General features: G+C 71.2%; 45 protein-coding genes, 6 tRNA genes and 1 riboswitch. Of the genes, 22 read left to right on the forward strand and 29 right to left on the reverse strand.

The window, feature by feature from the left end; translation table 11 throughout:
• Positions 1-496 precede the first annotated feature (496 nt).
• Entirely contained in the window at positions 497-1,045 is a 549-nt protein-coding gene (locus AB0F04_RS28445) for a MarR family transcriptional regulator (protein WP_362046282.1), read from the reverse strand.
• A 122-nt stretch (positions 1,046-1,167) separates the two neighbouring features.
• Here AB0F04_RS28445 and AB0F04_RS28450 point away from each other — a divergent pair, with 122 nt between their 5' ends.
• Positions 1,168-2,433 carry an MFS transporter gene (locus AB0F04_RS28450; protein ID WP_362046751.1) on the forward strand — a complete coding sequence of 422 codons (1,266 nt, stop codon included), beginning with the start codon at positions 1,168-1,170 and terminating at the stop codon, positions 2,431-2,433.
• A 25-nt stretch (positions 2,434-2,458) separates the two neighbouring features.
• Here the strand turns inward: AB0F04_RS28450 and AB0F04_RS28455 are convergent, their stop codons facing one another.
• Together AB0F04_RS28455 and AB0F04_RS28460 are read right to left on the reverse strand one after the other, a co-directional pair.
• A complete protein-coding gene (locus AB0F04_RS28455; RefSeq protein WP_362046285.1) occupies positions 2,459-4,126 on the reverse strand; it encodes a SpoIIE family protein phosphatase in 1,668 nt (555 codons plus the stop codon).
• A gap of 174 nt (positions 4,127-4,300) precedes the next feature.
• Complete coding sequence (locus AB0F04_RS28460; protein WP_362046288.1) at positions 4,301-5,680, reverse strand: NAD(P)/FAD-dependent oxidoreductase; 1,380 nt, start codon at positions 5,678-5,680, stop codon at positions 4,301-4,303.
• A 373-nt stretch (positions 5,681-6,053) separates the two neighbouring features.
• On the opposite strand from AB0F04_RS28460, the gene AB0F04_RS28465 reads away from it, so the two are divergent.
• Both AB0F04_RS28465 and AB0F04_RS28470 read left to right on the forward strand, forming a co-directional pair.
• Complete coding sequence (locus AB0F04_RS28465) at positions 6,054-6,821, forward strand: helix-turn-helix domain-containing protein (protein ID WP_362046291.1); 768 nt, start codon at positions 6,054-6,056, stop codon at positions 6,819-6,821.
• 187 nt (positions 6,822-7,008) lie between these two features.
• A complete protein-coding gene (locus AB0F04_RS28470; RefSeq protein WP_362046294.1) occupies positions 7,009-9,000 on the forward strand; it encodes a sigma-70 family RNA polymerase sigma factor in 1,992 nt (663 codons plus the stop codon).
• Between the two features lie 12 nt (positions 9,001-9,012).
• Here the strand turns inward: AB0F04_RS28470 and AB0F04_RS28475 are convergent, their stop codons facing one another.
• Positions 9,013-12,303: a BTAD domain-containing putative transcriptional regulator gene (locus AB0F04_RS28475; RefSeq protein WP_362046297.1), complete on the reverse strand. Its 3,291-nt coding sequence runs from the start codon at positions 12,301-12,303 to the stop codon at positions 9,013-9,015.
• Between the two features lie 380 nt (positions 12,304-12,683).
• Positions 12,684-14,801 carry an asparagine synthase-related protein gene (locus AB0F04_RS28480; protein ID WP_362046300.1) on the reverse strand — a complete coding sequence of 706 codons (2,118 nt, stop codon included), beginning with the start codon at positions 14,799-14,801 and terminating at the stop codon, positions 12,684-12,686.
• 60 nt (positions 14,802-14,861) lie between these two features.
• Between AB0F04_RS28480 and AB0F04_RS28485 the strand changes: the two genes are divergently transcribed.
• The 5 genes from AB0F04_RS28485 (at position 14,862) to AB0F04_RS28505 (ending at position 21,016) form a co-directional block, all read left to right on the forward strand.
• Positions 14,862-15,143, forward strand: coding sequence for a hypothetical protein (locus AB0F04_RS28485; protein ID WP_362046303.1), 282 nt, complete (start codon positions 14,862-14,864; stop codon positions 15,141-15,143).
• Positions 15,144-15,663: 520 nt separating this feature from the next.
• Positions 15,664-17,088 (forward strand): MFS transporter, encoded by a 1,425-nt coding sequence (locus AB0F04_RS28490; RefSeq protein WP_362046305.1) that lies wholly within the window; start codon positions 15,664-15,666, stop codon positions 17,086-17,088.
• Positions 17,089-17,230: 142 nt separating this feature from the next.
• A complete protein-coding gene (gene lhgO / locus AB0F04_RS28495) occupies positions 17,231-18,433 on the forward strand; it encodes an L-2-hydroxyglutarate oxidase (protein ID WP_362046308.1) in 1,203 nt (400 codons plus the stop codon).
• Positions 18,434-18,752: 319 nt separating this feature from the next.
• Positions 18,753-19,610 carry a tRNA (guanosine(46)-N7)-methyltransferase TrmB gene (gene trmB / locus AB0F04_RS28500; protein WP_362046311.1) on the forward strand — a complete coding sequence of 286 codons (858 nt, stop codon included), beginning with the start codon at positions 18,753-18,755 and terminating at the stop codon, positions 19,608-19,610.
• A 59-nt stretch (positions 19,611-19,669) separates the two neighbouring features.
• Positions 19,670-21,016: a PrsW family intramembrane metalloprotease gene (locus AB0F04_RS28505; protein WP_362046314.1), complete on the forward strand. Its 1,347-nt coding sequence runs from the start codon at positions 19,670-19,672 to the stop codon at positions 21,014-21,016.
• 289 nt (positions 21,017-21,305) lie between these two features.
• Here AB0F04_RS28505 and AB0F04_RS28510 read toward each other — a convergent pair whose 3' ends face one another.
• The 4 genes from AB0F04_RS28510 to AB0F04_RS28525 all read right to left on the reverse strand — a co-directional run bounded on the left by AB0F04_RS28510 (position 21,306) and on the right by AB0F04_RS28525 (position 25,157).
• Complete coding sequence (locus AB0F04_RS28510; protein WP_362046317.1) at positions 21,306-22,250, reverse strand: aldo/keto reductase; 945 nt, start codon at positions 22,248-22,250, stop codon at positions 21,306-21,308.
• Positions 22,251-22,391: 141 nt separating this feature from the next.
• A complete protein-coding gene (locus AB0F04_RS28515) occupies positions 22,392-23,432 on the reverse strand; it encodes a M23 family metallopeptidase (protein WP_362046320.1) in 1,041 nt (346 codons plus the stop codon).
• 11 nt (positions 23,433-23,443) lie between these two features.
• Positions 23,444-23,600, reverse strand: a riboswitch (cyclic di-AMP (ydaO/yuaA leader).
• A 286-nt stretch (positions 23,601-23,886) separates the two neighbouring features.
• Positions 23,887-23,960 (reverse strand) — tRNA-Met (locus AB0F04_RS28520).
• Between the two features lie 66 nt (positions 23,961-24,026).
• Positions 24,027-25,157, reverse strand: coding sequence for a dihydrofolate reductase family protein (locus AB0F04_RS28525; RefSeq protein WP_362046322.1), 1,131 nt, complete (start codon positions 25,155-25,157; stop codon positions 24,027-24,029).
• Positions 25,158-25,234: 77 nt separating this feature from the next.
• Here AB0F04_RS28525 and AB0F04_RS28530 point away from each other — a divergent pair, with 77 nt between their 5' ends.
• The 3 genes from AB0F04_RS28530 (at position 25,235) to AB0F04_RS28540 (ending at position 27,144) form a co-directional block, all read left to right on the forward strand.
• Entirely contained in the window at positions 25,235-25,750 is a 516-nt protein-coding gene (locus AB0F04_RS28530; protein ID WP_362046325.1) for a MarR family transcriptional regulator, read from the forward strand.
• Between the two features lie 131 nt (positions 25,751-25,881).
• Positions 25,882-26,523: a GTP cyclohydrolase II gene (gene ribA / locus AB0F04_RS28535; RefSeq protein WP_362046328.1), complete on the forward strand. Its 642-nt coding sequence runs from the start codon at positions 25,882-25,884 to the stop codon at positions 26,521-26,523.
• 117 nt (positions 26,524-26,640) lie between these two features.
• Entirely contained in the window at positions 26,641-27,144 is a 504-nt protein-coding gene (locus AB0F04_RS28540; protein WP_362046331.1) for a MarR family transcriptional regulator, read from the forward strand.
• Positions 27,145-27,234: 90 nt separating this feature from the next.
• Here AB0F04_RS28540 and AB0F04_RS28545 read toward each other — a convergent pair whose 3' ends face one another.
• From AB0F04_RS28545 to AB0F04_RS28565, 5 genes are all read right to left on the reverse strand, one after another.
• Positions 27,235-28,308, reverse strand: coding sequence for an ATP-binding SpoIIE family protein phosphatase (locus AB0F04_RS28545; protein WP_362046334.1), 1,074 nt, complete (start codon positions 28,306-28,308; stop codon positions 27,235-27,237).
• Positions 28,308-28,751, reverse strand: a complete 444-nt coding sequence (locus AB0F04_RS28550) for an anti-sigma regulatory factor (protein ID WP_362046754.1) — start codon at positions 28,749-28,751, stop codon at positions 28,308-28,310. The genes AB0F04_RS28545 and AB0F04_RS28550 overlap by 1 nt, the downstream gene beginning before the upstream one ends.
• Complete coding sequence (locus AB0F04_RS28555) at positions 28,751-29,116, reverse strand: STAS domain-containing protein (protein WP_362046337.1); 366 nt, start codon at positions 29,114-29,116, stop codon at positions 28,751-28,753. The genes AB0F04_RS28550 and AB0F04_RS28555 overlap by 1 nt, the downstream gene beginning before the upstream one ends.
• A 44-nt stretch (positions 29,117-29,160) precedes the next feature.
• A complete protein-coding gene (locus AB0F04_RS28560; protein ID WP_362046340.1) occupies positions 29,161-30,078 on the reverse strand; it encodes an STAS domain-containing protein in 918 nt (305 codons plus the stop codon).
• A 140-nt stretch (positions 30,079-30,218) separates the two neighbouring features.
• Positions 30,219-31,391, reverse strand: coding sequence for a PP2C family protein-serine/threonine phosphatase (locus AB0F04_RS28565; protein ID WP_362046343.1), 1,173 nt, complete (start codon positions 31,389-31,391; stop codon positions 30,219-30,221).
• 194 nt (positions 31,392-31,585) lie between these two features.
• On the opposite strand from AB0F04_RS28565, the gene AB0F04_RS28570 reads away from it, so the two are divergent.
• Together AB0F04_RS28570 and AB0F04_RS28575 are read left to right on the forward strand one after the other, a co-directional pair.
• Positions 31,586-32,080, forward strand: a complete 495-nt coding sequence (locus AB0F04_RS28570; RefSeq protein WP_362046346.1) for a MarR family transcriptional regulator — start codon at positions 31,586-31,588, stop codon at positions 32,078-32,080.
• Positions 32,081-32,420: 340 nt separating this feature from the next.
• A complete protein-coding gene (locus tag AB0F04_RS28575) occupies positions 32,421-33,269 on the forward strand; it encodes an RNA polymerase sigma factor SigF (RefSeq protein ID WP_053670479.1) in 849 nt (282 codons plus the stop codon).
• 59 nt (positions 33,270-33,328) lie between these two features.
• On the opposite strand, the gene AB0F04_RS28580 is transcribed toward AB0F04_RS28575, so the two are convergent.
• From AB0F04_RS28580 to AB0F04_RS28595, 4 genes are all read right to left on the reverse strand, one after another.
• A tRNA-Lys gene (locus tag AB0F04_RS28580) sits at positions 33,329-33,401 on the reverse strand.
• A 219-nt stretch (positions 33,402-33,620) separates the two neighbouring features.
• The gene (locus AB0F04_RS28585) at positions 33,621-35,726 is read right to left on the reverse strand and encodes a DEAD/DEAH box helicase (protein ID WP_362046349.1); all 2,106 of its coding nucleotides are present in this window, start codon (positions 35,724-35,726) and stop codon (positions 33,621-33,623) included.
• Between the two features lie 373 nt (positions 35,727-36,099).
• Complete coding sequence (locus tag AB0F04_RS28590) at positions 36,100-36,633, reverse strand: hypothetical protein (protein WP_362046352.1); 534 nt, start codon at positions 36,631-36,633, stop codon at positions 36,100-36,102.
• A gap of 87 nt (positions 36,634-36,720) precedes the next feature.
• Positions 36,721-37,071, reverse strand: a complete 351-nt coding sequence (locus tag AB0F04_RS28595; RefSeq protein ID WP_362046757.1) for a metallopeptidase family protein — start codon at positions 37,069-37,071, stop codon at positions 36,721-36,723.
• An 83-nt stretch (positions 37,072-37,154) separates the two neighbouring features.
• On the opposite strand from AB0F04_RS28595, the gene AB0F04_RS28600 reads away from it, so the two are divergent.
• The 4 genes from AB0F04_RS28600 to AB0F04_RS28615 all read left to right on the forward strand — a co-directional run bounded on the left by AB0F04_RS28600 (position 37,155) and on the right by AB0F04_RS28615 (position 39,090).
• Positions 37,155-38,729, forward strand: coding sequence for a metallophosphoesterase (locus AB0F04_RS28600; protein WP_362046355.1), 1,575 nt, complete (start codon positions 37,155-37,157; stop codon positions 38,727-38,729).
• An 80-nt stretch (positions 38,730-38,809) separates the two neighbouring features.
• Positions 38,810-38,882, forward strand: a tRNA-Glu gene (locus AB0F04_RS28605).
• A gap of 35 nt (positions 38,883-38,917) precedes the next feature.
• Positions 38,918-38,992, forward strand: a tRNA-Asp gene (locus AB0F04_RS28610).
• Positions 38,993-39,016: 24 nt separating this feature from the next.
• Positions 39,017-39,090 (forward strand) — tRNA-Phe (locus AB0F04_RS28615).
• A 192-nt stretch (positions 39,091-39,282) separates the two neighbouring features.
• On the opposite strand, the gene AB0F04_RS28620 is transcribed toward AB0F04_RS28615, so the two are convergent.
• The gene (locus tag AB0F04_RS28620; RefSeq protein ID WP_362046358.1) at positions 39,283-40,452 is read right to left on the reverse strand and encodes a transposase; all 1,170 of its coding nucleotides are present in this window, start codon (positions 40,450-40,452) and stop codon (positions 39,283-39,285) included.
• 159 nt (positions 40,453-40,611) lie between these two features.
• On the opposite strand from AB0F04_RS28620, the gene hrpA reads away from it, so the two are divergent.
• From hrpA to AB0F04_RS28635, 3 genes are all read left to right on the forward strand, one after another.
• A complete protein-coding gene (gene hrpA / locus AB0F04_RS28625; protein ID WP_362046360.1) occupies positions 40,612-44,556 on the forward strand; it encodes an ATP-dependent RNA helicase HrpA in 3,945 nt (1,314 codons plus the stop codon).
• Between the two features lie 93 nt (positions 44,557-44,649).
• Positions 44,650-44,724: transfer RNA gene (locus AB0F04_RS28630), tRNA-Asp, on the forward strand.
• A 255-nt stretch (positions 44,725-44,979) separates the two neighbouring features.
• On the forward strand, positions 44,980-45,153 hold the full coding sequence (locus tag AB0F04_RS28635) for a DUF6274 family protein (protein ID WP_362046363.1): 174 nt from the start codon (positions 44,980-44,982) through the stop codon (positions 45,151-45,153).
• Between the two features lie 463 nt (positions 45,154-45,616).
• Here AB0F04_RS28635 and bldC read toward each other — a convergent pair whose 3' ends face one another.
• Both bldC and AB0F04_RS28645 read right to left on the reverse strand, forming a co-directional pair.
• Positions 45,617-45,823, reverse strand: a complete 207-nt coding sequence (gene bldC, locus AB0F04_RS28640; protein ID WP_003949541.1) for a developmental transcriptional regulator BldC — start codon at positions 45,821-45,823, stop codon at positions 45,617-45,619.
• A gap of 599 nt (positions 45,824-46,422) precedes the next feature.
• Positions 46,423-47,268 carry a hypothetical protein gene (locus tag AB0F04_RS28645; protein ID WP_362046366.1) on the reverse strand — a complete coding sequence of 282 codons (846 nt, stop codon included), beginning with the start codon at positions 47,266-47,268 and terminating at the stop codon, positions 46,423-46,425.
• A gap of 223 nt (positions 47,269-47,491) precedes the next feature.
• Here AB0F04_RS28645 and AB0F04_RS28650 point away from each other — a divergent pair, with 223 nt between their 5' ends.
• Positions 47,492-48,598 (forward strand): Glu/Leu/Phe/Val dehydrogenase dimerization domain-containing protein, encoded by a 1,107-nt coding sequence (locus AB0F04_RS28650; protein ID WP_362046369.1) that lies wholly within the window; start codon positions 47,492-47,494, stop codon positions 48,596-48,598.
• 308 nt (positions 48,599-48,906) lie between these two features.
• Positions 48,907-49,152, forward strand: a complete 246-nt coding sequence (locus AB0F04_RS28655; RefSeq protein ID WP_053669978.1) for a DUF3073 domain-containing protein — start codon at positions 48,907-48,909, stop codon at positions 49,150-49,152.
• An 83-nt stretch (positions 49,153-49,235) separates the two neighbouring features.
• Here the strand turns inward: AB0F04_RS28655 and purM are convergent, their stop codons facing one another.
• From purM to purS, 8 genes are all read right to left on the reverse strand, one after another.
• Entirely contained in the window at positions 49,236-50,303 is a 1,068-nt protein-coding gene (gene purM, locus AB0F04_RS28660; RefSeq protein ID WP_362046372.1) for a phosphoribosylformylglycinamidine cyclo-ligase, read from the reverse strand.
• Positions 50,304-50,348: 45 nt separating this feature from the next.
• Entirely contained in the window at positions 50,349-51,878 is a 1,530-nt protein-coding gene (purF, locus tag AB0F04_RS28665; RefSeq protein WP_362046375.1) for an amidophosphoribosyltransferase, read from the reverse strand.
• A 63-nt stretch (positions 51,879-51,941) separates the two neighbouring features.
• Positions 51,942-52,715 carry an META domain-containing protein gene (locus AB0F04_RS28670; protein WP_362046378.1) on the reverse strand — a complete coding sequence of 258 codons (774 nt, stop codon included), beginning with the start codon at positions 52,713-52,715 and terminating at the stop codon, positions 51,942-51,944.
• 37 nt (positions 52,716-52,752) lie between these two features.
• Positions 52,753-53,550, reverse strand: coding sequence for a sterol carrier family protein (locus AB0F04_RS28675; protein WP_362046381.1), 798 nt, complete (start codon positions 53,548-53,550; stop codon positions 52,753-52,755).
• Positions 53,551-53,619: 69 nt separating this feature from the next.
• Positions 53,620-54,120: a helix-turn-helix domain-containing protein gene (locus AB0F04_RS28680; protein ID WP_362046384.1), complete on the reverse strand. Its 501-nt coding sequence runs from the start codon at positions 54,118-54,120 to the stop codon at positions 53,620-53,622.
• A gap of 108 nt (positions 54,121-54,228) precedes the next feature.
• A complete protein-coding gene (gene purL, locus AB0F04_RS28685; RefSeq protein ID WP_362046387.1) occupies positions 54,229-56,487 on the reverse strand; it encodes a phosphoribosylformylglycinamidine synthase subunit PurL in 2,259 nt (752 codons plus the stop codon).
• The gene (gene purQ, locus AB0F04_RS28690) at positions 56,484-57,164 is read right to left on the reverse strand and encodes a phosphoribosylformylglycinamidine synthase subunit PurQ (protein ID WP_358562934.1); all 681 of its coding nucleotides are present in this window, start codon (positions 57,162-57,164) and stop codon (positions 56,484-56,486) included. Before purQ ends, purL begins: the two co-directional genes overlap by 4 nt.
• A complete protein-coding gene (gene purS / locus AB0F04_RS28695; protein ID WP_031137820.1) occupies positions 57,161-57,424 on the reverse strand; it encodes a phosphoribosylformylglycinamidine synthase subunit PurS in 264 nt (87 codons plus the stop codon). The genes purQ and purS overlap by 4 nt, the downstream gene beginning before the upstream one ends.
• Positions 57,425-57,671 lie beyond the last annotated feature (247 nt).

Raw genomic sequence — 57,671 nt, forward strand, 5'->3', positions numbered from 1 at the left:
TTCTCAAGGAACGGTCGCTTCCTTTGTACTCACCCTCTCGGGCTTTCCTCCGGGCGCTTCCCTTCGGTCTTGCGTTTCCGACTCTATCAGATCTTGCCGATCCGATTTCCTCGGTGCTTTCCAGGTTCTCGCTTTCGCGTTTCCCTTTCCGGCGGTTCCGACTCTATCAGATCCTTTCGGGCCTGATCCCCGGTCAGCGGGGTTTGTCTTCGCGGCCGTTGGGCCGTTCCGACGTTCCCAACCTTAGCGCGCCCTCTCGGCGATTCCCAAATCGAAGCCGTTCGGAGTCGATCAGGTCGTCGAGTCCCAATTCGAATTGAATTCGGGCGCGCCGAAATCAACCCCGTCGGGAGTGTCGATCTGGTGGTTGGGATGCCGCTGCTGCGGCGGAAGCGCTGCCGAAGAACCGTTACGGCTCCGTGGCAACCCGAAGAACTCTACGGATCCGCAGGGGGAGTGTCAAGCGGCCCCTGTCAAGATCTTTTCGGCCCCGGCGTCAGTCCAGGTCGGTGAGGCGTCCGCCGGCGTCCGGCTGTGCGTGCTCGACCCGGCGCAGCAGGCGCGTGAGCACTTCGCCCAGCGCCGTGCGCTCGTCCGGTGACAGGTCCTGGAGCAGGTCCTCCTCGAAGACCGTCGCCAGGCGCATTGCCTCCAGCCACTTCTCTCGCCCCTCGGATGTCAGCTCCACGATGACGCGTACACGGTTCGACTCGTCTCGCTCACGGGTCACCAGAGATTCGGCGACCATGCGGTCGATCCGGTGGGTCATCGCGGCCGGGGTGAGGCCGAGGCGCTTGGCGAGGTCGCTGGGGCCCAGGCGGTAGGGCGCTCCGGAGAGGACGAGGGCCTTGAGGACCTCCCACTCCGTGTTGCTGATGCCGAGCGTCGAGGTCTGACGGCTGTAGGCGACGTTCATCCGGCGGTTCAGACGGGAGAGGGCCGAGACGATCTGCTCGACCTGGGGGTCGAGGTCCTGGAACTCGCGCTGGTACGCGGCGATCTGCTCTTCGAGGGTCGGCTCGCTGGGGCCGGGGGTGTCGCCCATGTGCGCAGTATCGCACGGCCGTTCTTTGCCTTGAAGTCCTTGGATCTGTACTCTTTAGCTTCGAACTTTAGTTTCGAAGTCTTCACTCCTAACTTGTGAGAGAGGTGAACGTGACCAGGGCGATGGGCGCAGCGATGCGCCGGATTCACGTGGGTAACGCACTCAGCGCGTTCGGGCTCGGCTTCACGGTCCCGTACCTGTACGTCTATGTGGCGCAGGTGCGAGGTCTCGGGGCCATGACGGCGGGTCTCGTACTGGCCGTCTTCGCTGTGGCCGCGCTGGTCGTGCTGCCGTTCGCCGGGCGGGCCATCGTCCGGCGCGGCCCGCTGCCGGTGCTGCTCGTCGCCCTGGTCACCGCCGCTCTGGGGGCGCTCAGTCTGGGGATCGCGAGCAGTGCGGCCGCCGTGCTGGTCTCGGCCTCCCTGCTGGGGGCCGGGCAGGCCGTGATGCAGCCGGCGCTCGCCACGATGATCGTCGACTGCTCCTCGGCGGAGACGCGGTCACGTGCCTTCGCCATGCAGTTCTTCCTGCAGAACCTCGGGCTCGGGGTCGGTGGCCTCATCGGCGGTCACCTCGTCGACACCACGAGCGCGGCCTCCTTCACGCTGCTCTTCGCGATCGAGGCCGCGATGTTCCTGCTGCTGGTCGTGGTGATGACGACGGTGCGGATGCCGCACGCGCCACGGATCGGGGACACGCCCCCGGCCGCCGGGCGGAGCAGCTGGAAGCAGCTGCTGGGCAACCGGGCCATGGTGCAGCTGTGTGTGCTGGGCTTCGTGCTGTTCTTCGCCTGCTACGGGCAGTTCGAGTCGGGGCTGAGCGCTTACGGGGTCGAGGCGGCCGGTATTTCGACGTCCGCGCTCGGGACCGCGCTCGCCGCCAACACGCTGATGATCGTCGTCGCTCAGTTCGCCGTGCTGCGGTTCGTGGAGCGGCGCCGGCGGTCGCGGGTGATCGCCGCTGTGGGACTGATCTGGGCCGTGGCCTGGGTCGTCGCCGGGTACGCCGGGCTCGGGCACGGCAGCCAGGAGATGGCGACGGCGGCGTTCGTCTCGACGTACGCGCTGTTCGGGCTGGGGGAGGCGATGCTGTCTCCGACCGTGGCCCCGCTGGTCGCGGATCTCGCGCCGGAGGGGATGGCCGGGCAGTACAACTCCGCTTTCGCCCTGGTCAAGCAGCTGGCGCTGGCCGTCGGGCCGGCGGTCGGGGGGCCGCTCGGGGCCTCGCTGCACGCGCCGTACATCGTGGCGTTCCTGGTGTTCTCGCTGGGGATCACCGTCCTGGCCGTGCGACTCGGGCGGCAGCTGACCGAGGTGCAGGATCAGCCGTGGCTCGGGAAGAGCCGGGTCGTGGCGCGGGGTGGGGCGGCCGTCTCCGCGGACGTCTGATCCCCTCCCCTGATCGCCGTCCCCTCTATGTGACCTGCGTGCGCGGCAGGGCGAACTCGCACCAGACCGCCTTGCCGCCGCCGGGTGTGCGGCGGCAGCCCCAGTTCGACGCGATCGTGGCGACGATGGCGATGCCGCGGCCCGATTCGTCGCCCGGTTCCGCGCGACGGCGTCTGGGGAGGTGGTCGTCGCCGTCGGTGACCTCGATGATCAGTCGTCTGTCCGTGCGGCGCAGGCGCAGCCGCATCGGCGGGGTGCCGTGCTGGAGGGAGTTGGCGACGAGTTCGCTGGTGGCCAGGACGCCCAGGTCGTGCAGGTCGGCGGGGAAGCGCCAGCTGGTCAGGACGCCGGAGGCGAAGGCTCGCGCGCGGGGGGCCGCTTCCACGCCGCCCAGCAGTTCCAGGGCGGCGTTGCGGAAGAGCTCGCCGTCCGCTCCCGTGCGGGCAGGGTGCTGGAGGACCAGGACGGCCACGTCGTCGTCGTGGTCGGGTGTCACTCCCGCGGAGCGGACCAGGCGGTCGCAGACGACCTGGGGTGTGCCGGTGGCGCCGGCCAGCGCGCGTTCCAGCGCGGCGATGCCCTCGTCCAGGTCCGCGTCGCGCCGCTCGACCAGGCCGTCCGTGTAGAGGACGGCCGTGGAGCCGGGGGCGAGGGGGATCGAGCCCGAGGTGTGCATCCAGCCGCCGGTGCCGAGCGGGGGGCCGGTGGGTTCCTCGGCGCGCAGGACCGTGCCGTTCTCGTCGCGGACGAGGATCGGGAGGTGCCCCGCCGAGGAGTAGATCAGTTTGCCCTCGTTCGGGTCGTGGATGGCGTACGCGCACGTGGCGATCTGGTTGGCGTCGATCTCGGCAGCCAGACCGTCCAGCAGCTGGAGGACCTCGTGCGGGGGGAGGTCGAGGCGGGCGTAGGCGCGGACCGCCGTGCGCAGCTGGCCCATGACGGCGGCCGCGCGGACGCCTCTGCCCATGACGTCGCCGATGACGAGGGCCGTGCGGCCGCCGCCCAGGGTGATGACGTCGTACCAGTCGCCGCCGACCGCGGCTTCCGTGCCACCCGGGTGATAGGTGGCGGCGATGCGCAGGTCGTCCGGCTGTTCGAGTTCCTGCGGGAGCAGTGAGCGCTGGAGGGTGACCGCCGTTTCGCGCTGGCGGCGTTCACTGGCGCGCAGGCGCTCCGCGGCTTCGGCGTGGTCGGTGACGTCGGTGGCGAAGACGAGGACGCCGCGGCCCTCGCTGCCGCCCTTGCCGTCGCCCTGGGCGACCGGGGTGCACGTGAAGCTGTAGGAGCGGCCGTCGGGGGCCTTGCGGGACTTGACCGTGCGCGGTTTGCCGCTGCGCTGGACCTGGTCCAGGAGGGGGAACAGACCGAGGGCGTCCAGCTCGGGAAGGGCCTCGCGGGCGCGTTCGCCCAGGGGGCGGACGCCGAAGGCGGTCGTGTAGGCGTCGTTGACGTAGGCGATGCGGTGCTCGGGGCCGTGGACCAGGGCGACGAGGGACGGGGCGCGGTCGAGGACCTCACGCACCCGCAGTTCGTCGACGGCGGGAACGGACGGCGCCTCGTCGGTCAGTTGTTCGGCGCGGGCGGCGGGCACGGAGCCTTCCCCCCGCCGGTCCGGGGAGGCCGTCTGCTCGGTCCGCGCTGCGGCGCGGCGCTGCGTTCCGGGGAGCCGGGCGCTCCAGCGCGTGAAGTTCACGAATCCTTGCCTCGTGTAGTGGTCGGCGGCCGGCACCGGAACCGGCCGGGGCCCCGGAGGGCCCGCACCGGGGCGAGAGGTGGCGTGCCCGCGGTGGTGGACCAGTCTGGCAGGGCGCGGACCGGACCAACATCCGTCAGACGCCGGGCCGGCCGCAGGAGTTCCTGGATCCGGTCAGGACGACCCCTTCGGGTTGTGCCCGGGGTCTTGAGAAGGCTTTCCACCGGCCGCGAGTTCGAACTCCGCCCGGGGGTGTTCGAGTGAACCCAGGGACACGATCTCCCGTTTGAACAGACCGGCCAGGGTCCATTCGGCCAGCACGCGCGCCTTGCGGTTGAAGGTGGGCACGCGGCTGAGGTGGTAGGCGCGGTGCATGAACCAGGCGGGGTAGCCCTTGAGCTTGCGTCCGTAGACGTGGGCGACGCCCTTGTGCAGGCCCAGTGAGGCGACCGAACCGGCGTAGGCGTGTGCGTACGTCTCCAGTGGTTCGCCGCGCAGGGAGTGCACGATGTTGTCGGCGAGGACCTTGGCCTGGCGGACCGCGTGCTGGGCGTTGGGGGCGCACTCACGGCCCGGTTCTTCAGCGGTGACGTCGGGGACGGCGGCGGCGTCTCCCGCGGCCCACGCGTGCGTGGAGCCGTCGACGGACAGTTCCGGCGTGCACTTCAGGCGTCCGCGGCCGTTGCGGGGCAGGTCGGAGGCGGCGAGCACCGGGTGGGGTTTCACGCCGGCCGTCCAGACGACCGTCCGGGTCGGGAAGCGGGCACCGTCGCTGAGGACGGCGATCCGGTCGGCGCAGGACTCGAGACGGGTGTGGAGGCGGACGTCGATGTTGCGGCGGCGCAGCTCGGTGACGGTGTAGCGGCCCATCTCCTCGCCGACCTCGGGCAGGATGCGGTCCGAGGCCTCGACGAGGATCCACTTCATGTCCTCGGGCTGGACGTTGTGGTAGTAGCGCGCGGCGTAGCGGGCCATGTCCTCCAGTTCACCGAGTGCCTCCACGCCCGCGAAGCCGCCGCCGACGAAGACGAAGGTGAGGGCCGCGTCGCGGATCGCGGGGTCGCGGGTGGAGGAGGCGATGTCCATCTGCTCGATGACGTGGTTGCGCAGGCCGATGGCTTCCTCGACGGTCTTGAAGCCGATGCCGTGGTCGGCGAGGCCGGGGATCGGCAGGGTGCGCGAGACGGAGCCGGGGGCGAGGACGAGCTCGTCGTAGGGCAGTCGCTGTCCGCCCGTGCCCTCCTCCTCGGTGGCGAGGGTGGAGACGGTGGCGGTGCGTTTCACGTGGTCGACGGCGGTGGCCTCGCCGATCAGCACCCGGCACCGGTCGAGGACGCGGCGCAGCGGTACGACCACGTGGCGGGGCGAGATGGCGCCCGCGGCGGCCTCGGGGAGGAACGGCTGATAGGTCATGTACGGGTCGGGGGTGACGACGGTGATCTCCACCTCGCCCCGGTCCAGCTCCCGTTTCAGTCTGCGCTGCAGGCGCAGGGCCGTGTACATCCCGACGTAGCCGCCACCGACAACGAGAATGCGCGCACGTTCCTTCACCATCCCATGACGCACCTGTCGCTTGCGTTTGTCCACAGCCTCGACGAATTGTGTGACCGGAGCGGGAGAGCGCGCGGAGTTGGCCGGATTAGCCACCTGCGGCGCATTCGCGCAGGTCAGGACGGGTGGTGCAGGGGGCGCACGGGGGTACATTCGGGACGTATACGGCCCGTACTCCGATCGGTGGGCGCTCCGTGCGGAACGTGCCCCTTCTGAATTGACTCCCTCTCAACTATGTTCGTGTGTCGACGGGGTGTAGGGGGATGCGCTCACCGGGGTCCGCGACGGGCGGGCCGCGGAACGGGCCGGTTCCCGCGTCCCGGCATCGTATGGCGGGGAGTCTCCGGGGGGAGACGTCATTACCGGGGGAATACTCATGCATGTTCAGGACTCTCATTGGTCGCCCGCGTCCGCAGTGGCGGCGGGCGGTATGACGATGAGCGCGGCGGCGGGCAGCGGACGCGACGTGTCGCGGACGACGCCGCTGCGTGTGGACGCACAGCGCAATCTGGAGCACGTACTGCGGGCGGCGCGCGAGGTCTTCGGCGAGCTGGGCTACGGCGCGCCGATGGAGGACGTGGCGCGGCGCGCGCGGGTCGGTGTGGGCACGGTGTACCGGCGGTTCCCGAGCAAGGACGTCCTGGTGCGGCGGATAGCCGAGGAGGAGACCTCCCGGCTGACCGACCAGGCGCGTGCGGCGCTCGGGCAGGAGGACGAGCCGTGGTCGGCGCTGTCGCGCTTCCTGCGGACGTCGGTGGCCTCAGGCGCGGGGCGGCTGCTGCCGCCGCAGGTGCTGCGGGTCTCCGTCGAGGACGGTGCCGGTGGCCCGCGGGTGCCGCAGCAGCGGACCCAGCCGGGCACGACGGAGCTGCGACTGGTGCCGGACCAGCCCGTCGCGGTCGCTTCGGTACCGGCGGTGGCGGCCGAGGGCGACGCCGGGACGACGGCGCTGCTCGAGGTCGTGGGCCGGCTCGTGGACCGGGCGCGTGCGGCCGGTGAGCTACGGGCGGACGTGTCGGTGTCGGACGTGCTGCTGGTGATCGCCACGGCCGCGCCCTCGCTGCCGGACGCCGCTCAGCAGGCGGCCGCGTCGGCCCGGCTGCTGGACATCCTGCTGGAGGGCCTGCGCTCGCGACCGGCGTGAGCCACACCGACCCGGGCCGGACGGGCCCGGGTCGGTGTGGCCCCGAACGAGTGACGACCAGTACTGCCGGGCGGTGAATCCCCACGGATGAGTGATGGTCCGAACTTCGGGCTTCCGACCATAAGCCCATATGGCACGCTGACCCGGTGGTCTGGACGGGTTGGGCGGCTGCCGGGGGCTTTCCGCGATGAGCAGTGACGGTCGGGACGAGCCGAGCGGCAGCGGGCACGGCGACGCCACGGCCGGCGGTCCGGTCCCGCCGAAGGTGCCGCATCAGGGCGGACGCGCGAGCGTGCCGCCCGCCGGGCACCCGGCCGACGGCTCGGTCCCGGCCCAGCGCGACCGGCGCGAGGACGGCGCCCTGCCGCCACGCGAGGTGCCGCCGTCCGACTCCGGCCTCATCGACCGGACGCGCGCGGGCGACGACACGGCGTACGAGGAGCTGTACCGGCGCCATGCGCAGGCCGTGCGCCGCTACGCCCGCACGTGCTGCCGCGACGCGCACACCGCGGAGGACCTGACCGCCGAGGTCTTCGCCCGCATGCTCCAGGCGGTACGCGGCGGCGCGGGTCCCACCCACGCCGTGCGCGCCTACCTGCTCACCTCCGTCCGGCGCGTCGCCGCCTCCTGGACGAGGTCGGCACGGCGCGAGCAGCTCGTCGACGACTTCGCGGTGTTCGCCGCTCAGTCCGCGCACGGGCCCGACGTGTCCGGCGACGACACGCTCGAACTGGGCGCGGACGTCCGGGCGATGCACACGGCCGAGCAGTCCATGGCCATGCGGGCCTTCCGGTCGCTGCCGGAGCGCTGGCAGGCCGTGCTGTGGCACACCGAGGTCGAAGACGAGTCCCCCAGCGAGGTCGCCACGCTGTTCGGACTGGACGCCAACGGCACCCGCGTACTCGCAAGCCGGGCCCGCGAGGGGCTCAAGCAGGCCTACCTCCAGGCCCACGTCAGCGCCACGCTCACCGGCGACGAGGAGTGCGCACGCTACGCGGACCAGCTCGGCACCTACGCCCGCGGCCGGTTGCGCACCCGCGCCGAACGGGGGCTGCGCAAGCACCTGGACGCATGCGCGAAGTGCCGGCTGGCGGCGCTGCAGATCGAGGAAGTGGCCGGCGGCATCCCGGCGGTCGTGCCGGTCGCCGTCATCGGCTGGTTCGGGGCCGCCGGTTACGCGAAGGCCGCAGCGCTCATCGCCGGGGGCGCCGGAGCCGCCGGTGCGGCGGGAGCGGCGACGGGCGGTCCGGCCGGAGGGGCAGCCGGAGCGGGGGGCGGTCCGGTCGGCGGCGGGGGTGGTGCGGCGGTCTCCGAGGGGGTCGGCGCGCCGCTGAAGGCCGGTATCGCGGCCGGTGTGGTCGCCGTGGGTGTGGTGACTGCGGTGGTGATGGCACTGGCCGGCAACGAGCAACCGAAGGAAGAGGCCAAGGCCGGCCCCTCGTCCGCTCCGCCGTCGACGGTGGTGCGCCCCGGTGAGCCCATGCCCACGTCCTCCCCCACCCCCTCCCCCTCGTCCTCCTCCTCACAGCCCGGACCGGAGCCGCGGCCGCCGGGGGTCACGCCCGCCCGCGTCGAGACGCCCACGCCGGCGCCGCGCCCCAGGACCAGCCCGAGTCCGGACCCGGAAGCGACCCCCGCACCGCCCCGGACACCCGCTCCACCGACCGCGCCCCCGAAGCCGACTCCGCCCCCTGCCCCCACACCGACGCCCACTCCGCCGCAGCCCCCGCCACCCCCGCCCGCCCCGGTCGTCCACCGGTGGAGCGAACTGTCGTACGACATCAGCGGCGACGGCACGAAACCCGAGATGCGGATCGGTTCGAGCAGCTGGGTGTGGCAGCGGTCCGGTCTGTCGGTGGGCGGCCGGCGCTACGCCCATGGCGTCACCGTGCACGGCCGCTCGTCCGTGACCATCGACCTCAACCGCTCCTGCTCGTCGTACGACGCGCTCGTGGGAGTGGACGACATGACGTTGCGGCTCGGCACGGTGCGCTTCTCCGTCTACGCCGACGGGGTCCGGCTGTGGCGGTCTCCGCTGCTCTCGGGCGGTGATCCGGCCGTGCCCGTGCAGGTGAACCTCACGGGCCGCAGCACGGTCCGGCTGGTGGTGGAACCGCGCAGCGCCCTCGGCCATCTGCTGCCGGTGGACTGGGCGGAGTCCAGGTTCACCTGCGGCTGACGGGAGGACGACTCACGCCACCGGGTCGGGGGCATGCGTGCGGCACGCCTCCTCCAGCTCGCGCACGACGTCGTCCGAGGTGAGGACCGTGCCCCGGGCCCACTCCTCCTCCCACCGGGCGCTCCCCAGAGCCGCACGCGCGGCGGCCTCGGCGCCTTCGGCCGGTGCGCGCTCCGGAAGGGAGCGCGGGCGGCCCGACCGCCAGTGGCCGCCGGCACCGAGCAACCGGGCCGCACGGGGGAAGTCACCGAGATCGGCCAGCAGTTTCGCCGCGCCGTCCACGACCGTGGCCCGGACCACCTCCGAGCACCGCTTGTCCACGGCTTCGCGCAAGGCGGCGGTGACCTTGGCCAGGGCGGACCGCGGACCGGACTCCTGCCCGGTGATCACGGCGTCGAGCAGGAGCAGCATCACCATGAAGTGGGGTGGCGGGGTGCCGGGGGCGGTGTTGTCGCGGGCCTCCTCGCACCACGCGCGCGCCCGGCCGGTGTGCCCGTCCTCGAGGGCCATCTGGGTGCGCATCAGCAGGACGTACGCCTTGGAGTCCCGCACGCCGTACCGTTCGGCGGCGTCGGTGGCCTCGTCCAGCAAGGCCAGTGCGGACACCCGGTCGCCCGCACGGTAGGCGATCTCGGCGAGCCGGGCGATGAGGAACGGCGACTCGGCGTAGGCGCCCACCTCGTAGGCGAGCCGCAGCGCCTCTTCGTACTCCGCTTTGGCCTCCTCGAAACGGCCGCGCACCATGGCGGCCTCGCCCGCCGCGCTGCACACCTGGGCGTGCAGCCAGCGGTCGCCCGCGCGGCGGCTGAGGATCCGCAGTTCCGCCAGGTCGTCGTCGACGCCCTCCAGGCCGCCGGGCCCGTCGACGACCGTGTGGGCGCGGAACATCAGCGCGACGGAGATCTCCCAGTCACCGCCGTAGGCACGGCAGTTGGCGACGGCGGCGTCCAGGACCGTCCGGACGTCGCTCGGATCGCCCAGGAAGGAGGAGAGGATCGGGCAGATCAGCCCCGGGATACGGGCCGCGTGCGGGCCGCCGCCCCTGTAGTGGGTCCACACCCACTCCATGTAGGGCAGCCGCTCGGCGGCGAACGTCTCCGTGGGCGCGACTTCGGTCAGGAAGAACAGATGCAGCAGGCGCACGTCCATCCGCAGGGCGTGCAGCGGGTGCCCCGTCTCCCCGTCCGACGCGGTGAGGAGGTGGTAGACCTGGCCGGGCTCCGGCTCGCCGCCGGACGGCACGCGGCCCGCCCCGTCCAGGGCCGCACCGAGGCGCAGCGTCCGCTCGAGCCACTCCATGCCCTCGTGCCGGTAGTTGCGCAGCCACCAGAACCATCCCATGGCCAGGGCGAGGGCGGCTGCCTCCGCCTCGTCCGCGGCGGCGAGGGCCCGGTCGAGGGCCGCGCGGATGTTGTCCAGCTCGGTCTCCAGGCGGGTGATCCAGGGCAGCTGCGCGCCGGAGCGCAGCTGCGGATCGGCCCGCTCGGCGAGCGCCCGCGCCCAGGCGCGGTGCCGGAGCTCGGTGGCGGTGCGCAGCCGCGGGGTGTCCGCGGCGCGCTCGACGGCGTACTCGTGGATGGTCTCCAGCATGCGGTACCGCATGCCGGAGAAGCCGTCGTCCGCGCCGGGCGCCGCCACGACGAGGGACTTGTCGACGAGGGCCCCGACCAGCTCGGCCGCGGGCCCGGAGCACACGGCCTCGGCCGCCGCGAGGTCCCAGCCCCCCGCGAACACGGACACCTCGCGCAGCATCGTCCGCTCGGCGTCGTCGAGCAGGTCCCACGACCAGTCGACGACGGCACGCAGGGTCTGCTGACGGGGCAGGACCGTACGGCTCCCGGAGGTGAGGAGGCGGAAGCGATCGTCGAGGCGGTCGGCGATCTGCCGGGGCGTGAGCAGCCGGAGCCGGGCCGCCGCCAGTTCGATGGCGAGCGGCAGCCCGTCCAGCCGCCGGCAGATCTCCGCCACCGCCTGCTCGTCGCGGAGCACGACCTGCGCGTCGGGACGGACGGCGGTGGCACGCTCCGCGAACAGCCGGCGGGCGTGGTCGGGGCGCAGGGGCTCGACGGGACGCACCAGCTCGCCCGGGACACCCAGGGGTTCCCTGCTGGTGGCCAGGATCGTGAGCCCCGGGCAGCGCGTCAGCAGGGTCTCGGCGAGGTGGGCGGCGGCGCCGATGACATGTTCGCAGTTGTCGAGGATCAGCAGGAGGCTGCGCGGCGCGCAGAACTCCACGAGCAGCCCGACGGGATCGTCCTGCACGGCGGTGAGCTCGCTGGTCAGCAGCATGGTCTCGCGCAGACCGAGCGCACTGACCACCGCTCCGGGCACCGCCTCCGGCCGGTCGAGCGGGGCGAGCTCGGCCAGCCATGCCTGCGGGAGCCCGGCGGCGGCCTCCTCGGCGAGGCGGGTCTTGCCGGAGCCGCCCGGTCCGGTGAGGGTGACGAGCCGGGCCCTGTGCAGGTCGGAACGGATGGCGTCGATCTCCGGTTCCCGGCCCACGAAAGAGGTCAGACGCGGGCGGATGGACCCGGGCCGGTTGCGCTCGCGCTCCGGCGGCGCGGGCGGGCGTTTCCCGTCCGTCGGGGCGGAGCCGAGCAGGCCGGCGTGGAGGGCGCGCAGCCGGGGCCCGGGGTCGGTACCGAGGCCTTCGGCCAGGGCACGGCGGGCGGTCTCGTACGCGGCGAGGGCGTCGGCGTCCCGGCCGGTGTCGCGCAGGGCACGGATGAGGAGGGCGTGCAGCGGCTCGTCGTAGGGGTGTGCGGCGGTCAGTTCCCGCAGTTCGGGTACGACGTCCAGTGCGCGGCCGAGCCGTAGCCGGGCCTCCGCCCTGGCCCGGGTCGCCTCAAGGCGCCTGGCCTCCGGGCGGGTGGCGGCAGAGCGGTCGGGGAGGTCGGCGAGGGCAGGACCGTGCCAGAGGGCGAGGGCGGCGTCGAGGTGCCGTTCCGCGAGGGCGGGGTCGTCGCCGGTGAGGGCGTCGGTGCCCTGCTGGACCAGCCGTTCGAAGACGAAGAGGTCGATGTCCTCCTCGCCGGCCGCGAGTCGGTAGCCGCCCGTCTCGGAGGTGACGGCGTCCTTGCCGAGGGCTCTGCGGAGACGGCCGATGAGGGCCTGGAGGGCGGCGGGGGCGTCCTGGGGCGGCTCCTGCGCCCAGACCTCGTCGATCAGCGTCCGGGGAGTGACGACGCGGGAGGGGCGCAGGGCGAGGGCGGTGAGCAGGGTGCGGAGGCGGGGGCCGCCGATGGGTACGACCGAGCCGTACTCGTCCTCTGCCGTGGCGACGCCCAGGATTCTGTACCGCACGGGGTCATTGTCGCCGGGGTGGAGGCGCGGGGCGGGGGGTTTTCGGGGCGGGGCGTTACTCGGGGGGCCGGGTGGGTCCGCAGCCCGGCGGGGCGGGGTGCCTCCCCCAAGCTCTCGGCTTCGCTCGAGCAGGGGGGACCCCCACGCCCACCCGTGCCGCCCCCAGCGGCACGCATGCCCGCAGCTGGGCCAGAGCGCACCGGCACCCGCGTACGGCGAGAAGGGGCCGTGTGGGGGGTGTCCGCCCGCAGCGGTTGTCGCGTCAACGCCAGTCAGTCGGTATGGGGGCCCATCGCGACGTTCCGAGGACGGACACCCCCCGGCGCGGCCCCGACCCACCACCCCGCGACAGGCGAAGCCCCCGCAGCCGCACAGGGGCACTACCCCCGCCGCCCCCCACCGGCCCCCGCCCCCAACGCCCCCCGCTGCGGGGCGATCCCCGCCGGTACGGCCCGCTGGCGCGCCGGTGTGCCCGTCCAGCAGGTGCCGCGGCGGGCGAGGAGGCGGCGGAGCCAGAGCTCCAGGGAGACCAGGTCCGCGAGGCCGTCCAGAGGCAGGGGCTCGCCCGCCGCCGCGCCACGCAGCGCCTTGCGGACCACGCGGGCCTCCACCAGGCCCGCCTCCGCCAGCAGCGGGGTGTCGAACAGGGCGACCAGGGTGTCCGCCGCCACGCGCAGCCCCGTGCGCTCCGCGGCCGCCGCCGTCGCCTGGGTCGGAGCGCCCCAGCCGGGCGGCAGTTCGCGCACGCCGGCCCCTTCCAGAACCGTACGCAGGATCGCCGCCCGCGCCCCCGGCCGCACCCGCAGCGCCTCGGGCAGGGCCCGGGCCGCGCGCACGACCTGGTTGTCGAGGAACGGCGCGTGCAGCCGCTGGAAGCGGACCTCCGCCGCCTGCTCCAGCACCCGCAGGTCCGCCGCATGCCGCGCCAGCGCCGCCCGCGCGCGGAAGTCTCCCGGCCGCTGTCCCGGCCCGACCAGCTCCGACCGGTGGGTGGACGCCTGAAGACGAACCGATACTTCAGCGAGCGCCTCACCGGTCAGCCAGCGCGCCGCCGGCCCGGGTCTGCCCCAGGTCAGCGCGGCGAGCGACGCGTCCAGCGCACCGCCGGGCGCGTCGAGGCCGTCGTCGGAGCGAGGGTCCAGCAGGCGTTCGGCGAGGGCCTCGAGCCCCGACCGGTAGGGCATACGGGACAACCGCCGCGCCGCCGCGTACACGCGCGCGGGCACCAGCACCGACCCGTCGGCCTTGGCGAGCGCGGCGACCGGCCGCACGAGGTGGCGCCGGCGGCGGTCCATCAACAGGTCGGCCAGACGCGCGGGATGGGCGTCCAGGACCTGGCGCGCCCCGTAGCCCGTGAAGTGGTCCGCGCTGCCGGCCGCCAGCCGTGCCCGATGCCGCGCCGCCGACACCAGGCACGGCCCGGGTTCGTCCGTGAGGGGCCCGTCCAGATCGGCGTACGGAAGGGTCCCCTCGTCGCCCGCCACGACGACGTGGTGCAGCCGCGGGTTGGCGGCCAGCGCGCCCGCCCGCTCCAGTTCCGCCTCCCGGCCTCCGACGGCCAGGTCGTTGAACGTGACGGCGAGCAGCCGCTCCCCCGCACCCGTGCCGTGCCCCAGCACGGTGCCCGGCATCCCGGGCAGGCCCGCGGCGAGCAGCGCCAGTGCACCGGAGGCCGGCCCGCCGGACAGGTCCGCGCCGATTCCCGGCACCGGCATCCCGCGCGCGGCACGCCGCTCGGCGGGCCCCATGCCGGGCACGGGGCCGGGGTCGATGTCGGCGCCGGGGACGTGCCGCGGCGCGGACAGCCGCGTCCGTACGGCTTCGACGAGCGCGTCGCGCACCGCGTCGACCGCGCTGTCGGGATCGGCCGGGGGCGCCGCCACGGCCAGCGAGGCGACCGGCTCGTACCCGGCGATCTCGCGCGCCCCGGCGCGCAGGATGAGGGCGTGCCCGGGCGGAATGCGCTTCACGCCGTCGTACGGCGTGGAGTCGTGCAGCGCGGCGGGCACGTCAGGAGCAGCCAGCAGCGCGGCGAGATGCCCGAAGTCGAGGTTGGCCTCGATGAGATCGGCCAACGGCAGCGCGGCGGTCGCGTACGCGGTACCGCCGGCCCAGGGCGTGTGGAACACCGGACGCGCGCCCGCGAGATCACCGCAGACCGTGATCCGCCTGCCGACCTGGACGATCGCGGTATAGCTGCCCGGCCAGGCGGTCAGGTGCCGAAGTGCGCCGCCGCGCGCGGCGAACAGCGCGACGCGCAACTGTTCGTCGGTGGCGCCGCAGATGCCGAGGACGGCGATCCTGGTCCGTTCGTCGGCCTTCACGACCCGCACCTCGTCGGGGCGCCAGTCACCGACCGCCCACAGCGGATCGGGGTCACCCCACAGGAGTTGGGACCCCACCGGGTGCAGCGTCTCCCCCTCGGTGCCGGTGGCCCCCGCCGAACCGGCAGCGACGGCTCCCGCGGCGGTGCTGCTCCATCCCACCAACCACCGCATCGCCGCCTCCACAGGCTGTGGACAACCAGTGCACCGTACGAACCGGTTCACCATGCTGCCATGAAGGAAGCGTTCCAGAGGGTGCCGACGCCGCTTGCGCTCCGCCGAATGCGCCCCGGCGGAGCCACCCGCACGGTCGCGGACACCCCGAACACCCGCGCGCCACAAGAAGATCCGGGCGGAAAGCCGGACGAAGAACACGACCGGCGAAAGCGCCACCCCCACAAGCCGGAAGCGGCGCACGCACAAGCCGAACAAGGCACCGGAAGAAGCGCGGCGAATCGAAGAAGCGGCGCAGAAACGGCGAAGAATCAAGGCACGTCAGCGACATGTCTGCAGTAGTACTGCGACGCGAATGCGCCCCCGAAACGCGCCCCCATCACGCCCGACGCGCCCTCAAGTGCCGTGGTCGGAGCCTTGAAACCCCACGACCGGCGGGGTCGATTTTCGGCCAAATCACCGCCACGGAAGCAGCCTCGAACACTCTCCGTACAGGCGTGGCCCCCCGCCCCCCGGTCGCGCAGTCCGGGAGACGGAGCACGCCTCCCGGACCGTTCCGCCGCCCGCGGGGATGTAGGCGGCGGTGTCCCCCAGCCCACTGGATCCAGTACAGCGGGCCGACCCACGCAACGACCATGGAACCGCTCCCGCGATGGCCGGAGAAGAGCGCACGGGCGGGCGCACGGCCACACAGCGGGAGCACGTCGCAACAGCCCGTATCTGAACCGTACTTCAGTACGGACCACATTCCCGCCAACCGGAACAATGCCCCTTAACGCTTGGGATGCGGCGAACTACGCTGGGTTTACGAATGCCGCGTGGTTATGCCAGTGCGGCAGCCGTCTGTGTCGAGGGGTGGCGCATGTCCAGGGAGCAACGCGGGCCGAACGAAAAACTCGGCACCGTTCTCGCCCTCGCGGGTATCTCCAACGCGGGCCTCGCGCGGCGCGTCAACGATCTTGGCGCCCAGCGCGGTCTGACGCTTCGCTATGACAAGACGTCGGTGGCGCGTTGGGTGTCGAAGGGCATGGTGCCGCAGGGCGCCGCCCCGCACCTCATCGCCGCCGCCATCGGCCAGAAGCTCGGCCGACCGGTGCCGCTGCACGAGATCGGCCTGGCGGACGCGGACCCCGCACCCGAAGTCGGCCTCGCCTTCCCGCGGGACGTCGGACAGGCGGTGCGATCCGCGACCGACCTGTACCGCCTCGACCTCGCCGGCCGCCGGGCCGGCTCCGGCGGCATCTGGCAGTCGCTGGCGGGATCGTTCGCGGTGAGCGCATACGCAACGCCCGCCTCACGATGGCTGATAACCCCGGCCGACAGTTCGGTCGCGCGCGACGTGGGCCCCGGTGAGGGCTCCGGCGCACCGCTCAAAGTCGGCCACAGCGATGTGCAGAAGCTGCGCGAGGCCGCCGAGGACGCCCGGCGCTGGGACTCCAAGTACGGCGGCGGCGACTGGCGTTCGTCGATGGTCCCCGAATGCTTAAGGGTGGAGGCGGCCCCCCTGCTGCTCGGCTCGTACTCCGACGAGGTCGGCCGGGCCCTCTTCGGCGCCTCCGCCGAACTCACCCGCCTGGCGGGCTGGATGGCCTTCGACACGGGCCAGCAGGAAGCCGCCCAGCGCTACTACATCCAGGCCCTGCGCCTGGCCCGGGCGGCGGCTGACGTGCCCCTCGGGGGCTACGTGCTGGCCACCATGTCCCTCCAGGCCACCTACCGCGGCTTCGGCGACGAGGGCGTGGACCTCGCCCAGGCCGCCCTGGAGCGCAACCGCGGACTGGCCACCGCCCGCACCATGAGCTTCTTCCGCCTCGTCGAGGCACGCGCGCACGCCCGCGCGAACGACGCCCAGGCGGCCGGCGGCGCCCTGAAGGCGGCCGAGAGCTGGCTGGAGCGGGCCCGCCCCGGCGACAACGACCCGAGCTGGCTCGGCTTCTACTCCTACGACCGTTTCGCCGCCGACGCGGCCGAGTGCTACCGCGATCTCAAGGCCCCCCGCCAGGTCCGCCGCTTCACCGAGCAGGCCCTGTCGAAGCCCACGGAGGAGTTCGTCCGCTCGCACGGCCTGCGCCTGGTCGTCTCCGCGGTCGCCGAACTGGAGTCGGGCAACCTCGACGCGGCCTGCGAGCAGGGAGTGCGGGCGGTGGAGGTCGCCGGGCGGATCTCCTCGGCCCGTACCACCGAGTACGTGAAGGACCTCCTGCACCGGCTGGAGCCGTACGGCGACGAGCCGCGGGTGGTGGAGCTCCGTGAGCGTGCACGACCACTGCTGGTGGCTCCCGCCTGAGCGCCTTCCGGGTTGCTGTGATCTTGTGCCCGCGCGTCGGTCGTGGCTGATCGCGCAGTTCCCCGCGCCCCTTCAGGACGGCGGCCCTCCCGGCGTTTGAAGGCACTGTCAGTGGCGCAGTGCACTATCGAGGCGGGAGGTGATGTGCGTGCGGACGGCGTACGACTGTGACGTGCTGGTGATCGGCGGCGGCATCGTCGGTCTGTCGACGGCGTACGCGATCACCCGCGCCGCACCGGGCACACGTGTCACCGTCCTGGAGAAGGAGCCGGGCCCGGCCCGCCACCAGACCGGCCGCAACAGCGGCGTCATCCACAGCGGCATCTACTACCGCCCCGGCTCCCTCAAGGCCCGCTACGCGGTGCGGGGCGCGGCGGAGATGGTGAAGTTCTGCGCCGAGTACGGCATCCCCCACGCGGTCACCGGCAAGCTGATCGTCGCCACCGACCGCTCGGAGCTGCCCCGCCTGCACGCGCTCGTGCAGCGCGGCCGGAACAACGGGATCCCGGTGCGGGAGCTGGGCCCGTCCCAGATCGAGGAGCACGAGCCCGAGGTGCGCGGGCTCGCCGCGATACACGTCGGCACGACCGGCATCTGCGACTTCGTCGCGGTCGCCCGCCAGCTGGCCCACGGCTCGGGCGCGGAGATCCGCTACGGCACCCGGGTGGTGCGCGTCGACCGGCGCCCCGAGCGGGGAGTCGCCGTGCTCACGGCCGCGGGGGACGTCGTACGGGGGCGGGTCCTGGTGAACTGCGCGGGGCTGCAGTGCGACGAGATCGCCCGGCTCACCGGAGACGATCCGGACGTCCGGATCGTGCCGTTCCGGGGCGAGTACTACGAGCTGGCCCGGCCCGAGCTGGTGCGTGGCCTGGTCTACCCCGTGCCCGATCCGGCGTTCCCGTTCCTCGGGGTGCATCTCACCCGGGGCATCGACGGAGGTGTCCACGTCGGGCCGAACGCGGTCCCGGCCCTGGCCCGCGAGGGATACGGCTGGGGCACGGTGAGCCTGCGCGAACTGAGCTCGACCCTGACATGGCCCGGCTCCTGGCAGATCGCCCGCCGGCACTGGCGGTACGGCGCGGGCGAGCTGCGGCGATCCCTGTCCAAGAGGGCGTTCACCCAGGCGGTGGGCAGGCTGCTGCCCGGCGTGTCCGAGGACGACCTGGTCCCGACGGCGGCGGGCGTACGCGCACAGGCGGTCCTCCGCGACGGAACTTTGGCCGACGACTTCCTGATCCGCGAGGGGCCTCGCGCGGTGCACGTCCTGAACGCACCGTCTCCCGCGGCCACGGCGTCCCTGCCGATCGGCAGGGAGGTGGCACGGAGGGCATTGGGCGCGCTGTGAGTATCGCGGGTGCTCGGGGTTGCGGCTAAGGCCGGGTGGGTGCGCACCTCGGCGCCACGAGGTGCCGCTGCGCCCACCCGTGCCGCCCCCAGCGGCACGCATGCCCGCAGTTGGGGCGGAGGCCCCCACGCGCCCGCACCCGCCGTCGGACGCAAGGGGCCGTGTCGGGGGTGTCCGCCCGCAGCGGTTGTCGCGTCGACGCACAGTCAGTCGGCACGCAAGCCCATCGCGACGTTCCGAGGACGGACACCCCCCGGCGCGGCCCCGACCCACACCCCGCGACAGGCGAAGCCCCCGCAGCCGTAAAATCAGAGGCACTGTGTCTGACTCCGCGAACACCCCCGAAGCCCCGAACCCGCACCCAGACCCGGACCCGCACCCGCACACCCCCGGCGTCTCCGTCCGCCGCACCCGGGCCAAGGGAGAGCCGCGTTTCCCCGACGGGCCGAAGGCCGACCCCGCCGGTTCGCACTTCGAGCGGCGGATCCGGAGTTTCCAGCCCCGGCGCAGCCGTGTCACCGCCGGTCAGGCGGACGCACTGCAGCGCCTGTGGCCCAAGTGGGGCCTCGACATCGACGGCAGCCGGACCCTCGACCTGCCCGACCTGTTCGGCAACGACAACCCCGTCGTCCTGGAGATCGGCTTCGGCATGGGCGAGGCCACCGCCCGGATGGCCGCCGCCGACCCCGCCACGAACATCCTCGCCGTCGACGTCCACACCCCCGGCCAGGGCAACCTGCTCAACCTCGCCGACCACAACGGCCTGTCCAACATCCGCGTCGGGAACGGCGACGCGATCATCCTCCTGCGCGAGATGCTCGCCCCCGACTCCCTCGGCGGCCTCCGCGTCTACTTCCCCGACCCCTGGCCCAAGAAGCGGCACCACAAGCGCCGGATCATCCAGCCGGACTTCCTCACCCTCGCGGCCACCCGGCTCCGGCCCGGCGCGCTCGTCCACTGCGCCACCGACTGGGAGCCGTACGCCGAGCAGATGCTCGACGTCCTCACGGCGCACCCCGACTTCGAGAACACACAGGCGGACGGTGGTTTCGCGCCGCGCCCCGACTTCCGTCCGCTGACCCGTTTCGAGGGCCAGGGACTGGACAAGGGACATGTCGTGAACGACCTCCTCTTCCGCCGCGTACAGCACGTGGACCAGCCCCCCGCCGGCGCCTGACCACCCCTGGCACCTTTCCCGCCTGCGGACGGCGCCCATCCGTCGTTAGGGTCAATTCCGTGGCCACCAGCCCCCCGCATCCGTCGTACCCGAGCGGTCCCACCGACGGCGTCCCCTTCGCCGGCCCAGGCACGGCCGGCTCCCTGCGGCACGCCCACTGGTGGCAGCGCGCCTGGGTGCGCTACGGCGCGCTGAGCACGCTGCTCGCGATATCCGGCCTGGTCATCCTCGCCCTGGTCCGCGAGGAGACCGGCACGGAGGGGTTTCTGGTCGGGCTGGGGCTGGCCGTCCTGCCGGTGCCCCTGCTGATCGCCGCGTTCCGATGGCTGGACCGGGTCGAACCCGGTCCCTGGCGGAACCTGGTGTTCTGCTTCGCCTGGGGTGCCTGCGCTGCGGCGCTGATAGCGATCGTCGCCAACAGCTTCGCGACGAGATGGATAGCGACGGCGACGGCGGACCCGTCCAGCGCGGACACCCTCGGCGCGACCGTGATAGCGCCGGTGGTCGAGGAGTCGGCCAAGGCGGCGGCCGTCCTCCTGGTCTTCCTCTTCCGGCGCCGCGACTTCACCGGCATCGTCGACGGCGTCGTCATAGCCGGTGTGACCGCCACCGGCTTCGCCTTCACGGAGAACATCCTCTACCTGGGTACCGCCTTCGGCACCGACCAGCTCACCGGCGGCACCGGCATCGCCTCCGTCACGGCGGCGACCTTCTTCGTGCGGATCATCATGTCGCCGTTCGCGCATCCGCTGTTCACGGTCCTCACCGGCATCGGCTTCGGCATCTCCGCGCTCTCGACGGCCCGCCGGCCCGTCCGCCGGATCGTCTTCCCGCTGTCCGGACTGCTGCTCGCCATGGGCATGCACGCGATGTGGAACGGCTCCTCGGCGTTCGGCGAGTACGGGTTCCTCGCCGTGTACGCGGCGTTCATGGTGCCCATCTTCGGGCTGCTGACCTGGCTGGTGATCTGGACCCGGCAGCGGGAGCTGAAAACCGTACGGGCGGAGCTGCCCGCCTACGCCGTGGCCGGCTGGCTGACCCCGGCCGAGCCGTACGCGCTCGGCTCGATGCGGGCCCGGCGGATCGCCCGCCAGTACGCCCGTCGCCACCTGGGCAGGGCGGCGGCCCGGGACGTGGCCCGGTACGAGGCGTACGCGACGTCCCTGGCGTTCCTGCGGCACCGGGCCCGACGGGGCAACGCCCGGGCGGACTTCGCCGAGCGGGAGCGGGAACTGCTCGGCGAACTGTGGCGGCGCCGGGAGGTGTCCCGCCCCGCACTGGACCATGCGGCGCGGATCACCGCCCCACCGGTCCCGGTGGTGGCCCCGCCCTGGCCGGTGTACGGGGTGTACGGGTACGGCCACCAGCCGACGGCGTACCCCGCGTACAACCCGTACCGCACCTGAGGCCCGCTCAGGCCGAGGCCCGCGAGAGCCACTCCGCCCGGGCCCGGAGTCCGCTCAAGCCGAGACCCCAGCGAGCCCCCGCCTCAGCACTCACGGCCCACTCAGGCCGAGGCCCGCGAGAGCCACTCCGCCCGGGCTCGGAGTCCGCTCGAGCCGAGACCCCGGCGAGCCCCCGCCTCAGCGCTCACGGCCCGCTCAGGCCGAGGCCCGCGAGAGCCACTCCGCCCGGGCCCGGAGTCCGCTCGAGCCGAGACCCCGGCGAGCCCCCGCCTCAGCACTCACGGCCCACTCAGGCCGAGGCCCGCGAGAGCCGCTCGGCCTCGGCGTCCGACAGCGTCAGCTCCCCCACGCCGATCAGGGCGGGCAGCTGCTCCACCGTCCGTGCGGAGGCGATCGGCGCCGCCACCGTCGGCTGGGCGGCGAGCCAGGCGAGGGCCACGGTGGCGACGGGGACGTCGTGGACCGCGGCGATCTCGTCGAGGGCGTCGAGAACCCGCCGCCCCCGCTCGGTCTCCAGATGCTTGGCGGCACCGCCCGCCCGGGCGCTCTCGACCGTCGTGCCGGGCCGGTACTTGCCCGTGAGGAAGCCGGACGCGAGCGCGAAGTAGGGGACGGCGGCCAGGCCGGTCCGCTCGGCGAGATCCTGCAGCTCTCCCTCGTAGGTGTCGCGGGAGACCAGGTTGTAGTGCGGCTGGAGGGCCACGTACCGGGCGAGCCCCTCGCGGTCGGAGAACTCCAGGGACGCCCGCAGCCGCTCGGCCGAGATGTTGGAGGCGGCGATGTGCCGCACCTTCCCGGCCTTCACGAGGCGGTCGAGCGCGCCGATGATCTCCTCGACGGGCACGTCGGGCTGGTCGAAGTGCGTGTAGTAGAGGTCGATGTAGTCGGTGCCGAGGCGTCGCAGGGAGGCGTTCGCGGCAGCCTCGATGGTGTCGGCGGACAGGCCGCGGAAGTCGGGGTGCTGGCTGACCTTCGTGGCGACGACGACATCCGCACGGTTGCCGCGGGACTTCAGCCACGTGCCGAGCACCGTCTCGGACTCACCGCCCGTGTTGCCCTCCACCCAGGCCGAGTAGGAGTCGGCCGTGTCGACGAAGTTGCCGCCGGCGGCGGTGTAGGCGTCGAGTACGGCGAAGGACTGGTCCTCGTCGGCGGTCCAGCCGAAGACGTTGCCGCCGAGGGCGAGCGGGAAGACCTCGAGGTCGGAGGAGCCGAGCTTGCGCAGAGACGTCATGCCGGGTGTCAACGACCGAACTGGAAGGCTGTATTCCGCAAGGGACGCAGAAATCCCGTGAACACCGCACCGGACAACCGGCGGCCCTGACGTCGGGGGGTCGTCGTCAGGGCCGCCGGTTCTTCAACGTGTGCGTACCGCTTACGGGTTCAGTCCCTTGCCGCGCAGCCACGCCATCGGGTCGATGCCGCTCGCGGATCCGCCGGAGTGGACTTCGAGGTGCAGGTGCGCCCCGGTGACGTTGCCGGTGGCGCCCACGCGGCCGATGACGTCGCCGGTGCTGACCTTCTGGCCGACGCTGACGCCGATGGAGGACTGGTGCGCGTACCAGATCTCGGTGCCGTCATCGAGGGTGAGGACGGTCTTGTAGCCGTAGGAGCCGTTCCAGCCCGCCTCGGTGATGGTGCCGCTGTGCACGGCCTTGATCGGCGTGCCCGTCGGAGCGGCGAAGTCGAGCCCGGTGTGGTAGCCGGAGGACCAGTAGGCGCCGGCCTGGCCGAAGCTGGAGGTGATGGTGTACGAGGAGGTCGGCAGCGTGAACTGCTTGGCGAGGGCGGCCAGGCGCTCGGCCTCGGCCTTCTTCTCGGCCTCCTCCTCCGCCTTCTTCTTGGCTTCGGCGGCCTTGGCCTTGGCTTCCTTCTCCGCCTTGGCCGCGGCGTCCGCCGCTGCCTTCTCGGCGGCGGCCGCGGCGTCCTGCGCGGCCTTGGTCTCGATCTGCTCCTGCTGGTGCTCGACCTGCGCCATGATCCGGGCACGCAGCGCGTCACCGGCGCCGGCGCGGGCGCCGGAGGTGCCCTTCGCGGTCTCCGCGGTGGCCGTGCCGAGGCTGCTGAGCGGGGTGGCGGAACCTTCGGGGGTGTCGTCGTCCGAGATGAGGGAACCCACCGAGGGCAGGTCCGGCACGGAGATGGACACCGGGGGCTTGCCGGTCTGGGCGCTGGCCATGCCACCGGCACCCACGGCGGCTATGACGCCGACGCCCAGGACGGTGGAGCTGCGGGCGAGGCCTCCGCCGCGCTGCTTGGTGACGCGATGCCGGCCGCGGACGGGACGGATGGACTCCTCGGTGGGGTTCCACTCCTGGAACGGGCCCTCGTCGGTGCGCTGACCGCCGTAGCCGAAGGTGTCGATGTCGCGCTTCGGCGCGTACGGGGCCGTGGGGGCAGGCCGGTTGGACGCCACGTGGGCGTACTCCTTTCCTTCCTTCTCGCCTACCGGGTTAGCTGACGGGTTCGGAGCAGGAAGGTCTCCTACGCGCGTATACCGGCCGTGCTCGCACGGTGGTGTACGCCCGATTCACCCCAAGTGGTGGTTCCCCGGTTCCCTTTCGGGATTCGGCGCGTGCGCACGGAGCCGCCTTCTGTGACGGCTGGGACGACCGCGCTGCGTTATCGAACGTTAATGGAGGCGCGGGGGGTATTCCAGCGATTCCACTTGATCATTAACCTTTTCGCGCGGACTTACCTGTCACGACCGGCTTAAATCGGGCGAGTTGACCGCCTCGTAAGTGACTGACGAGTTTTGACGGTGCGTCAGTTGTTATGCGGAACGGGGTGGTTCGCTCACCGAACGTGATGACGTAGGGGGAAAGCACCGAGGGCCGGAATCCTCTTGGATTCCGGCCCTCGGCCTTCAGTAGCGGGGACAGGATTTGAACCTGCGACCTCTGGGTTATGAGCCCAGCGAGCTACCGAGCTGCTCCACCCCGCGTCGTTGTGTCACCAGTGTACGCCATCCGCGGGACTGCTCGCACACACCCGCCGGTCCGGGGCGTGGTCAGCGCAGCAGATGGCGGTTCGGGGCCTTGGCCCGCTCCTCGTGCTCCGGGAGGACGAGGACCTCCGCCCCCTGATCCGCCAGCAGGCCACTGCCGTCCGCGTCCCTCACGAAGGTGTCCGGCTCCCGCCAGGCCGTGACGACCCGTCGGACGCCCGCGTCGAGGATCAGCCGGGCGCAGGGTGCGGGGCGGGAGGCGCGGCGGGCGCACGGCTCCAGGCTGCTGTACACCGTGGCGCCGGGCAGGCGGGGGTCGGCCGGGTCGATCTTCGCGAGGGCCGCCTCCTCCGCGTGCACCACCGGGTCGCCGCCCTCGCGGGAGTGGCCGCGGGCCAGTTCCGTGCCGTCGGCGGCGACCACGACCGCACCCACGCTGAACGCCGTGTCCGACGGCGGACAGCGCTCTGCCAGTTCGCAGGCGCGGGCCAGCCAGTGGTGGTCGGCGGCGGCGGGCAGGGAGCCGGTGCCCGGGGCGGTCGGCTCGTAGCGCATCAGGACCACGTCCTCGATCCGCCGCGACTCCAGCAGCCGGAGCCGGCCGCCCTGGTAGCCGCCGGGGCCGAAGAGCCGGGGCGCCCGGGGATCGCCCACGAAGAGCGGGGCGAGGACCAGCTGGAGTTCGTCGGCGAGGCCCTGGGTGAGGAGCTGGGTGTGGATCAGGCCGCCGCCCTCGACCATGAGCCGCTCCACGCCCCGGACGTCGTGCAGGTGCGTCAGCAGCCGCCGCCAGTCGAGGTCGGAGCCGAGCGGGACGACGTCGGTGGCCAGGCCCAGGGCACGGGCGCGTTCGGCCCCCCGGTCGGTCGTGTAGAGGACCTTGTCGCCTCCGGTGTGCCAGAAGCGGGCGTCCGGGTCGAGGTCGCCGGAGCCGCTCACGGTGACCTTGAGGGGGTACTCGGGCTTGCCCGCGGCCGTGCGGGCGGACCGGCGCTGCTCCGAGTTCACCAGCAGGCGGGGATTGTCGGCCCGGATGGTGCCGGCGCCGACCAGGATCGCGTCGACGGAGGCCCGCACCTCGTCGACCCGGTCGAAGTCGGCCGGGCCGGACAGGAGCAGGCGGTCGGGTCCGGTGTCGTCCAGGTAGCCGTCGAGGGAGACGGCGGCGGACAGCAGGACGTACGGGTGAGGCATCGGTGCTCCGCGGCTGGTCGGGACGGCGGGACTGAGCAGGGCTTGGTTCAAGTTTGAAACAAACCTACACTGGGGGCATGACGACTCGCTGGCTCACCCCCGAGGAGCAGCGCGCCTGGCGCGCCTACATGGCCGCCTCGCTGCTTTTGGAGGACGCGATCGACCGGCAGCTCCAGCAGGACGCCGGCATGCCGCACCTTTACTACTCCATCCTGTCCGTCCTGTCGGAGTCCCCCGAGCGGCGACTGCGCATGACCGACCTCGCGGAGCGGCTGAAGATCACGCGCAGCCGACTGACGTACGCGGTGACGCGGCTGGAGAAGGACGGCATGCTGCGGCGCGAGGCCTGCCGGTACGACAAGCGGGGCAGCATCGCGGCACTGACCGACGACGGTTTCGCCGTGCTGGAGCGCGCGGCGCCCGGGCATGTCGCGGCCGTGCGGAGCTCCCTGTTCGACCGGCTCAGCGAGGAGCAGGTGGGTCAGCTGGAGGAGATCTCCGCGGCGATCGCGCAGGGGCTGCAGGAGGACGGGGCGCGGGCGGCGGCGGACGAGGTGCCGTGGCGGCGGAGGTCGTCGACCGCCTGTTCGTGACGCGCGCCACACGAAGCCGGATTCTGATTGCTTCAACTTTAAAGCACGAGTAGGGTTCCGGTCGTGGATCTGCTTCAAATCTGAAGCAGACGGCTGTGCAGCCGAACAGGAACGGAACCCGGAGGCCCCGCATGCCCGACACCCCCGCCGTCATCGCCACCGAGCGCTCCCGCGTCCGGGTCCCGCTGCGTTTCCACGACGGCTACGAGGCGGACACCGAGCTCGTCACCTTCCACGGGCTGGCCGACGGCCAGGAGCACGTGGCCGTGGTCCTCGGCGAGCCCGGCCCCGTCCCGCTGGTGCGGCTGCACTCCGAGTGCCTGACCGGGGACGTGTTCGGCTCCGCCCGCTGCGACTGCGGCCCGCAGCTGCGCGAGGCGGTCGAGGCCATCGCCGAGCGCGGCGGCGTGCTGCTCTACCTCCGCCAGGAGGGCCGCGGCATCGGCCTCTACAACAAGCTCGACGCGTACGCCCTGCAGGACCAGGGGCTCGACACGTACGAGGCGAACGCGGCGCTGGGGCTGCCGGAGGACGCCCGCGACTACACGGCGGCGGCCCAGATGCTCCGGGCCCTGGGCATCGGTGAACTGGACCTGCTCTCCAACAACCCCGACAAGGAGGGCCAGTTGCGGTCCCTGGGCGTCGACGTCCGGGAGCGGATCCCCACGGGCGTCTTCACCACCGCCCACAACGTCCGCTACCTGCGCGCGAAAGTCCTCCAGACCCGGCACACGCTGCCGCTCGCCGCGCTGGCGGAGCTCAACGCCGGCTGAGCGGTCGCCGGTCCGGCCGGGCACGGAACCGGACTGCTTGCCCCTCGCTTCCTCGGGTACAGCCATTGCTAGAGGGTGACCTCATCAGTACCCGGAGCTTTTTGGAAGTGACCGTTCGTGACCGATCTCGGCGGCCCCGGCAACAACCACCGGGCGAAGGGACCGGGCGAGGGCCCGCAGGCCGTCGCAGCGCAGATCGCCGATGCCGTGGAGAGTCTGGCGGAACTGTGGTCGATCGCCGCCCAGGAGGCGTCCCTGCGCCTGTCACCCCACCAGTTGCGGGCACTGCGCACCGTGCAGGCGGCGCCCGGCCTGAACCTGACGGCCCTCGCTGACGGCCTGGACATCGGCCTCCCCACGGCCAGCCGCCTCTGCGACCGCCTGGCGGCGGCGGGTCTCCTGGAACGGATCCCGCACCCCGACACCCGCCGCGAAGTGCAACTGTGGCTCACCTCACACGGACAGCACGTCCTGTGCGATGTCGCCGGCCGCCGCACCCAGGCCCTGGCCACAGCCCTGGCGGCGATGGAACCGGCCGAACGGACGGCGCTGAGCACGGGCTTGCGGGGGTTTCTGGCAGCCCGGGACACGGTGGTACCCGGCGTCGACGGAACGGAATGAGCGCCGGCCGACGTACGGACGGCGAGTGTCACCCGTAACCCGGTGAGCAGGGGCGGTGCGGCCCCACCGGTCGCCGGTGCCGCGACGCCGTCAGGCCCCCGAGCCATGGCGGCTCACGCCGCCGGCGGTGAGGACCGCCACGCAGGTGTCGTCCCGGACCGGGCGGGCCGCGCTCCCCGCGTCCCGGAGCACCACCGCGGCCGCCACCGCCGGGTCGCAGCCGGGCAGTACGCCGTCGTCGGGCGGCGTCCAGCGGCTGGGCAGGCCGTCGCTGTGCAGCACCAGCAGACTGTCCGCGTGCCAGGACATCCGCTGCACGGGCACCGACGCCGGTGCCTGCGCGCCCACGATGCCGGGGTGGGACAGCAGCGCTTTCCACGTGCCGTCGGTCCGCAGCCGGGCACCGACGTTGCCGATCCCGGCGAAGCTCAACTGCTCCTGCCGTACATCCAGTTGGGCCACGGCGACGGCCGCACCCCGGGTGGGGCGCAAGGTCCGGCCCAGACGGCGCAGGATGTCGGCCGGCGGCAGTTCCGCCAGGTGACGCAGTTCTTCCACCGCCGCGGTGGAGGCCTCGGCGGCCTTCGCCCCGTGACCGAGCCCGTCGGCGAGCAGCAGGGTCAGACGGTCGCCGGAGCGCACCCGGGCCCAGCCGTCCCCGGACTGCTCGGCCCGGCCCAGGGGGACGTTGACACCCCCGGCGCGCGGACCCGGCGGGGGCGGCCCCTGGTTGCGGACGGCCGGCTCGTGGCCGATCCGGGCCATCACGACCGTGCCCCGGCCCGGCGCGCTGTGCAGATCGAAGTCGTTCGCTATGCGCCGGCACGTCCCGAGCCCCGCTCCGAGCGAGGCGGCGACGGTCGTGGTGTAGCCGTCGCGCATCGCCGCCGCGACGTCCGGAATGCCGGGTCCGTGGTCGAGCGCGACGAGCTGCACGGCCGTCCGGGGGCCGTCGTCGTAGGCCCGCTCGACGAGGTTGATCAGCACACGCCCGCCCTCCGCGTGCCGCAGCAGGTTGGTCGCCAGCTCCGTCGCCACGAGCGCGGCGGTCGCGGTGCGGTTCGGCGGCAGGCCGGCGCAGGCACTGGCCTCCTCGGCCGCCACCCGTACGTCCCGCACCCGCGTCGAGTCGTCCTCGACGGGCATGTCCCAGACCCTGCTCATCACGGCACCGTCCGGGCGGGCGGCACGACGGTGGCCCAGGCGGTGACGGTGACGGTGGTCCCCTCACCGGGCCGGCTGTCCACCTCGAACTCCTGCACCAGCCGCTTGGCCCCGCTCAGCCCGAGCCCGAGCCCGCCGCCGCTGGTGTAGCCGTCGGTCAGCGCCTGGTCCAGGTCGCGGATGCCGGGCCCGGTGTCGACGAAGGCCAGCCGCAACCCCTGCGTCGAGCCGGCGTCCAGCGGGGTGAGCTCCACATGGCCGCCCCCGCCGTGGACGAGGGTGTTGCGGGCCAGTTCGCTCGCCGCGGTGACGAGCTTGGTCTGCTGCACGAGCCCGAAGCCGAGCTCGGCGGCGGCCTGCCGGACCTGCTGCCGAACCCACGCCAGATCGGCGTCCGAGCCGATCGGCAGGCTGGCCGGGACGGCATGGCGGGAAGCCTGCATCATGGACTCCCCTCGCCCCGGCGCGTGCTCACGCCGAGGAGCTCCATCGCACGTTCGACGTCCAGCGCCGTTCGCAGGCCGGGCAGGGTGAGCCCCAGCTCGACCAGGGTGATCGCAACCGCCGGGCGCATCCCCGCCAGCACCGTACGGGCCGCCAGCAGCTTGGCTCCGGCGGCGATCTCCGCGAGGACCCGGCCCAGGAAGGAGTCGACGATCTCCACGCCGGAGATGTCGATCACCACCCCGGTGACCCGGCTGTGCGAGATCCGCGCCGTGATGTCCTGCTGGAGCTGCTCGGCCATCCCGTCGTGCAACTCCCCCTGGAGGGTGACCAGCAGGACGTCGCCGAGCTGGAGGACCGGCACGGTGAAACCGTGCCCGCCCCCGGGCCCGTGTCCCGCGAAGCCGGTCACCGCGTGCCCGCGTCCGCCGCCGCGCCGGGCGCCCTCAGCGGTGCGATCTCGACCCCCTGCTCGCTGAGCGCATAGGCGAGCGCGTCCGCCAGGCTCGAGCGGGTGAGTACCGTGCCCAGGTCGATGCCCAGGTGGACGATGGTCTGCGCGATCGCGGGCCGGATACCGGAGACGATGCACTCGGCGCCCATCAGCCGCGCCGCCGCCACGGTCTTCATCAGGTGCTGGGCGACCAGCGAGTCGACCGTGGGCACGCCGGTGATGTCGAGGATGGCGTACCGGGCGCGCTCGGCGACGATCGCGTCCAGCAGGCTCTCCATGACCACCTGGCTGCGCGCGCTGTCCAATGTGCCGATCAGCGGTACGGCGACCGTGCTCTCCCACAGCTTGATCACCGGGGTGGCCACCTCGTGCAGCTGCTCACGCTGCCGGGCGATCAGCTCCTCGCCCGCGCTGAGCGTGGTCTCCATCACGACCAGCCGCAGCGTGCCCATGAGCACGGTCAGCGCCAGTACCGCCTCCTGGGCCTCGGGGGCGTACGGCTCCGGGAACTCGGCGCGCAGCAGTTCGACCGCCGGCTCGCGCAGCGCGGCCACCTCGCCGGCCACCCCGTCCGGGTCGGTGCCCGTGCGGGCGCGGGAGGCGGCCATCCTCCCCAGCTGGTCGCGCACGGCCTCGAATCCGGGCGCCCGGATGTCGTCCAGCCGCCCGGAGGCCGCCACCGCCGCCAGCGCCGCGGCCACGGACCTGCCCGCCTCCACCGCCTCGTCCCGGGACACGGTGAAGACCGTGCGGAACAGCGCGGCGTCGGCCCACCGTTGGGCGACTTGCTCCCGACGCCGTTCCAGGAAGGCGCTCACCTGGTATACGGCCGGCTCCTGTTCCGCGTTCTCTTCCGACACCGACACTTGCATCGCTCCCTTGCACGGGCCGGACCGAGGTCGCGCCACGGCGCCTCAGCCGTTACTTGCCGTATGACAAACATTAGTGCCGGCGTGCGGCACCACCAAACAATCGCTCGCTGCCGCCCCCGACGTGCGCCTGCCCCGTCCCCCTACCGCCCACGCCAGTCCAGGCACACCACGAGGGCGTCGTCGTCCGGGGTGGACCCGCCCCGGTGGCCCGTCAGTTCACGCAGGAGGGCCCTGGGCGCCTCCGCGGCCGGCAGCAGCCGGGTCGCCTGGATCGCCCGGCCCAGGGCGGCGTCCCCGTAGGCCTCACCGCCCGGGGAGGCGACGTCGTAGACCCCGTCGCTGACGAACACCAGGCGGTCGCCCGGCTCGACCCGGAACTCCTGGATCACGTAGTCGGTCTCCTCGAACATGCCGAGCGGCAGCTGGGCGTCGAAGGGCATACGCTCCACCGCTCCCCCGCGCAGCCGCAGCATCTGCGGCGACCCGGCGTCCACCGCCCGGACCCGGCCGGTTGCCAGGTCGAAGTCGAGCATCAGGGCAGACAGGTAGCAGCGGCCCCGGTAGTGCGCGTACACCGCCTGGTCGGCCAGGGCCGCCTGGTCGTCGATGGACAGCCCGGCCCGGCGCGCGTTGCGCAGGGCGTTGATCGCCAGGGCCGTCAGCAGGGAGGCCTCTATGCCCTCGCCCATGCCGTTGGTGACGTAGAGGCTGAGCCGGTCGGCGGAGGCGGACCAGTCGAAGTTGTCTCCGAAGATCGCGTACGCCGGCTCCAGCTGTGCGCCCAGCTCGTACTCGGGGCGGGCGCAGGAGCGGCCCGGCAGCAGCTGCCACTGCATCTCGGCGGCCAGCGTGAGCCGGTCCCGGCGGCGCGCCTGGAGGTACAGGTCGGTGTCCCGCTCGGCCACGACGACCTCGTGTGCGAGCACTTGGGCGATCTCGGCCAGCTCGTCCAGGCGGCCCTCGGCGTGCTCCGCGCCCGGCAGGGTCACGGTCAGCACCCCGAGGCGGTCACCGCGCACGGTGACCGGCAGATGCGCCCGGACGAGACCGCCCGAGAGGGCCTCGACGTACGGCTCCTGCGCACCGAAGGCCCGGCCCGCCGGGCTGCTGTGCACCGACACCGGCTTCAGGGTGTGCGGCAGCACGGACACCGGCTGAAGCACCGTCAGTCCGTAGTCGGCGAGGAAAAGCTCGACGGAGTCCGCCGCGTACTGGTCGGCCAGTACACGACGGACCGCGTCCAGCAGTTGATGGGGCGCCGCCGTGCGCAGGGCGCGCTCGGCGGCCACGAATCTGCTCGTGATCGTGTTCACGGGGGTTGTTCACCATCCTCGGTGGGACGCCGGCGCGTCCTCGGAAAATCGGTCCATGTCCACGGGCCGGGGATGCGGGCCCCGGGCGGTTCACTTCACGCTTGTCGCCGCGACGGGAGCCCTTCGTCCCGTCGGGCGGAAGCCTTCCGCCGCGGCACTAGTACGCTGACCGCCATCCCGGTGCCTGCGAGAGTGTGACTGTGACTTCCCTCCGACCCCGCCCTGAGCCGACCGAGGTCGCCCGTGTGACCTCCACGGCCGCGGAGTTGCTGGAAGTCCTCTGGGGCCGGGCCTCGACCGCGCCGGCCTCCGCGTCCCAGCTGCGGGTGCTGTTCATCCTCGAACACCACGAGGGCATCAACCTGCGCACGCTCGCCGGCGCCCTCGCCTCCACACCGCCCTCGACCAGCCGGCTGTGCGACCGGCTGCAGGCGGCCGGGTTCGTCGAGCGCGAGGTGAGTCCGGCCGACCGGCGCGAGGTCCGCCTGCACCTCAGCGGCCGGGGCCGCGCATTCCTGGCCGACCTGCGGGTGCGCCGGGAGCAGGCGCTGGGCGCCGTGCTCGACCAGATGCCCGCGGCGAAGCGGGTCGCACTGCTGCAGGGGCTGGAGGCGTTCTGCGACGCGGCGGCGGCCCAGATACACGACGACTCCGAAGACTCCCGCTCGTCCGGTGCCCGGACTGCCTGACTTACGCGCCGTCGCACGGAGTCGCCCCTTCCGGTCTCTTCCCCGCGCACGCTCGGCATGCCTAGGCTGTTGCTCTCCACCTATAGTTGTCAAACGGCAACTGTCCGCTTCGCGAGTCCTGCGGCCTTCTCTCGCGCACACCGCCCACCCTCCCTGCCCGTACCGTCGCAGCACAGGTCCGGGTACCCCGCCACCGCCTCGACCTGCGCCGACTGTGGTCAACGTCTCGCCGGGGCATATGCAGGGCATGACCGCGGCGAGGGCGGGTAACGGCGCTGGAGGTGGCCTGTCGGGGGATCGGAGCGGGCCGGACTGACAGGGAGGGCCCGTGACGGCGACCATGCGCATCGGCACGACGACGGATTCCGCCACCTACACCGGTGAGGAGCTGCCGCAGATCGCCGAGCCCCAGAAGCTCGCCCCGCAGGACGCGCGCGAGCTGACCGGACAGTTCCTCGGCCGGCTCGCCGTGCTCGAGGAGGGCACGCCCGAATACCAGTACGCCCGCAACACCCTTATCGAGATGAACATGTCGCTGGTGCGCTTCGCCGCCCGGCGGTTCCGCACCAGCGGCCAGTCCATGGAGGACGTCGTCCAGGTCGGCGTCATCGGCCTGATCAAGGCCATCGACCGGTTCGAGGTCTCCCGCGAGGTGCAGTTCACCAGCTTCGCCGTGCCGTACATCATCGGCGAGATCAAGCGGTTCTTCCGTGACACGTCCTGGGCCGTCCACGTGCCGCGCCGCCTGCAGGAAGCCCGTACGGAACTCGCCAAGGCCACCGAGGAACTGGCCTCCCGCCTCGGCCGCGCCCCGAAGGTCGCCGAACTGGCCGCCCTGATGAACCTGTCCGAGGAGGAAGTCGTCGAGGCCCAGATCGCGGCCAACGGCTACCTGTCCTCCTCCCTCGACGCGACGGTCACCGGCGACCCGGACGAGAGCGAGACCACGCTGTCGGAGTTCATCGGCGAGGAGGACCCGGCCCTCGAACTCGTCGAGGACTTCCACGCCCTGGCCCCCCTCGTCGCCGAACTCGACGAACGCCAGCGCCTCATCCTCCACCTGCGCTTCGTGGAGGAGCTCACCCAGGCCGAGATCGGCGCCCGGCTCGGCATCTCGCAGATGCACGTCTCCCGGCTGATCTCCCGCACGGTGGCCCGGCTGCGCTCGGGGATGCTGACCACCGGCTGACCCGGCCCCACAACGACAAGAGCCCCGGTCCGGAGAAGATCCGGACCGGGGCTTCCTCGTAGGCCCTGTGGGACTCGAACCCACAACCAATGGATTAAAAGTCCACTGCTCTGCCAATTGAGCTAAGGGCCCAGGCGATGTCGCCCCCACGAGCATAGCCGGAGGACGCCGAGTCTCCGATCAGGTATCCGGGTCCCGGCCGTGACGATCGGACGAACACGGCCCACGAGGACCGCGGAACGACCGGTTCGGGCGGATCCGCACGGAACCCGCACAGCCCGCGCGCCCCCACGACGAAGCGCCGCAGCCCGCCCGTTGGGACGGGGCCACGGCGCTTCTCACGCGCTGATGTCAGCCGTTGCGCTTCCAGCGCGGCTTGTCCTCGCGGCGCTGGAACGAGCCGCCACCGCGATGGTCGTCACGACGGCCGTACGGGCGGTCGTGGCCCGGACGGTCGTGCCCGCCGGAGCGGAAACCCGGACGGTCGTCACGGCGGTCCCGGTTGAAGGGACGGTCGCTGCCCCGGTGCCCACCGCGCTCGTCACGGCGGAAACCGCCACGGTCACGGTCGCGGTTGAACCCACCACGGTCGTCACGACGCTCGAACGAACGACCACCACGGTCGTCACGACGCTCACCGCGGTCGTCCCGGCGGAAACCACCGCGCTCGCCACGGTCACGGTCGCGGTTGAACCCACCACGGTCGTCACGACGCTCGAACGAACGACCACCACGGTCACGGTCGAAGGAACGGCCACCGCGGTCACGGTCACGGTCCCGGTTGAACCCACCACGGTCGTCACGACGCTCGAACGAACGGCCACCCCGGTCGTCACGACGCTCGAAGGAACGCCCACCACGGTCACCGCCACGGTCACCGCCGCGGTCACCACGGTCGTCACGGCGGAAACCACCGCGCTCCTCACGCCGCTCCCGGCGCTCGTACGGAGCAGAGGACTCGGGACGCTCCTCGCGCTCCACGTCCTTCGCGGTCGGCTGCTCGGGCACCGACACCTCCACGGCGGCGGCCACAGCCTCACCGGCCTCCCCGGCCACCACGGCCGCGGGCTCCTCGCCCCGCTCCCGCGCGACCCGCGCCAGCAGCCGGTCCGACTCCTCACGCAGCTCGTTCGCACGCCGCTGCGCCCGCTCCAGCTCCTTGGTGAGCTGCGCGACCTCACGCTCGGCCTGCTGCGCCGCGTTACCCACGGACTCCGCCTGCACCTCGGTCATCGACCGGGCACCGGTGATCTCGGCGACCTCCGGGTCGAAGGCACCGGCACCCTGGATGATGTGGCGCGAGGCGTCCACGCCCGCGTCCTCCATCAGCCGGAAGATCTGACGCCGCTGGTGCGGCAGCGACAGGGACACGACCGTGCCGGAGCGGCCCGCGCGAGCGGTACGGCCGGAGCGGTGCAGGTAGTCCTTGTGGTCACCGGCCGGGTCCACGTTCAGCACCAGGTCGATGCCGTCGACGTGGATACCGCGCGCGGCGACGTCGGTGGCGACGAGCACGTTGACGTACCCGTCCTTGAAGTCGGCCAGGGTCCGCGTCCGCGCCCCCTGCGTCATGCCGCCGTGCAGCGCGTCGGCCTTCACCCCGGCGTCCCGCAGCTGCTCGGCGACACGGTCGGCGCCCAGCTGGGTGCGGACGAAGATGATCGTCCGGCCCTTGCGGGAGGCGATCGCGGCGGTGACCGGCGCCTTGTCCTTGGGCTTCACGATCAGGATGTGGTGCGACATGGTCGTCACGGCACCCTGGGCGGCGTCCACCTCATGGCTGACCGGGTTGTCCAGGTACCGGTCGACCAGGGTCTTGATCTCGTTCTCCATGGTCGCGGAGAACAGCATCCGCTGACCGCCCGCCGGGACCTGGTCGAGCAGCTCCGTCACCTCGGGCATGAAGCCCAGGTCGGACATCTGGTCGGCCTCGTCGAGAACGGCGATCTGCACGTTCTCCAGCGAGCAGGCACCGCGGTTGATGATGTCGCGCAACCGGCCCGGAGTGGCGACCAGGATGTCGACGCCCCTCTCCAGGGCGTAGATCTGGTTGCCCATCGACGTACCGCCGCAGACGACCTTCATCTTCAGGCCGAGGACGTCACCGTAGGGCTGGAGCGCGTCGGCGACCTGCATCGCCAGCTCACGCGTCGGCGTCAGGATGACCGCGCGGGGCTTGTGCTTCTCGGTACGGCCGCCGGCCAGCGTGGCCAGGGTCGGCAGACCGAAGGAGAGGGTCTTGCCGGAGCCGGTACGGCCCCGGCCCAGGATGTCCTTGCCGGCCAGGGCGTCCGGAATGGTCGCGGCCTGGATCGGGAAGGGGGTGGTCACACCGTTCTGCGCGAGCTTGCGCACAACGCCCTCGGGCAGACCGAGGTCCGCGAAGGTGACCTCGGGGGCGTCCTCGACTGCCTCGTTCTCGGGCAGGACGACGTGATCAGTACTGGCGATGGACATGCGAATGCGAAACCTTCCGGAGTCTCAGTCGGCACGCGCCCGTCAACTCCGTGATTCGCGAATCGCAATACGACCGCCTCAATGCGGTCCACCACGGCAAGGGAGAGTACGCGCCACACGGCGCGCTCTGCAGTGGCGCCGGGCAAGATGGGATCAAACGATCTGCCACCATACGCACTCCGGGGCCCACAAGGCAAACCGGACTGCACAGGAGACAGCAGGCCACTGCCCGACGGCCGGACAGCACCCAGGACTCTGCAACCACACCAGGGCCGGAGTTGTTCCCGCCCCGCAAAAGAAAATCTCCGGCCCCGGCCAGAGACGCTCCCACCCCGAAGGGAGACTCCCGGCCCACCACACCCCTCCCCCACCCCTACGCCGGCGCCCCCGCCTCCGGCGCCGGCTCCCGCTGCTCGAGCTGCGGCCCCGGCGGCTCGTGCGCCGACGACGACGGCTCCGGCGTCGGCTCGGCAGACGCCGTCGGCTCCGGCGGCGTCGGCGTGGGCTCCGGTTCGACGGTCCGGGTGGGCGTCGGCGGCGCCGGCGGCTTCGGCGTCGGCCGGGCCGGCTTCCCCGGCTTGTCACCCCCCGGCCCGGGCGGACTCACCTCAGCACTCGGCGACACCTCGGGCACAGCCGGCTTCCCCTTCCCGCCACCCTTGCCCTTCTTGCCCTTCTTGCCCTTGCCGCGCCCCCGCTCACCGTCGGGCCCGACCGCACCCGGACCGCCGCCGCCCCCCGACACCACCGGAGAGCCGCCGGACGCCTCGCCGGCCCGCTGCCCCGCGGAGTGCGACGGCTTGACGCTCCCACCCGCGTCGTCGTCACCGACACTCATGCAGCCGGCGGCAGCGGCAACCGCCACGACCGTGGCAGCCAGTCGGACGGGTACGTACAAGGGGCGCACGGGGCCACCTCCGGAACGGGTGAGGGAGTCGACACCTCCAACTCCCGCCGCCCACAAGAGGACACGCGCCCCGTATTCACACCCCGGTCAGCCGTACCCCAGGGCGTGAAGACGCTCGTCGTCGATACCGAAGTGGTGCGCGATCTCATGCACCACGGTGATCTCCGTCTCCGCGACGACGTCCTCCCGCGACTCGCACATCCGCAGCGTCGGATTCCGGTACACCGTGATCCGATCCGGCAGCACACCCGCGTACCACTCGCCCCGATCGGTCAGCGGAGTCCCCTCGTACAGCCCGAGCAGCTCGGGATCGTCCGCCGGCGGCTCGTCCTCGACGAACACCGCGACGTTGTCCATCAGCCGCATCAACTCCGGCGGAATCCGGTCCAGCGCCTCGGCGACCAGCTCCTCGAACTCCTCACGCGTCATCTCCAGCACAGCCCCATTGTCAGCCACGACCCCACCCCACGAGAGCCTCCCGGCGCCGCATATCCGCCCGCGGGCACGGGCATACGGGATCAATGGCCCGCGTCCCCGCCGCAGTCCTGAGCACCCCGAACCCGATCCGCAAACTCCCGCAAGCCCTCGCCCGCCGCTACCGCTCCCGCCAGGCCCCCGCCACCATCGAACTCGTCACACAGCCACACCCCTGGACCCGCGCCGTGGGACTCGTGGCCGTCGTCCTCTGCGGCGCATGGCTCGGACTGCTGATCGTGGGCAACGTCCGGGTCCCGGTCGGCCCCATGGACACCACGATGACGCTGCGGCCCTCCTTCACCGGCGGCACCAAGATCAACATCTCGCCCCTGGGCGCCCTCCAACTGGACAGCCACATCGCCCCCGTCCGCCTGGACGTAAACGTCGACCAACTCGACCCCGACCGCTCCCAAGCCCTCGTCGACCACCCCGAACGCCTCTCCGGCCTCCAGGACGAAGTCACCGCCGACGTCGGCCGCGGCACCCTCGACCTGGCCCTGCGCTCCGGCGTCGCCGTCGTCACCGGCGCCACCGCCCTCGGCCTCGCCGTCTACCGCCGCCCCCGCCGCGCCCTCGCCGCCGGAGGCCTCGCCCTCACCCTCCTCGCCGCCTCGGGCGGCACCGCCTACGCCACCTGGCGCCCCGACTCCGTCCTGGAACCCAAGTTCTCCGGCCTGCTCACCTCGGCCCCCTCCCTGGTCGGCAACGCACGCAGCATCGTCACGGAATTCGACGTCTACCAAAAGGAACTGGCCCGCCTCGTCACCAACGTGACCAAGCTCTACGACGCCACCTCGACCCTGCCCGCCTACGCGCCCGACCCCTCCACCATCCGGGTCCTGCACGTCTCCGACATCCACCTCAACCCGGCGAGCTGGAAGATCATCGCCTCGCTCGTCGAGCAGTACAAGGTCGACGTGATCGTCGACTCCGGCGACACCATGGACCACGGCACCGCCGCCGAGAACGGCTTCCTGGACCCCATCGAGGACCTCGGGGCCCCCTACGTCTGGGTCCGCGGCAACCACGACTCCATGATCACCCAGCGCTACATGCAGAACCTGAAGAACGTCCACGTCCTGGACGACGGAAAGGCACAGACGATCAAGGGCCTGCGCTTCGCCGGCATCGGCGACCCCCAGTTCACCCCCGACCGCTCACAGCAGACCGGCGCCCGCCAGTCCCAGGAACTGGCCGGCGCCCGCCTCGCCACCGCCCTGCGCGACCAGAGCACCGCCGGCACCCCGGTGGACATCGCCATCGTCCACGAACCCTCCGCCGCCCGCGAGGTCGACGGCGAGGTCCCCCTGGCCCTGGCGGGCCACCTCCACCACGACGAGATGGAAATGCTGCCGTACGGCACCCGCCTGCGCATCGAGGGCTCCACGGGCGGCAGCGGGCTGCGCGCGATCGAGGGCAAGCACCCCGACCCCATCGAGGCGTCGATCCTGTACTTCGACCGGGACACCCGCCATCTCCAGGCCTGGGACGAGATCGAACTGGGCGGCCTCGGCCTCACCACGGCGGAGGTCAGCCGCCACCTCCCCAAGGAGAACCAGCCCGGCGCGACCCCCTCCCCCGGCACCCCCTCGGAGACCGCTCCGTCACCCTCCCCCTAAACCGTTTTGGCGATAGCTCCCGCCATCCCATATGCTTCTCACGTCCCCGACGCGCTGAGAAGCGCCCAGGCGGGCCGATAGCCCTCATCGTCTAGCGGCCTAGGACGCCGCCCTTTCAAGGCGGTAGCACGGGTTCGAATCCCGTTGGGGGCACGCACCACCCTGTGCGACACTGTCGTACGAAGCTTGGTCCTGTGGAGCAGTTTGGAGTGCTCGCCACCCTGTCAAGGTGGAGGCCGCGGGTTCAAATCCCGTCAGGACCGCTGAGGTTTCACGTGAAACCTCGTGGCTGGGTAGCTCAGTTGGTACGAGCGTCCGCCTGAAAAGCGGAAGGTCGCCGGTTCGACCCCGGCCCCAGCCACAGCCAAGGCCCCGATCTTCGGATCGGGGCCTTGTTGTATGCCTTGTGGATCACACTCGTGGTACGAGCGCTCGCGTCCGCTACCAGGGTCCTGAAAGGCGGCGTACGAGCGATCGCGTCCGCTACCGGAGAAGTACCCCAGCTCGCAGCTCGCCCCGTCGATGGCTTCGGCGGAAGCGGCGCATCCAGCCCCTACGCGATCAGCGTGAGGGCAGGGACCTGTGACTCGGCCCCGCAGACCCAGGTCCACCAGCCGCGGTCGGCGATGACGTGGGACGCATTCAGGTCCGCGTGCTCAACGAAGCCGCAGTTCCTGCACGAGAACACGGCCTGTGTCGGCCTGTTTCTCTTGTCGATGTGATGGCAGCGGGAGCACTCCTGGCTGGTGTAGGCCGGATGGACGTGTACCACCGGCACTCCGGCCCGGCGCGCTTTGTATGCGATGAAGGCGCCGAGCTGGGCGAAGGCCCAGGAGTGGATCGTGACGCGTTGGGGCTTCTTCAGCCGTACCCGTTCGCGGATGCCGCCCAGGTTTTCCAGGGCGATGCCGCGGCCGGTGCGTTGGGCCTCCGTCACGATGTGTTTGCTGATCTTGTGGTTGATGTCTCGGGTTCGCCGGGCTTCTTTGCCCGCGCGGCGTTTGGCTCGCCGTTTGGCGGATCGGGTCTGCTTTTTTGCGAGGTTGTCTCGGTTGCGGCGGTCGTTGTGCCTGCTGCGGTTGAGGCGTCGGCCGCTGTGCCGGTGGCCGGTGGAGGTGGTGGCGATGTTGGTGATGCCGAGGTCGATGCCGATGAATCCCTGTGGGGTTTGGGTGGGGCTTTCCGGGATGTCGACTGTGGCCAGGAGGTACCAGTGGCCGTTCTGGCTGGTCAGGTCGGATTCGCCCTGGCGGTGGCTGGCGAGGAGGAGGAGTTGGTTTTCCTCTCCGGTGAAGGCGAGGTGTTTCATGCGTCCGGACACGGTCCAGATGGAGACGGTTCGTTGTTCCGTCTGCCAGGACAGCATGCGGTCGTCGTAGGGCTGGGCGCCTTGGGGTCGGAAGGTGAGGGGTTTTTCGGTGGCTCTGCGGAAGCGTGGGGAGCCGGGTTTGCCGAGGTTTCCGGCCTTGAGGTTGCCGGCGAGGGCGGTGTAGGCGTCGCTGGTCTTCTTGATGACGTGTTGGGCGGCTTGGGCGCCGAGGGACCATCGGGTCTTGAGGTGGGTGTAGGTCAGGGCGCGTAGTTCGCGGTTGCGTGTGGTGCCGGTGGTGAAGGCGGTGTGGGAGACGTGGTTGGCTGCCGCGTTGCAGGCGTGGAGGGTCGCCTGTAGTGCCGAGGCCTGTTCGGGGGTCGGCAGGAGTTTGACGCGGATCACGAGCTTCACGTTGAGGGAATCTAGGGTGCGGCCAGGGGGCTGGTCAGGTGATCGATCTCCGACCACTCGATCGAATGGCTGCTCGATCAGGCGCTCGAACGCTGTCCACGCGCTCTGGTCGAAATCCGTTCGCCTCTGTTTTGCGGGGGATGAGATCCTGGATCCCGTATGTCTACGCACCCTGCCCCCGCCCTCGGCGCCCTCGCCCCCCGCCTGACCGAGTTGTCGCTGCGCGATGCGCATCGGCTCGGGCGCAGGCTCGAAGGTGCGCGCAAGATCCGTAAGCCGGAGGCGCGGGCCGCTGTGCTCGCCGAGATCGAGGCGGAGGTCGCCAGGGCCGAGGAGCGGATGGCCGGTCGGCGTGCTCTCGTGCCCGAGGTCACGTATCCCGAGCAGCTGCCGGTCAGCCAGCGGAAGGACGCGATCGCCGACGCCATTCGCGATCACCAGGTCGTGATCGTCGCGGGTGAGACGGGGTCCGGCAAGACGACGCAGATTCCCAAGATCTGTCTTGAACTGGGACGCGGCGTGCGGGGCATGATCGGGCACACGCAGCCGCGCAGGATCGCGGCCCGGACGGTCGCCGAGCGGGTCGCCGAGGAGCTGGACACCCCGCTCGGCGAGGCCGTGGGCTGGAAGGTGCGTTTCACGGATCAGGTCGATCCGGACGCCACCTTCGTCAAGCTGATGACGGACGGCATCCTGCTGGCGGAGATCCAGACCGACCGTGAGCTGCGCGCGTACGACACGATCATCATCGACGAGGCGCACGAGCGGTCTCTCAACATCGACTTCCTGCTGGGGTACCTTGCCCAGCTGCTGCCGAAGCGTCCCGACCTCAAGGTCGTCATCACGTCGGCCACGATCGACCCCGAGCGGTTCTCGCGGCATTTCGGCGACGCGCCGATCATCGAGGTCAGCGGCCGTACGTACCCGGTGGAGGTCCGTTACCGGCCGCTGCTGGAGGAGGACGGCGAGGACGCCGACCGTGATCAGATCACGGCGATCACCGATGCCGTGGAGGAGCTTCAGAGGGAGGGGCAGGGGGACATCCTCGTCTTCCTCTCCGGTGAGCGGGAGATCCGGGACACGGCCGATGCCCTCACCAGGAAGAACTACCGGTTCACGGAGATCCTGCCGCTGTACGCCCGGCTCTCGCATGCGGAGCAGCACCGGGTCTTCCAGCAGCACACGGGCCGCAGGATCGTTCTGGCCACGAATGTCGCCGAGACGTCGCTGACCGTCCCGGGTATCAAGTACGTGATCGACCCCGGCTTCGCGCGGATCTCGCGGTACAGCCATCGCACGAAGGTCCAGCGGCTGCCCATCGAGCCGGTCTCGCAGGCGAGTGCCAACCAGCGCAAGGGGCGCTGTGGTCGTACGTCCGACGGCATCTGCATCCGGTTGTACAGCGAGGATGATTTCAACGCCCGGCCGGAGTTCACGGATGCGGAGATCCTCCGGACGAACCTCGCCTCCGTCATCCTGCAGATGACCGCGGCCGGCCTCGGCGACATCGAGAAGTTCCCCTTCATCGACCCGCCGGACCACCGCAACATCCGCGATGGTGTCCAGTTGCTGCAGGAGCTGAACGCGCTCGACCCGGCGCAGAAGGACCCGCGCAAGCGGCTGACGGAGACCGGTCGCAAGCTGGCGCAGCTGCCGGTCGACCCGCGGCTGGCCCGGATGGTCCTGGAGGCGGACCGGAACGGCTGTGTGCGTGAGGTCATGGTGATAGCCGCCGCGTTGTCCATCCAGGACCCGCGTGAGCGTCCGGCGGACAAGCAGGCGCAGGCCGATCAGCAGCACGCCCGTTTCAAGGACGAGACCAGCGACTTCCTGGCGTACCTCAACCTGTGGCGTTATCTGCGCGAGCAGCAGAAGGAGCGTGGGTCGTCGTCGTTCCGCCGGATGTGCAAGCAGGAGTACCTCAATTTCCTTCGCATTCGTGAATGGCAGGACATCTACACGCAGTTGCGCACGGTGGCGAAGCAGATGGGGATCCATCTGAACGAGGACGACGCCCCGGCCGACCGCATCCATCTGTCCCTGCTGGCCGGTCTGCTGTCGCACATCGGTATGAAGGACGTGAAGGACGGCGCGAAGAACGAGTATGTGGGCGCCCGGAACGCCAAGTTCGCGGTCTTCCCCGGCTCGGCGCTCTTCAAGAAGCCCCCGCGTTTCGTGATGTCCGCCGAGCTCGTCGAGACCTCCCGCCTCTGGGCCCGCGTCAACGCGAGGATCGAGCCCGAGTGGGTCGAGCCGCTGGCCGCGCACCTCGTCAAGCGCACGTACAGCGAGCCGCACTGGGAGAAGGACCAGGCCGCGGTGATGGCGTACGAGAAGGTCACGCTGTACGGCGTGCCGATCGTGGCGCAGCGGAAGGTCAACTACGGGCGGATCGACCCGGAGGTCAGCCGTGAGCTGTTCATCCGGAACGCGCTGGTGGAGGGCGACTGGCGTACGCACCACAAGTTCTTCTCGGACAATCGCCGCCTCCTCACGGAGGTCGAGGAGCTGGAGCACCGGGCGCGGCGCCGGGACATCCTGGTCGACGACGAGACCCTGTTCGACTTCTACGACCAGCGGATTCCCGAACACGTGGTCTCCGGTGCCCACTTCGACTCGTGGTGGAAGCGCAAGCGGCACGAGCAGCCGGACTTTCTCGACTTCGAGCGCGAGATGCTCATCAACGAGAAGGCGGGCGAGGTCACCAAGGCCGACTACCCGGACTCGTGGCGGCAGGGGAATCTGAAGTTCCGGGTGACGTACCAGTTCGAGCCGGGGGCGGACGCCGACGGCGTGACCGTGCACATCCCGCTCCAGGTCCTCAATCAGGTCACGGACGAGGGCTTCGACTGGCAGATCCCGGGGTTGCGTGAGGAGCTGGTGACGGAGCTGATCCGGTCCCTGCCCAAGCCGATCCGGCGGAACTACGTCCCCGCGCCGAACTTCGCGAAGGCGTTCCTGGACCGGGCCGTGCCTCTCCAGGAGCCCCTCACCTCGACCATGACGCGTGAGCTGCGGCTCATGGTCGGCGTGCCCTTCGAGGCGGACGACTTCGACCTGTCCAGGGTCCCCGACCATTTGAAGATCACGTTCCGGATCGTGGACGAGCGGCGCCGCAAACTGGCCGAGGACAAGGACCTGGAGGCGCTGAAGCTCAAGCTGCGCCCGAGGGCCCGCAAGGCGCTCTCCCAGGCGGCCGCGGCGACCGCGGAGCGCTCCGGCGGTGAGTCGCTGGAGCGCTCGGGCCTGACGGACTGGACGATCGGCACGCTCACCCGGGTCTTCGAGACGCGTCGGGCCGGTCAGCCGGTGAAGGCGTATCCGGCGCTGGTCGACGACGGCGACATGGTCTCCGTGCGTCTCTTCGACACGGAGGCGGAGCAGGCGCAGGCGATGTGGAAGGGCACGCGCCGGCTGATCCTGCGCAACATCCCGGTGAATCCGGCGAAATTCGCGAGCGATCGCCTGACGAACGCGCAGAAGCTGGCCCTGTCCGCCAACCCGCACGGTTCGGTCCAGGCTCTGTTCGACGACTGCGCGATGGCCGCCGCCGACAAGCTGATCGGGGACTTCGGCGGACCGGCGTGGGACGAGGAGTCGTACCGGAAGCTGTACGACAAGGTGCGGGCCGAGATCGTCGACACGACCGTGCGTACGGTGGACCGGGTGCAGCAGGTCCTGGCGGCCTGGCAGGCCTGTGAGCGGCGTCTGAAGGCCGTACGCAGCCCGGCGCTGCTGGCGAACCTGCAGGACGTACGGGGGCAGCTGGACGCCCTCGTGAGGCCGGGCTTCGTGACGGAGGCGGGGCTGCGGCGCCTGCCGGACCTGATGCGCTATCTGGTGGCGGCCGACCGGCGGCTGCAGCAGATGCCGACGAACGTCCAGCGGGACACCACGCGGATGCAGAAGATCCACGAGATGCGGGACGAGTACGCCTGGCTGCTGGAGCAGCTGCCGCAGGGCCGGCCGGTCCCGTCGTCGGTGCTGGACATCCGGTGGATGATCGAGGAGCTCCGGGTGAGCTATTTCGCCCATGCGCTGGGCACGGCGTACCCCGTCTCCGACAAGCGGATCGTGAAGGCGATCGATGCGGCGGTGCCGTGACGGGATCGGCACGCTGGGTGAGTTCGACCCGGGGCTCACCCTCCTGTACAGTCTCTTCTCGCAGCGCAACGCACGAATAGCGCCGCGAAACCTGGTCCTGTGGAGCAGTTTGGAGTGCTCGCCACCCTGTCAAGGTGGAGGCCGCGGGTTCAAATCCCGTCAGGACCGCAGTGAGAAAGAGCCGGATCTTCGGATCCGGCTCTTTTCGTTGCGTCCGGGCCTTCCGGTCCGGGCGTTCGTGTTGTGCCCGGACCTCAAGGCCCGGATCCCCGTACAGTGCCCCGGCTTCGAGAACCGGGCCTCTTTCGTGTGCCTGGCCTCCGCGTACGCCCTCGGGCTCCCACACGCCGTCTTGACGCCCCCTCAATCCGTCGGTACCCCAGAACCAGGGCCGTTCCCCGTGCGGCCTCCGGGAGGTGGCGTATGGCGGCAGTGGCCAGGCACGAGACGCGGGCTCTGCTCCGTGCGCACCTGTCGGCCGCGTCGTCGTACCGGCACCTCACACGGCACTGTCCGATCTGCCATCGGCTGTTGCGGCTGGCGATGGAGTCCGCGCCGCCCGGTCCCCGGGAGGACGAGAGCCCGACGCCGGCTTGATCCACGAGCGGCCCCAACACCCGTACGTGCGTTGGACGCTGGAGAGGGGGGCTCCTCTACCGCACCTGAGGCGGAGCCAACAAGCCGCGCGGTATGTGACGGGTGTCACCGCATGAGTTTTGGAAAGTGGGTTACTTACACCCCGCCTACAAGGGGTCAATTTAATATGTGCAATTGCACCTTGTCCGGGGTGTCGCGCACCGGGGATCCGACACCCCTCCCCAGGCTCCTACACGGCCGCTCACAGCCGGAACGGAAGAACCGTCGCGGGCACACAAAAAAGATCGCGCTGGACCCGGCGGAGTCCAGCGCGATCGACGACGCACCCTGTTGTATGCCTGAGAAGCTCTGACTGGCGTGGGCGTGGGCCCTGTTGGGGCAGGATCCCGCGTCGCTTGGAGCTGCGGTTCCGGGCACCGCGACCAGTGGGGGACCAGCCGGTTGTGCCCGGTTATTCAGTTGTTCAGGCCTCGCTGCGCTGCTGCGGGATGCCCGCGAGCAGAGCGCGGACCTCGGCCTCGCGGTAGCGCCGATGCCCGCCGAGCGTGCGGATCGACGTGAGCTTGCCGGCCTTCGCCCACCGCGTGACCGTCTTCGGGTCCACGCGGAACATGGTGGCGACCTCAGCCGGGGTCAGCAGCGGCTCGGCATCAGGGGTGCGAGCGGTCATGAGCGGCCTCCTCGGGAGAACCGAACCTTCTCGGTTCTTTCCTCTAAATTCTGCACCTTGACCCGCGTTGCCCGAAATGGCGGACGCGAGTCGAGTCGGTTATAGGACGAACGGCTTGTCCTCGGCACTACAACTACACCATCTGTCCAGCCGCGTCGGCCAAACCGATGGAATTGCCCCTCCAGGTGTTCATCAGCGACGGAAGCCGATGGACCATGCCATAGCGGACAGTCACACCGCTGTGACGATCAGTCACAGGGTGATCAGGAAGTCACGAGACCCCCCAAAGCGTGCAATGCTGAGATTCCACCCATAGTGCATCACCATGGGACGGAAGGAGCCCTCCCCGGACTCCTTGTCCTATTTTGGCATGAGGGGGGGCAAGGGACGCAAGAGCCTCGTACGTGTAGTCCGTCACGCTTGGCCTACATGAGAGGTCTGCCCGGATCGGGCCCTACGTCCCTTGTTGACGAAGCCTCAGGAGACGCACGTCCCGCTTCAGGAACTCGGTGCGAGGACGAAACCCCAAATCGGGCGGTTCGTCAAACGTCAGTTCGTGACCGAAGGCGAGCGGTGTGTACGGAGATCAAGGTCACGGCTCAGTTGGCCGACCGGAGATCCCGCACGGAACGCCAGCGCTCCACGAGCCGGGCGTACGCCTTCCCTGCGGCCTCCCCGTCGCCCCGGCGCAGGGCGGCGATGCCCTCGGCCACGTCCGCGGCCGAATGATCGTCCTCCAGCATCCCCGCCGGCAGCGCGTGCACCAGACCGCCGTAGTCCAGTTCCACGAGGGAACGCGGGTGGAACTCCTCGAGCCAGCGCCCGACGTCCGTCAGGCCGTCGATCAGGGGCCCCTCGTCCATGGCCTCCTTCAGGGCGCGCAGACCCCGGGCCACCCGCCGACGGGCCTGGACCATGGGTGTGCGGTAGCGCAGCACCGGGGGGCCGCCGGCCGGGGCGCCGCTGTCGTACTCGCGCTCCTCGTCGGAGACCAGGACGAACCAGTTGATCGGCACCTGCCAGGTGGCCGTACGGATCCACGGCCGGGCGTCCGGATTGATGGCCAGCCAGCGCTCGTAGTCCTGGGCCGCCTGGTGCCGCAGGACGGGCGGCAGGACGGCGTCCATGACCGGCCGGGGGAGCTCCTCGGCGAGCTCGTCCAGGGCCAGCCAGCCGCGCAGCCGGGTGCGCCACGGGCAGACGCAGACGACGCCGTCGACCTCCAGCACGAAGGCGTCCTCGCTCTCGTGCACCGGTACCGGGACCGGCGGGACGGGTGCCAAGTCGGCCAAGGCACGGCGCAGTTCGTCCTGGTAGGTGGGACGGTCGGTCCGGCGGGCGTAGCGGGCCCACTGGCTGCGCTCCGGCTCGGGGAAGGCGGCCAGCGGTTCGTACACGCGCAGGTAGGTCGCGTAGGGGACGATCACCGAGGTCACCTTGGGCACGCCTGCTCCCTCCCCCGCGCGCCGCCGCGAAAACCTGCGGAACCCGCTTACGATCGCGCGGGAAATCTATGCAAATCGTCGCACGGGTGTACTCCGGTCGGAGGGGATCCTGTGCACGGTGCGGTCGGCGGGCCCGGCAGGCTCTAATCTCATGCTCAACAGCCCCCGCCACCCACACGGGAGCTGGTCTCCACCCGCCGCAACTTACTCAGGAGTCACCACAGTGACCGACGTAATCGGCGCACCTGCTGATGTACTGCACACCCTGTTCCACTCGGACCAGGGCGGACATGAGCAAGTCGTGCTCTGCCAGGACCGCGCGAGCGGCCTCAAGGCCGTCATCGCCCTCCACTCCACCGCCCTGGGCCCCGCGCTCGGCGGTACGCGCTTCTACCCCTACGCGAACGAGGCCGAGGCCGTCGCCGACGCCCTGAACCTCGCCCGCGGGATGTCGTACAAGAACGCCATGGCCGGTCTCGACCACGGCGGCGGCAAGGCCGTGATCATCGGCGACCCGGAGAAGATCAAGAGCGAGGAGCTGCTCCTCGCCTACGGCCGGTTCGTGGCCTCGCTCGGCGGCCGGTACGTCACCGCCTGCGACGTCGGTACGTACGTGGCCGACATGGACGTCGTGGCCCGCGAGTGCCGCTGGACGACCGGCCGCTCCCCCGAGAACGGCGGCGCCGGGGACTCCTCCGTCCTCACCGCCTACGGCGTCTACCAGGGCATGCGCGCCTCCGCGCAGCACCTGTGGGGCGACCCCTCGCTGCGCGGCCGCAAGGTCGGCATCGCGGGCGTCGGCAAGGTCGGCCACCACCTGGTGGAGCACCTGCGGGCCGAGGGCGCCGAGGTCGTGATCACGGACGTGCGCGAGGACGCCGTGGGCCGGATCCTCGCCGCGCACCCGACCGGCGTCACGGCCGTCGCCGACACCGCGACCCTGATCCGCGCCGAGGGCCTCGACATCTACGCCCCCTGCGCCCTCGGCGGGGCCCTGAACGACGACACCGTGCCCGCGCTCACCGCCAAGGTGGTCTGCGGCGCCGCCAACAACCAGCTCGCCCACCCGGGTGTGGAGAAGGACCTCGCCGACCGCGGGATCCTCTACGCGCCGGACTACGTCGTGAACGCCGGCGGGGTCATCCAGGTCGCCGACGAGCTGCACGGCTTCGACTTCGAGCGGTGCAAGGCGAAGGCGTCGAAGATCTTCGACACCACGCTGGCCATATTCGCACGTGCGAAGGAGGACGGCATTCCGCCGGCCGCGGCGGCCGACCGGATCGCCGAGCAGCGGATGCACGACGCAGCCCGGGCCCGCCGGGCCCGGTGACGGCGGGCTGATCCCGGGCGCCTCGTACGTTTGGCCGGTACCCGTCGGTGGGCAGTTAGAGAGAACTCTCACTTCTACCGGCGGGTCGACCGCCGATAAGTGGTTAAAATCGCGGTTGACCAGCGAGGACGGGGCGCCTCGAAGGTCCTGGGCGCGGGCACGTCATGCGGGCGACGTACCGTATGGGCGCGGGCTCAGGTACCGTGGAAGCCCTACGGACCGGTCTCTCCGCGGAGAGTCCGTGCCGGACCATGAACGCGTGTCAAGACTCTGGGGCCGTCGAGCCCCGTCGTTGAGGGGGTCGAGCCATGGGGCGCGGCCGGGCCAAGGCCAAGCAGACGAAGGTCGCCCGCCAGCTGAAGTACAACAGCGGTGGGACTGACCTCTCACGCCTGGCCGAGGAGCTGGGTGCATCGCCTTCGAATCCGCAGCCGCCTAACGGCGAGCCGTTCGAAGACGATGAGGACGACGACCTGTACGCACGGTACGCCGACCTCTACGAGGACGACGACGACGAGGACGGCCAGTCCTCGCAGCATCGTCGCGGCGCTTGACCCTGCACTAGTGCACTCACCCGGTCGGTGACTCCGGTCACCGACCGGGTTCTGTGCTGCCTGCAGGGCCGAGGCCCCGTGCTTCAGCTCGCGTAGTCACCGATCAGGGCGGCACCAGTGGTGTGCTCGCCCCGGTTGGTGATCTCTCCGGCCACCCAGGCGTCCACGCCGCGGTCGGCGAGGGTCGCCAGGGCCACGTCCACGGACTCCTGCGGCACGATCGCGATCATGCCGACGCCCATGTTCAGGGTCTTCTCGAGCTCCAGGCGCTCGACGCTGCCCGTGCGGCCGACCAGGTCGAAGATCGGGGCCGGGGTCCAGGTGGAGCGGTCGACGACGGCGTGCAGGTCGTCGGGGATGACCCGGGCGAGGTTGGCCGCCAGACCGCCGCCGGTGATGTGGCTGAAAGCGTGCACCTCGGTGGTGCGCATCAGGGCCAGGCAGTCCAGCGAGTAGATCTTGGTGGGCTCGAGCAGCTCCTCGCCGAGGGTGCGGCCCAGCTCCTCCCTGTGCGCGTCCAGTGCCAGACCGGCCTGGTTCAGCAGGACGTGGCGGACGAGGGAGTACCCGTTCGAGTGAAGCCCGGAGGACGCCATGGCGATCACCGCGTCACCCGTGCGGATGCGATCGGCGCCGAGCAGCCGGTCGGCCTCCACGACGCCCGTACCGGCGCCGGCGACGTCGAAGTCGTCCTCGCCCAGCAGGCCCGGGTGTTCGGCCGTCTCGCCGCCGACCAGGGCGCATCCGGCCAGTACACAGCCCTCGGCGATGCCCTTGACGATGGCGGCGACCCGCTCGGGGTGGACCTTGCCGACGCAGATGTAGTCGGTCATGAACAGCGGTTCGGCACCGCAGACCACGATGTCGTCCATGACCATCGCGACCAGGTCGTGGCCGATGGAGTCGTAGACGCCCAGCTGGCGGGCGATGTCGACCTTGGTGCCGACGCCGTCCGTGGCGGAGGCGAGCAGCGGCCGCTCGTAGTTCTTCAGGGCGGAGGCGTCGAAGAGGCCGGCGAAGCCGCCGAGGCCGCCGAGGACCTCGGGGCGCTGGGCCTTCTTCACCCACTCCTTCATCAGTTCGACGGCGCGGTCGCCCGCTTCGATGTCGACGCCCGCGGCTGCGTAGCTGGCACCAGTTGTGTCAGGCATGACGATGAGAACCTTCGTGTTGTACGGCAGGTGGTACGGGCCGTCTTACGGGCGGCGGATCGCGTCGGCGGCGGCCGTGGCGGCCGGGCCGGCGGCCAGCTCCGTCTCCAGCAGCTGCTTGCCGAGCAGCTCGGGGTCCGGGAGCTCCATCGGGTACTCGCCGTCGAAGCAGGCGCGGCACAGGTTCGGCTTGGCGATGGTGGTCGCCTCGATCATGCCGTCGATGGAGATGTAGGCCAGGGAGTCGGCGCCCAGGGAGGTGCCGATCTCGTCGATCGTCATGCCGTTGGCGATGAGCTCGGCGCGGGTGGCGAAGTCGATGCCGAAGAAGCAGGGCCACTTCACCGGGGGCGAGGAGATCCGGATGTGGACCTCGGCGGCGCCCGCCTCGCGGAGCATGCGGACCAGGGCCCGCTGGGTGTTGCCGCGCACGATCGAGTCGTCGACGACGACCAGGCGCTTGCCCTTGATGACTTCCTTCAGCGGGTTCAGCTTCAGGCGGATGCCCAGCTGGCGGATGGTCTGCGAGGGCTGGATGAAGGTCCGGCCGACGTAGGCGTTCTTGACCAGGCCGTTGCCGAAGGGGATGCCGGAGGCCTCCGCGTAGCCGATGGCGGCGGGGGTGCCGGACTCGGGCGTCGCTATGACCAGGTCGGCCTCGACCGGGGCTTCCTTGGCGAGCTTGCGGCCCATCTCCACGCGGGAGAGGTACACGTTCCGGCCGGCGATGTCGGTGTCGGGGCGGGCCAGGTACACGTACTCGAAGACACAGCCCTTGGGCTTCGCGTCCGCGAATCGGGAGGTCCGCAGGCCGTTCTCGTCGATGGCGACGAACTCGCCCGGCTCGATCTCGCGGACGTACGAGGCGCCGCAGATGTCGAGGGCGGCGGACTCGGAGGCGACGACCCAGCCGCGCTCCAGACGGCCGAGGACCAGCGGGCGGATGCCCTGCGGGTCGCGGGCCGCGTACAGGGTGTGCTCGTCCATGAAGACGAGCGAGAAGGCTCCCTTGACCTGCGGGAGGACCGTGTGGGCGGCCTCCTCGATGGTCAGCGGCTTGCCGTCCTCGTCGACCTGGGCCGCGAGGAGCGCGGTGAGCAGGTCGGTGTCGTTGGTCGCCGCGACGCGCGGGGTCCGCCCGCCCTCCTGCTTGGGCAGGTCGGCGACCATCTCGGCGAGCTGGGCGGTGTTGACGAGATTGCCGTTGTGGCCGAGCGCGATGGAGCCGTGTCCGGTCGCGCGGAAGGTCGGCTGGGCGTTCTCCCAGACGGAGGCACCGGTGGTCGAGTAGCGGGCGTGACCGACCGCGATGTGACCCTGGAGCGAACCGAGGGAGGTCTCGTCGAAGACCTGGGAAACCAGGCCCATGTCCTTGAAGACGAGGATCTGTGAGCCGTTGCTGACCGCGATTCCCGCGGATTCCTGGCCTCGATGCTGGAGGGCGTAGAGCCCGAAGTACGTGAGCTTGGCGACCTCTTCGCCCGGAGCCCAGACACCGAAGACGCCACAAGCGTCCTGGGGGCCCTTCTCACCGGGGAGCAGGTCGTGGTTGAGTCGTCCGTCACCACGTGGCACGCCACCGAGTGTAGGCGAGGTCGACCACTGGTCCGAATTGGGGATACCGGACTTTCCGGTGGATCACCGCCCGGCGACCGCTCGCACACTCGTACCGTTTTCGCTGGTCAGCGTAAGAGTTTGATGATCGACTGCGTACTTCAGCTGTCCGTCGAAAAGACGCAGCAGCTTCTTCTCGACGTCCATGAGTGAGTCTTCGCACATCATTCGGGTCGTGGCGGGCGGGCCGAGGGTGATATGGCCGTCGCGGACCGTGGCCTCGGCGTTCACCTTGTTGCAGCCGAGCCTGCCGGAGACGGTGCCCTTCTTCTCGTCGAAGGTGAGGTGGGCCCGGCCGTCGGCGTCCGGGGTCGTGACGGTCCATGTGGTGCCGGCCAGCGGGGCGTCCTCCGCCTTGGTCAGGCGGACGGTGTCGCCCTCGCCGGTGGTGAGGGTGAGACGGTCGTCGTGCGTCTTCGCCGTCAGCTCCTGGTCCGAGAAGGTCCTCGCGAGGGTCGTCTCGAACGCGGCGGGCGTGCCCTCGCAGGCCATCTCCGTGGCCCTGGTCCTGCCGAGCCGGACGCGGTCGCCGTCGACGGTGGCCTCGGCGCTGAAGTGGTTGCAGCCGAGGCTGCCCTCGGCCCGGCCCTTGTGGATGGTCACATGGGCACCGGCCGGAGCCTTCTGCGTCCTGCCGTCCGCGGTGACGCTGTCCACGTTCCACCGCACGCCGGTGATCGGCTTGCCGGTGCCTACCGAGTCGCTGCCGCTGCCCGCCTTCTCGCCGCCGCAGGCCGCCAGGAGCGGGACGAGCATGGCGGCGGCCGTCAGGGTCATGCGCTGCTTCTGCCTGTCCATGCCACTTCGACGGGCGACCCGGGGGGATCGGTTCCCCTTATCGCATCAGGGGCAGCCACGCGGACAGGTCCGCGCGCTCCCCGCTGGCGCTGACCTCGGCGTTCCGCAGGGCCTGCGCCCAATCCGTGCGTCCGGTCGCGAGCCGGATCCACGTCAGCGGGTCCGTCTCGACGACGTTGGGCGGGGTGCCCCGGGTGTGCCGCGGCCCCGCCACGCACTGCACCACCGCGTACGGCGGCACCCGTACCTCCGTCGAGCCGCCGGGTGCCTTCGCGGCGAGCGCGTCGGCCAGGACGCGGGTGCAGGCGGCCAGGGCCTGACGGTCGTAGGGGATGTCCGGGCCGGGGACGGCGGCGTTGAGGTCGTCGGTGTGGACGACGAGTTCGACGGTGCGGGTGACGAGGTGGTCGGCGAGGGTCATGGCACCCGTCCGGGTGGCCAGGAGGCGGGTGCCGGGGGCGTCCTCGAGCTTGCCGGCCAAGCGCTGCGCCGTCTCGGCGAACAGGGCGTCGAGGTCGGGGTGGGTCTCGGCCAGCCGACGGGTGCCGTCGTCGATGTCCCCGGCTCGGGCTGCCGTGGCGAAGGGCCAGTCGACGACGGTGAGCTCCGCTTTCGCGGGCTCCTCCCGGTCGAGGTTGCGGCTGACGCTCTCCACGGCCATGGTCACGTGGGCCGCGAGCTCCCGTACGGTCCAGTCGCCGAGCCGGGTGGGCAGGGCGAGCTGCTCGGGCGTGAGGCCGGCGACAGCGGCCCGTAGGTGCCCGAACTGGGTGAGCACCGCCGTGCGGATCTTGACCGGGTCGTAGCTGCGGGTGCGCTTCTTGGCCGGGGGCATGGTGGCCAGCCTAAGTGCGGCCTGTGACACCGGATCCGTCTCGGCGCCCCTCCCCGGCCCCCGGCTCGGCTACGGACGGGCCGTCGCCAGTGCCACCAGCAGCGGTACGACCCGCTCCGGCGGCACCTCGTAGCGGCCCCGGCCGCTGGTGTGCAGCCAGCCCGTGGCGGTGAGCTGGCGCAGGTGGTGGTAGATCTGGCCGGTCGTGCCGGTCTCGTCCAGATCGGCGAGTTCGGCGGCGGTGCGCCGGCCGCCGAGGATCTCGCGCAGGAGCCGGAGGCGGACCGGGTGGCCGAGGGCCGCGAACGGCTCGGCGGCCGTGGTCCAGTCGTCGTCCAGCAACTCCTCCGTGGGCACGGTCATCTGCCAGGCGTACTCCTCGCCCGTCGGCAGGCCTACGGAGCCGGTGTAGAGGACACCGCCGTCGGCCGCCCCCGCCTCGGACAGCTGTTCCTTCAGCCCGTGCAGAGCCCAGAAGTCACCCTCGTCGATGCGAGGACCGGGGCGCCGGGTGCCTTCCAGATCCGCCAGCCGACGTTCGAGGTCGGCAACACGCTGTTCCAGTTCCATTCCCCAGATATTACGGAACTACGTAATCTCGCGCAAGAGGCCCGTCCGTCCGTGCACGGCGAAGCCCCCGCACCGGGTGGGCCGGAGCGGGGGCTTCGGAGCGGTCGCCTACTTCAGCAGCGCCGGGATCGTGTTCTCGTGCGCCTCGCGCAGCTCCGCCAGGGGGAGCACGAACTCGCCCTGGACGTCCACGGTGTCACCGTCCACGACACCGATGCGGGTGACGGGCAGGCCCCGCGCACCGCACATGTCGTTGAAGCGGACCTCCTCCGAGCGCGGTACGGCCACGACCGCGCGGCCCGCCGACTCGGAGAACAGGAAGGTGAAGGCGTCCAGACCGTCCGGGACGATCAGGCGGGCGCCCTTGCCGCCGAGCAGGGCCGACTCGACGACCGCCTGGATCAGACCGCCGTCGGACAGGTCGTGCGCGGAGTCGATCATGCCGTCGCGGGAGGCGGAGATCAGGATGTCGGCCAGCAGGCGCTCGCGCTCCAGGTCGACCTTCGGGGGCAGACCGCCGAGGTGGTCGTGGACGACCTGCGACCAGGCCGAGCCGCCGAACTCCTCGCGGGTGTCACCGAGGAGGTACAGCAGCTGGCCCTCCTCCTGGAAGGCGACCGGCGTGCGGCGGGCCACGTCGTCGATGACGCCGAGGACCGCGACGACCGGGGTCGGGTGGATGGCGGCCTCGCCCGTCTGGTTGTAGAGGGAGACGTTGCCGCCGGTCACCGGGGTGCCGAGCTGCTGGCAGGCGTCCGCCAGACCGCGCACGGCCTCCGCGAACTGCCACATCACCGCCGGGTCCTCGGGCGAGCCGAAGTTCAGGCAGTCGGAGACCGCGAGCGGCTTGGCGCCGGTGGTGGCGACGTTGCGGTACGCCTCCGCCAGGGCCAGCTGGGCGCCGTGGTACGGGTCGAGCTTGGCGTACCGGCCGTTGCCGTCCGTGGCGATGGCCACGCCCAGGCCGGTCTCCTCGTCGATCCGGATCATGCCGGAGTCCTCGGGCTGGGCGAGGACGGTGTTGCCCTGCACGAAGTGGTCGTACTGGCTGGTGATCCAGGACTTGGAGGCCTGGTTCGGGGAGCCGACCAGCTTCAGGACCTGGTCCTTCAGCTCCTCGGACGTCGCCGGCCGCGGCAGCTTGTTGGCGTCGTCGGCCTGCAGCTCGTCCTGCCAGGACGGGCGGGCGTAGGGGCGCTCGTAGACCGGGCCCTCGTGGGCGACCGTGCGCGGGTCGACGTCGACGATCTTGCCGCCGTGCCAGTAGATCTCCAGGCGGTCGCCGTCGGTCACCTCACCGATGACGGTGGCGATGACGTCCCACTTCTCGCAGATCTCCAGGAAGCGGTCGACCTTCTCCGGCTCGACGACCGCGCACATGCGTTCCTGCGACTCGCTCATGAGGATTTCCTCGGGCGAGAGCGTGGAGTCGCGCAGGGGCACGTCGTCGAGGGTGACGCGCATGCCGCCGGAGCCGTTGGACGCCAGCTCGCTCGTCGCGCAGGACAGGCCCGCCGCGCCGAGGTCCTGGATGCCGACGACCAGCTTCTCGGCGAAGGCCTCCAGGGTGCACTCGATGAGGAGCTTCTCCTGGAAGGGGTCGCCGACCTGCACGGCCGGGCGCTTGCTCGGCTTGGCGTCGTCGAAGGTCTCGGAGGCCAGGATCGAGGCGCCGCCGATGCCGTCGCCGCCGGTCCGGGCCCCGTAGAGGATGACCTTGTTGCCGGCGCCGGAGGCCTTCGCGAGGTGGATGTCCTCGTGCCGCATGACGCCGATGGCACCGGCGTTGACCAGCGGGTTGCCCTGGTAGCAGGCGTCGAAGACGACCTCGCCGCCGATGTTGGGCAGGCCCAGGCAGTTGCCGTAGCCGCCGATGCCCGCGACGACGCCCGGCAGGACGCGCTTGGTGTCGGGGTGGTCGGCCGCGCCGAAGCGCAGCGGGTCGACGACCGCGACCGGGCGGGCGCCCATCGCGATGATGTCGCGGACGATGCCGCCGACGCCCGTGGCCGCGCCCTGGTAGGGCTCGACGTAGGAGGGGTGGTTGTGCGACTCGACCTTGAAGGTGACCGCGTAGCCCTGGCCGACGTCGACGACACCGGCGTTCTCGCCGATGCCGACGAGCATCGCGTCGGACTCGGGGGCCTTCTCGCCGAACTGGCGCAGGTGGACCTTGCTGCTCTTGTACGAGCAGTGCTCCGACCACATCACCGAGTACATGGCCAGCTCCGCGCCGGTGGGGCGGCGGCCGAGGATCTCGACGACCCTCTCGTACTCGTCCTTCTTCAGGCCCAGCTCGGCCCAGGGCAGCTCGACGTCGGGGGTCGCGGCCGCGTGCTCGACCGTGTCCAGAGGCGTCCGGCTCATGCGTTGACCAGCTTCTTGAGGATCGAGGTGAAGAACGGGAGGCCGTCGGTGCGGCCGGTGCCGATCAGCGGCTCGACGGCGTGCTCGGGGTGCGGCATGAGGCCGACCACGTTGCCGGCCTCGTTGGTGACCCCGGCGATGTCGCGCTGCGAGCCGTTGGGGTTGAAGTCCAGGTACCGGAAGGCGACGCGGCCCTCGGCCTCCAGCTGGTCGAGCGTGTACGCGTCGGCGACGTACTGCCCGTCGTTGTTCTTCAGCGGGATGTGGATCTCCTGGCCGGCCGAGTAGTCGGTGGTCCAGGCGGTCTCGGCGTTCTCCACCCGCAGCTTCTGGTCACGGCAGATGAAGTGCAGGTGGTCGTTGCGCAGCATGGTGCCGGGCAGCAGGTGGGCCTCGGTGAGGATCTGGAAGCCGTTGCAGATGCCGAGCACCGGCAGACCCGCCTTCGCCTGCTCCAGCAGGGGCTCCATCACCGGCGAGAAACGGGCGATGGCCCCGGCGCGCAGATAGTCGCCGTAGGAGAAACCACCGCACAGCACCACGGCGTCGACCTGCTTGAGGTCCTTGTCCTTGTGCCAGAGGGCGACCGGCTCGGCGCCGGCGACGCGGATCGCGCGCTGGGTGTCACGGTCGTCCAGGCTGCCGGGAAAAGTGACGACGCCGATACGAGCGGTCACTTCGCGGCCTCCGCGACTTCCTCGACCCGGATCGTGAAGTCCTCGATCACGGTGTTCGCGAGGAAGGACTCCGCAAGATCATGAATGCGGGCGAGGGCGGCCTCGTCGACCGGCCCGTCAACTTCCAGTTCGAAACGCTTTCCCTGGCGGACGTCCGAGATCCCGTCGAAACCCAGCCGCGGCAGTGCGCGCTGCACCGCCTGGCCCTGGGGGTCGAGGATCTCCGGCTTGAGCATGACGTCGACTACGACGCGTGCCACTGGCACTCCCGGTGTGTGGTGCTGAGCAGGTCCCTTCAGACTACCCGCACAAAATTTCTACGCGCGTTGACTTGTAGGAAACTACGTGACCGTCATCACGATCCGGCATCGACGGACCCACACGCGAAATTTTCGGGAAAGATTCCGGATCGACAGCCGGAACCTATTGCCTTCGGACACGCGGAAGGATTTAGTCGGGCTTCACAATGTATTGCCAGGCGCTGTACAAATAAATTGGCATAGTGCC

It is taken from the genome of Streptomyces sp. NPDC029041, assembly GCF_040637515.1.
In the GTDB taxonomy this organism is placed as follows: domain Bacteria; phylum Actinomycetota; class Actinomycetes; order Streptomycetales; family Streptomycetaceae; genus Streptomyces.

Excerpts from the sequence above, each read along its gene's own strand:
- AB0F04_RS28445 (WP_362046282.1), bottom strand. The coding sequence starts at position 1,045 with ATGGGCGACACCCCCGGCCCCAGCGAGCCGACCCTCGAAGAGCAGATC.
- AB0F04_RS28450 (WP_362046751.1), top strand. The coding sequence starts at position 1,168 with ATGGGCGCAGCGATGCGCCGGATTCACGTGGGTAACGCACTCAGCGCG.
- AB0F04_RS28460 (WP_362046288.1), bottom strand. The coding sequence starts at position 5,680 with ATGGTGAAGGAACGTGCGCGCATTCTCGTTGTCGGTGGCGGCTACGTC.
- AB0F04_RS28465 (WP_362046291.1), top strand. The coding sequence starts at position 6,054 with ATGCATGTTCAGGACTCTCATTGGTCGCCCGCGTCCGCAGTGGCGGCG.
- AB0F04_RS28470 (WP_362046294.1), top strand. The coding sequence starts at position 7,009 with ATGAGCAGTGACGGTCGGGACGAGCCGAGCGGCAGCGGGCACGGCGAC.
- AB0F04_RS28480 (WP_362046300.1), bottom strand. The coding sequence starts at position 14,801 with ATGCGGTGGTTGGTGGGATGGAGCAGCACCGCCGCGGGAGCCGTCGCT.
- AB0F04_RS28485 (WP_362046303.1), top strand. The coding sequence starts at position 14,862 with ATGAAGGAAGCGTTCCAGAGGGTGCCGACGCCGCTTGCGCTCCGCCGA.
- AB0F04_RS28490 (WP_362046305.1), top strand. The coding sequence starts at position 15,664 with ATGTCCAGGGAGCAACGCGGGCCGAACGAAAAACTCGGCACCGTTCTC.
- lhgO (WP_362046308.1), top strand. The coding sequence starts at position 17,231 with ATGTGCGTGCGGACGGCGTACGACTGTGACGTGCTGGTGATCGGCGGC.
- AB0F04_RS28510 (WP_362046317.1), bottom strand. The coding sequence starts at position 22,250 with ATGACGTCTCTGCGCAAGCTCGGCTCCTCCGACCTCGAGGTCTTCCCG.
- AB0F04_RS28525 (WP_362046322.1), bottom strand. The coding sequence starts at position 25,157 with ATGCCTCACCCGTACGTCCTGCTGTCCGCCGCCGTCTCCCTCGACGGC.
- AB0F04_RS28530 (WP_362046325.1), top strand. The coding sequence starts at position 25,235 with ATGACGACTCGCTGGCTCACCCCCGAGGAGCAGCGCGCCTGGCGCGCC.
- ribA (WP_362046328.1), top strand. The coding sequence starts at position 25,882 with ATGCCCGACACCCCCGCCGTCATCGCCACCGAGCGCTCCCGCGTCCGG.
- AB0F04_RS28545 (WP_362046334.1), bottom strand. The coding sequence starts at position 28,308 with ATGAGCAGGGTCTGGGACATGCCCGTCGAGGACGACTCGACGCGGGTG.
- AB0F04_RS28550 (WP_362046754.1), bottom strand. The coding sequence starts at position 28,751 with ATGCAGGCTTCCCGCCATGCCGTCCCGGCCAGCCTGCCGATCGGCTCG.
- AB0F04_RS28560 (WP_362046340.1), bottom strand. The coding sequence starts at position 30,078 with ATGCAAGTGTCGGTGTCGGAAGAGAACGCGGAACAGGAGCCGGCCGTA.
- AB0F04_RS28575 (WP_053670479.1), top strand. The coding sequence starts at position 32,421 with ATGCGCATCGGCACGACGACGGATTCCGCCACCTACACCGGTGAGGAG.
- AB0F04_RS28585 (WP_362046349.1), bottom strand. The coding sequence starts at position 35,726 with ATGTCCATCGCCAGTACTGATCACGTCGTCCTGCCCGAGAACGAGGCA.
- AB0F04_RS28600 (WP_362046355.1), top strand. The coding sequence starts at position 37,155 with ATGGCCCGCGTCCCCGCCGCAGTCCTGAGCACCCCGAACCCGATCCGC.
- hrpA (WP_362046360.1), top strand. The coding sequence starts at position 40,612 with ATGTCTACGCACCCTGCCCCCGCCCTCGGCGCCCTCGCCCCCCGCCTG.
- AB0F04_RS28635 (WP_362046363.1), top strand. The coding sequence starts at position 44,980 with ATGGCGGCAGTGGCCAGGCACGAGACGCGGGCTCTGCTCCGTGCGCAC.
- bldC (WP_003949541.1), bottom strand. The coding sequence starts at position 45,823 with ATGACCGCTCGCACCCCTGATGCCGAGCCGCTGCTGACCCCGGCTGAG.
- AB0F04_RS28655 (WP_053669978.1), top strand. The coding sequence starts at position 48,907 with ATGGGGCGCGGCCGGGCCAAGGCCAAGCAGACGAAGGTCGCCCGCCAG.
- purM (WP_362046372.1), bottom strand. The coding sequence starts at position 50,303 with ATGCCTGACACAACTGGTGCCAGCTACGCAGCCGCGGGCGTCGACATC.
- AB0F04_RS28670 (WP_362046378.1), bottom strand. The coding sequence starts at position 52,715 with ATGGACAGGCAGAAGCAGCGCATGACCCTGACGGCCGCCGCCATGCTC.
- AB0F04_RS28675 (WP_362046381.1), bottom strand. The coding sequence starts at position 53,550 with ATGCCCCCGGCCAAGAAGCGCACCCGCAGCTACGACCCGGTCAAGATC.
- AB0F04_RS28680 (WP_362046384.1), bottom strand. The coding sequence starts at position 54,120 with ATGGAACTGGAACAGCGTGTTGCCGACCTCGAACGTCGGCTGGCGGAT.
- purL (WP_362046387.1), bottom strand. The coding sequence starts at position 56,487 with ATGAGCCGGACGCCTCTGGACACGGTCGAGCACGCGGCCGCGACCCCC.